Below are 55,952 nucleotides of genomic sequence, written 5' to 3'. Positions count from 1 at the left end.
AGTACGCGGCCATGGCCGAGGCCGTCGCCGCCGGTGCGGTGGGGGAGCCCGCCGTTCTGCGCTTCACGCGTACGGGCACCTACCCGGTGTGGTCCCCATGGTTCGCCGATCCGGCGCTCTCCGGCGGCCTGCTCGTGGACCAGATGATCCACGACTTCGACTTCGCCAGGCTGCTGGCCGGTGAAGTGGCCCGCGTGCACGCGCACGTACGAGGCCGTCAGGAGGCGCCCGCCCCCGCGGGATGCGTGGCCGCGGCCACGGCCGTGCTCACCCACGCCTCCGGCGCCGTGAGCCATGTGCACGGCGTGTGGGGCCTGCCGGACTCGCAGTTCCGCACGACCTTCCGCATCGCCGGACGGGACGGTGTGCTGCACCACGACTCCGCGCAGACCAAGGCGTTCCGCGTGATCTCGCAGGGCGCGGCAGCGGAGGGCGAGGGCATTCCGGCCGTGAACCTGACGGAGAGCCCGTTCCTGACGGAGCTGCGCGAGTTCGCGGAGGCGGTGCGCGGCGGGCCGGAGCCGCGGGTGACGGCGCAGGACGGGCTGGCGGCGGTGCGTATCGCGGTCGCCGCCGCCGAATCGGCGCGTACGGGACGTGCGGTGGAGACCGGTGCGGTCAAGGACGAGGTCCGTGAGACCGAGACCCAGGAGGTGGCCCGGTGAAGGTCGGAGTGCTCTCTTTCGCCCACGTGCACGCGGCGGGTTACGCGGCACTGCTCCGCGACATGGACGGCGTCGAGGTCGTCACCAGCGATCCGGAGGCCGGCTCGGCGCCTCCCGGAGAGGTGCGGGGCGAGGCGCTGGCCCGGCAGCTCGGCGTCGAACACGTCGCCACCTACCAGGAGTTGTTCGACCAGGGTCCGGACGCGGTGATCGTCGCCGCCGAGAACGCGCGCCACCGTCCCCTCGTCGAACTCGCCGCGAAGCACGGCGTGGACGTGCTGTGCGAGAAGCCGCTCGCCACCACCGAGGAGGACGGCGAGGCGATGGTCGCGGCCTGCCGCGACGCGGGCGTACGGCTGGGTGTCGCATATCCCGTGCGCTTCAGCCCGGCCTACGCCGCGCTGCGCGAAGCGGTACGCGGCGGCGGCACGGGCCGGGTGCTGACCGTCGCCGGAGCGAACAACGGCAGGCTGCCGGCGGACTCCCGTGCCTGGTTCACCGATCCCCGGCTCGCCGGCGGCGGAGCCCTGATGGACCACACGGTGCACATCGCGGACCTGCTCGACGAACTGTTCGGCGACGCACGCGCCGAGGAGGTGTACGCGCAGACCAACAACCTCATGTACGGCGCCGACGGTGTGGCGGTGGAGACCGCCGGACTGGTGACCGTCCGCTACACCAACGGCGCCGTCGCCACCATCGACTGCAGCTGGAGCCACCCCGACCACCACCCCACCTGGGGCGGCCTGGAACTCCAACTCGTGGGCGAGCGCGCCACGGTGGAAATGGACGCCTTCGGCCAGGTCGTCTCCGGCTTCGACGAGCGGCAGCGCACAGGCGTGCTGCTGCCGTGGGGGAGCGACCTGGACGGCGCGATGGTACGGGCGTTCCTGTACGGCACGGCGGACAAGGACGGGGACGAGGACGGGGACGGGGACGGGGATCGGGGCGCGAACCCGGATCAGGGCGCGGACGCGGTCCAGGTCGCCGACGGCGAGGCGGGCCTGCGCTCCCTGCGCATCGCCCTGGCGGGCTACGCCTCGGCGCGCTCGGGCCAGCCGGTGCGGCTCGAGGGCTGAAGGGCTGGGGACTCACGAGGGCGGGCAGCCTGTCGCGGCGCCGAGAGACTTCTCCAAGCTCTGCCTGGTTGCGGTTCGGCTGCCGGGGCGGTGCCGGGATAAGGCTTTGCGGGGGCTTCTCACCTCTGCCAGGGTCCCCCGGTGACTTCTTCCCGATGTGATCTGCTGCGCTGGCAGTTCGACCTGACCTGGTCGTTGTTCGAGTATCACCTGGAGCGTCTGCAGCCCGGAGACTTTCTGTGGGAGCCGGCCGCCGAGTGCTGGACTGTCCGCCAGGACGTCGCAGGTGGCTGGGTCCCGGACTGGGCGGAGACGGAGCCGGATCCCGTGCCGGTTCCCACGATCGCATGGGTGAGCTGGCACCTGGGATGGTGGCTGAGCGTGGCCACAGATGACTTGTGCGGCCGGACACCTCGCGAGCGGGAGGACATCGTGTGGCCGGGAGAGGGAGAAGCAGCGGTCACTTGGCTGCGCGGTCTTCGTGACGCGTGGCTGAGCGGGGTGGCTCAGCTCACTGACACTGATCTGGACCGGCCCGCGGGGTTCCCGTGGCAGGGCGATCCCGAGCGGACCGTCGCCGATACGGCAGCCTGGGTGAACGCTGAACTCATGAAGAACGTCGCAGAGATCGGTCAGCTGCGGCTGCTGCGTGCCGCGTCCCCGCTTCCTCCCGGGGGATGACAGGCGGCTGCCCTGCCGTCCGCCCTGCCGTCCGCACCGCCTCAGGCGGGCCTCGACCGCACCGCCGCCGATCGCCGGCGCAGCCGGCGCCGCACCAGCCACTGCCGGGACTGGCATCTCCTGAGCGGAACACCGGGTGCGGCGGTCCGGGGCGTCCTGTGAAGCCCCGTCCTGCTCAGGACAGTTCAAGGCCGGCCGCTAGGGCTGATCCGGCTGCTCTGGCCCGTGCGAAGGCGCATCCGGCAGTGCCCCCGCGTCGGCAGCGATGGCCTTCGCGATCTCCTTCGGCTCACGCCGCGTGGTGTCCACGATCTGTGCGGCGTCGCCCAGCCAGGACGACAGGGCCTCGTCGAAGTCGGCGAGATGCCCCAGACGCCAACCGTGGTTCGCCGGGTCGTCGTTCAGGATCCTCTGGGTGAGCGTGTCGCGGTCGGTGTGGAGTACGCAGTGGTGCACTTCCACGCCGGCCGCGGCGAGCCCGGAACTTATCTCGTCCCAGTACTGCTTCACCAGCACGCTCTGCGTGACGACCAGCACCCCGCCGACGTAGCCGAGGAGCTGGGCGGCGGTCTGGACGACCAGATGGCGCCACGGCGGCCAGTGCTGGAAGTCCCCGAGCTCGGGCAGGCCCCGCACGTGCGCCAGCATGTATCCGACCTGCTCGGCGTCGAACAGGCGCGCCTGCGGGACGAGTTGGACGAGCTCGCCCGCGGTCGTGGTCTTCCCCGCCCCGAACGTCCCGTTCAGCCAGATGATCATGGGCGTGTACGGGCCCGGCCCCCGCGACGTCACCGGGCGCCCGGCCGCGGCCCCGCGGCGCCTGCCGGCCACCCGTCGCGGAAGTTCCTGACCAGCCACACTCCGGTCATCAGCCCCACGGCCATGGCTGTCCACTGGAAGAACCCCGGGTCGTCCCAGTCCGAGTCGACGAGATAGATCACGCACAGGACGAAGAACCCCGCGTTGCTGCGCCACTTGAGCGCCGCGCGCGTGGGGCGCAGCGCGCGGCCCTCTTCGACGAGGCTCAACGCGTACTCGTCGGCGTCCCCGAACTCCTCCGTCGGCAAGGCCCCCGTCGCGTCGAGGTGCTCCTTCGTCTCCGCCACGACGCGTCGCGCATCACGGCGTGCGACGCGGTGCCGCCCCCGCAACACCCCTTCCAGGCGTCGGAGCCAGGCACCGGTCTCCCGCTCGGCTACGTTCGCTCCTCGCGACGCGCTGGCGCGGTCGACAGCGACCAGGCGGAGATACGCCCTGGTCAGGGGGCCTGGCTCGACGGGGCGTTCCATGCGCCAGCCCAGCCAGAGGACCAGGAGCCCGCACAGGACGACCCCCGCCGACGGCATGCGCAGGAGTTCCGTACGGGGCAGGTTGTGCGTAGCGAGGTACACGGGTGCGCCCATGGCGGCCGCGCCGGCCAGCGTCGCCCACGCGGCGCGCGGATGCCCTGCGGTACGGAGCATGTGCCCGACGCCGGCTATCGAGAAGGCCACGCCCAGGAGGACGGTGCCCGCCAGCGCCGCGGTGTCCACGTCCACCCACATGCCGTTCCTGATCCACACCAGGATGCCGCCGAGCGCCAGGTAGTAGCCCGGCATGATCAGCGGAGCTCCCCAGTACTCGTCCACGGAAAGCTCGTGGGGGTGGTCCTTCCGGGCACGCCGCGCGTCGGGTATGTAAGCGGCGGCGTACTGATTCGCGTACTGCCTCGCGTCACCGAACGCCTCCTCGGGGCTCTCTCCCGACTCGGAGCAGTGGTCCAGAGCCTCCCGTGCACACTTCTCGGCGGTCTCCAGATCGAGCCCTCGGTGGACCAGGGCCCAGACGACCCGAGTTCCCCAATCGCTGTCCAGGGGGTCCGCTGCTTCGCTCATCGGGCGCTGCCTTCCTCGACGGTGGTGCTCAGCAAGTGGTCCATTCGTGCGGCGAACTGGCCCCAGCGAGCGCCCTGCGACGTCAGCCAGTCCTGGCCGCCCGGGGTGAGCGAGTAGACCTTGCGGCCGGGGCCGCCCTCTCCCGCCGCCCACGTCGAGCTGAGGATGCCTTCGGACTCCAGCCGGGCCAGGACGGGGTAGAGCACTCCGCCCTTCAGGCGTCCGAAGCCCGCCTCGGAGAGGCGCTGGGCCACGGCGTAACCGTGGTTGTCGCCCTCGGCGAGCACGGCCGCGGCGGCCAGTTCGATGACTCCGCGCAGCCAGGCGGCGGGTTCCTCGTGAGTCGCTCCGGTGGTCACGAGTCGAGAGTAGATGAAATCCAGCACTAGTCAATATTCCGACTAGTACGGCGCGCGCACGGAGGAGGCGCCGGGCGCGCCCGGCGCCGAGTACCGGGCACGAGAAACGGCACGGCGGGCACCCGGTCGTCCGGGCGAAGTGGTCCGCCGTGCCGTTCCGTTCGGCCGTCAGGTATCAGATGTCAGCTGACAGAATCCGTAATCTGTCAGCCGTCAGCCGTCAGCCGTCAGCCGTCAGCCGTCAGCTGAGAACCGTCAACTGACCGCGCCTCCCCCCGCAGTCAGCCCTCTCCCGCTCCGTCCCGCAGCCAGACCGTCGTCTCCCCGGGCAGTCCGTCCCCGGCCAACGGGCTGCTGCTCAGCAGCACTTCACCCGCAGGCAGCGGCTTGGTCTCCGTGCTGAAGTTGGTCAGGCAGTGCCATCCCTCGGGACGTACGAAGTGCAGCAAGCCTTCCCGCTCCGACTCCTCGTCGCTGCACCACGCCAGTGACTCGTCGCTGCCGACGAGCTTGTGCCGCAGCCGCAACGCCTCCTTGTAGAGCTCCAGCGTCGAGTCGTCCCGGCCCTCCTGCGCCTCGGCCGACAACTCACCGAAGTCAGCGGGCTGCGGCAGCCACGGGGCCTCGCCGTCCTCATCGCCGAAGCCGAACGACGGTCCCGTACGCGTCCACGGCAGCGGCACGCGGCAGCCGTCACGCCCCTTGCGGGTGTGCGAGCTGCGCTCCCACACCGGGTCCTGGAGGTCTTCCACCCTGAGCCCCGCCACCTCGGGCAGCCCCAGCTCCTCACCCTGGTACATGTACGCGGACCCCGGCAGCGCCAGCTCCAGCATCGTGGCGGCCCGCGCCCGCCGCAGCCCGCGCTCCGCGTCGGCCTGCGGCTTCGTGCCGCCGCTCAGCAGCCACTCGTCGCTGTCGGCGCCCTCCGGCAGGGCATAGCGCGAAGCGTGCCTGACGACGTCGTGGTTGGACAGCACCCATGTCGCGGACGCCCCCGCCTCCTGGGCCGTACGCAGCGAGACGTCGATGACGGAGCGGAGCTCCTGCGCGTCCCAGCCCGTCTTCAGATACTCGAAGTTGAAGGCCTGGCCCAGCCCTTCGGGCCGTGCGTAGAGCACCAGACGGTGGTTCTTCACCCACGCCTCGGCGACGCCGACGCGCGGCGGGTCGTACTCGTTGAAGACCTCGCGCCACTCCCGGTATATCTCGTGCACCTCGTCGCGGTCCCAGAACGGGTGGCTGCCGTCCTCCATGTCCGCCATCTGCTCGTCGTACGAGATCGGGCCCATGTCCCGCAGCGGGTCGGCGAGGTCCTTCATCAGCGCGTTGGCGACGTCGATGCGGTAGCCGTCCACGCCCCGGTCGGACCAGAAGCGCAGCGTCTTGCGGAAGTCGGCGCGAACTTCGGGGTTGTCCCAGTTGAGGTCGGGCTGCTCGGGCGCGAAGAGGTGCAGATACCACCAGCCGTCGGGCAGACGGCTCCAGGCGGGGCCGCCGAAGGCGGACTCCCAGTCGGCGGGCGGCAGTTCACCGTTCTCGCCCTTGCCCTCGCGGAAGACGTAGCGCGCGCGCTCGGGCGATCCGGGCGCGGCGCGGAGCGCCTGCTGGAACCACTCGTGGTCCTCGGAGGTGTGGTTGGGGACGATGTCGATGATGACCTTGATGCCGAACCGGTGAGCCTCGGCGACCATCGCGTCGAAGTCGTCGAGCGTGCCCAGACGCGGGTCGACGTTGCGGTAGTCGGCGACGTCGTAGCCGCCGTCCGCCAGCGCCGACGGGTAGAAGGGGCTCAGCCAGACGGCGTCGACGCCCAGTCCGGCGAGGTAGGGCACCCGGGAGGTGATGCCCGGGATGTCGCCGAGGCCGTCGCCGTCGGAGTCGGCGAAGCTGCGCGGGTAGATCTGGTAAACGGCGGCCTGGCGCCACCAGTCGGGGCCGTCCTGACGGTGCGGGGTGGTTGCGCTGCGGTCGGTCACGTCATTCCTCGTTCGTACGGTCCGTGCGGATCAACGGTCTGGTGTCGATGGGGCGCGGGTCCCGGTGGCTCAGCGACTCGCGCGGAGTCGTCGAAGTAGAGCCGCCGATGACATGGTTGCCGTTCCCGCACTCGGGCGCCCGACCCGAATGCCGTGCGGAACGGGTGCTTACAGTGCGAGCCACACCGCGGCGTCCGGAGCCAGGTGGCCGTCGTCGAGCTCTTGGCTCGCGAGCAGCACCTTGTGCCGCGGCGGCAGTCGGTACGGCTCAGCCGAGAGGTTGACGACGCACGCGAAGCCGGGATCACGGTTGAAGGCGAGCACTCCCTCGGGGGCGTCCCGCCAGCTCAGGTCGCCCTCCCCGAGGGCAGGGTGGGTGCGGCGCAGGCGTAGGGCGCTGCGGTAGAGCTCCAGCATGGATGCGTCGTCACCGGTCTGGATCTCGACGCCGTGCTCTTTCCAGTACGCGGGCTGGGGCAGCCAGGGCTCGCCGGTGGCGCCTTCCGGGCTGAAGCCGAACGGCGCCGTCTCCCCGGACCACGGGATGGGCACGCGGCAGCCGTCACGTCCGCGGTCGGTGTGCCCGGACCGCTCCCAGGTCGGGTCCTGCAGGACGTCTTCGGGCAAGTCCTCGACCTCCGGAAGGCCCAGCTCCTCACCCTGGTAGATGTAGGCGCCGCCGGGGAGGGAGAGCATCAGCAAGGCGGCGGCGCGTGCGCGCCGCGTTCCGAGTCCGAGGTCCAGGGAGCCTTCGGGCCGGTAGCGCTCGTTGGCCACCCACTTCTTCACCGGCTCGCGGCCGAAGCGGCTGGGAGGGCGCGTGACGTCGTGGTTGGAGAGCACCCAGGTTGCCGGTGCGCCGACCGAGCCAAGCGTGGTGAGCGACTCGTCGATGACCCCCCGCAGCTTCTTGGCGTTCCAACTGGCCATCAGAAAGTCGAAGTTGAACGTCGTGTGCAGACCGTCCGGCCGTACGTAGTCGGCGAGCCGGTCGGGGGTCTCCGCCCAGGCTTCGGCGACGAACGACCGGTCGCCGGGGAACTCGTCGGCCACCCGGCGCCACGTGCGGTAGATGTCGTGTACCTCGTCGCGGTCCCAGTGCGGGTGAGCCACCCGCTCCTTGGGCTCCGGGCCGTCCGGGTCGACGGGGGGTGGGAGATCGGGCAGTTCGGGGTGCTTGATCAGGCCGTGCGCCACGTCGATGCGGAATCCGTCCACGCCGCGGCTGAACCAGAACCGCAGGATGTCCTCGAACTCCGGCCCGACCTCAGGGTGTTCCCAGTTGAGATCCGGCTGCTCGGGGGCGAACAGATGCAGATACCACTGCCCGTCGGGTACCCGGGTCCAGGCCGGACCGCCGAAGCACGACCTCCAGTCATTGGGCGGCTCGGCGCCCTCGGGTCCGCGGCCGGCCCGGAATATGTAGCGTTCCCGCTCGGGGCCGCCCGGCCGCCCGTACAGCGCGGCCCGGAACCACTCGTGCTGGTCGGAGGTGTGGTTCGGCACGATGTCGGGGATGACGCGGAGGCCGTACCGGTGCGCCTCCTCGATGAGTTCCTCGGCCTCGGCCACGGTGCCGAACTTCGGGTCGATCTCACGGAAGTCCGCCACGTCGTAACCGTGGTCGGCCATCGGCGACTTGTACCAAGGGTTGATCCAAATGGCGTCGACGCCCAGCCACTTGAGATACGGCAAGCGGGAGCGAATGCCGGCGATGTCACCGACGCCGTCGCCGTTCCCGTCGGCGAAGCTGCGGATATAGACCTGGTAAATGACGGCACTGCGCCACCAGGGTGCGGTGCTTGACATGCTGCTGCATGCTCCTTCGATCGAGTAGGTGATTCGCCGAGAAGGCCGGGCTATTTCGCCGAACCGGAGGTGAGGCCGGAAACGATCCGACGCTGGAAGACGATCACCATGGCTACGAGCGGGAGAGTGACGAGAACGCCCGCCGCCATCTGGCTGCCGAACGGGATCTCGAAGTCAGAGGCGCCGGAGAACTTGGAAACGGCGACGGGTGCGGTCTGCATGTCCTCCTTGTTCGTCATCGTCAGGGCGATGAGGAACTCGTTCCACGCGATGATGAAGACGATGATCGCGGTGGTGAACAGGCCGGGCGCGGCAAGCGGAATGATGATCTTGCGGAACGCCTGGCCCCGCGTGCAGCCGTCGACCATGGCTGAGTGCTCGAGTTCCTCCGGCATCTGCCGGAAGAAGGTGGTGAGGTTCCATACCGCGAGCGGCAGCGCGAAGGACATGCTGGGCATGATCAACGCCTGGTAGGTGTTGATCCAGCCGATGTCAGTGAACAGCTTCAGCAGCGGGACCACGATCGACACCACGGGAAACATCGACGTAGCGATGATCACCGTGAGCACCAGACGCTTGAAGCGGAACCGGAGCCGTGCCATGGCGTAGGCGGTGAAGGTGGCCAGCACCAGAGCCAGGGCCGTGGTGACTCCGGCCACGACGACGCTGTTGAGCATCGCCCTGGTGAACGACTGGGAGGGCTCGAAGACAGCGAGGTAGTTCTCAACGGACGGGTGGCTGGGGAGCGCCGAGATCTCGAAGATGTCCGAGGTGCGCCGCAGGCTGGACACCACCATCCAGTAGAACGGGGCCAGGCAGTAGACGAGGACGACGGCGACACCCACGTACGGAAGCCACTTCCGGATCTTTGCCGAGATGGTCATGCCGTCACCTCCTTGCGACGTCGCGTCAGCCGCCGGTGGCGGCGATTGGGAGTTCCGTCGTCGTCGCGGACGAGATCGGTGCCCAGCAACCGGACGAAGGCGAGCGCGATCAGGAAGACATAGATGAAGAGGAGCACCGCGTATGCCGCAGCCGGGCCGAACCGTACGTTCGACGCCTCGTCCTGGGCCAGCATGGACAACGTCTCCACCGACGCCTTCTTCGCGCCGATGAGGACGTAGGGAAGGTCGAACATCCGCAGCGCGTCCAGCGTCCGGAACAGCACGGCAACCAGCAGCGCGGGCTTCACCAGGGGCAGGGTGATGTTCCAGAACTGACGCAGCGCGGTGGCCCCGTCGATCCGGGCGGCTTCGTAGACCTCCTTGGGGATCACCTGGAGGCCTGCCAGCACGAGCAGACCGATGAACGGCGCGGTCTTCCACACCTCGGCGATGATGACCGCGACCTGGGCGTGGAATCCCTCCGTGGTCCACAGGACCTGCGTGCCGATGAGCGAGTTGGCCACGCCGTTGCTGTCGAATATCCAGCGCCACAGGACTGCGGAGATGGCGGTGGGGATCGCCCACGGGATCAGGATGCTGGCACGGATCAGTGACCGGCCCTTGAAGGCCTTGTGCATGATCAGCGCCATGCCCACACCGATCACCGTTTCCAGCGTGACCGTGGTGACGGTGAAGAACGAGGTGTTCCAGAAGGCGTTCCAGAACCGGCCGCCCGCCTCCCCGAAGATGTCGGCGTAGTTGGACCAGCCCACGAAGGGTTCCGTCTTGCTGATGAAGCCCGTCTTCGGGTCCAGACCCGCCTTGCCGTAGAGCGAATCCTTGAACGCCACGATCGTGGGGTAGAGCACGACGATCGTCAGCACGAGCAGCGTGGGGGAGACCAGCAGCGCGGCCATCCGCCCTGATCCCGACGTCGCCCCACGCCGCCGGCGCTGCGCCGGCGCCGGCGGCCCGACGCGCGAACTGCCGCCGGAGCGGCCGTGCGACGACTGATCCACAGTGCTTGTCGCACGGCCGTCGGGGTTATGCGTTTCCACCATGAGCGGGGCGCTCCTTACTGCTGCGCTGTGGGCTTCTGAAGGGCCTTCTGGAGGGCCTTCAGGGCCTCCGCACTGCTCTTGGTGCCCGTCATGGCGGCGTAGGCCTCCTTTTGCATCGCAGCGCTCGCGTCGCCGTAGTTGACGACACGGGGACGCGGCTCGGCGGACAGAATCGACTTCTTGAGCGTGGGCAGGTACGGGAACTTCTTCACCAGCGCCTTTTCGGTGTAGAGGCTCTCGTAAGGCGGCGCGAGAGATGCCTTCTCCAGCGCGGTTCGGGCCTTCTGCTCACTGGTGAAGTACTTCATGAAGTCGATCGCCGTGGCCTTGTTCTTCGCCGAGGACGACAGGGCGACGTTGTGGCCGCCCAGACTGGAGGTGCCGGGCTCCTTCAGGCCGGGCAGCGGGGCCACGTCGAACTTGCCCGCGACCTTGCTGGAACCGTCCTTCTTCGATGCGAGCGAGTGGATGTACGGCCAATTCCGATGGAAGATCAACTTCCCGTCCTGGAAGGCCTGCCGGCCTTGTTCCTCCTGGTAGGTGGTGGCTTCCTTGGGGATCGTCTTGTCCTTGACGGACTTGGCGAGGAAGTCCATGCCCTTCTTCGCCTCCGGGGTGTCGAGGTTCGGCTTGCCCTTCGCGTCGAGCACCTCACCACCCGCGGAATTCACGGCCTCGGAGAAGTTGACCGTCAGACCCTCGTACTTCTGGTGCTGCCCCGCGTAGCAGGACATCCCCTTGCCCTCGGACACCTTCTTGACCTTGTCGCAGGCGTCCTGCATCTCCGCCCAGGTGGCCGGGGCCTTGTCGACGCCGGCCTTCTCCAACAGGTCCTTGCGGTAGTAGAGCAGGCCGCCGTCCGAGGCGTGCGGGATCGAGTACTGCCCGCCCCGGTACTTCCCCGTCTCCACGACGGGCTTCATCATCTTGTCCAGCGGGAACTTGTCCGCGGGCAGCCGGTCGATCCACTGATGGGCCGCGAACTCCGAGGTCCACACGACGTCGAGGGACAGCACCGAATACTCGTCGGACTTCGTCTGCGCGTTCTGGATCATCTGCTGACGCTGTGCGTCGGCGTCCGTGGGCAGCTCGACGAAGGTCACCTTCTCCTTCGGGTGGTCCTTGTTCCACTTGTCGATTATCGGCTGGACGGACCCTCCGGCGTCCTTGCCGGCCACGTACGTGATGGGACCGCGTCCCTTGAACGAAGGATTCTTCTGCTGCGCGGATCCACCGCCACCGGACGAGCTGCAGGCGGTGGCGACGAGCCCGGCAAGAACGACGGCCGAGCACTGAACCGCCCTGTTGGCACTGGTCTTCACTTTGTCTCTCCTAACGGTGTGGAACCGGATCGGCCGGATCGCTCCGGCGCGCAGCCGCTGACGGGTCCCGGCGAGCGAGGGGGTGGTCCCGCCGGGACGGAAGCGCACAGTTGTCCGCCGCCCGTTGGCGAGGCGAACTCTGCGGATGGACGCGGGCGATGACGGCGAGCTCCGTTCCGGTGTCGCCGTTGCACTGGTGGGTTACATGGGCGTGAGGGTGGGCCTCGGCGAGGAGACCTCCGTCGGCGACGTCCGGATACACGCCGACGACAGCCGGGCGTTCACTCCTTGGGCAGCACCGTGTGACCTTCGCGGGAGTCGCTGCAGCCATGCGATCGCATCCCTTCACCGGCCGCACTTCCAGACGGCATGGATGGACGCTGGATGGACGCCCAACCAGCCTGATAGAGGCGCTGTCATAGACGGGTTGAACGACCGATCTGCAGGTCAAAGCCATGAAGATGCACGCCATTTGTGCTTGGTGTTGACTACTTCAAGACAGCGCGTTCAACGTAGGGATGCCTATGCGGGAAGTCAATGGGTGTCACGCAGGGATTTCGCAGCTTTTTGATGAACTATGTCCGCTTTGATGCGAGAAACGGGAAGCATTCAAAGGTTGAACCGTCGCGAGACTCCGTGACAGCGCTGTCACGAGCTGCGGCTGAAAGGGGCATTCCGTGCTAGCCTCCCGGTCATGCCACCAGCGCAACGGCACCCCACGATGGTCCACGTCGCCGAACGGGCCGGGGTCTCCCCTTCCACCGTCTCCCGCACGCTGCGCGGGCTCTCGACCGTCTCGCCCGAAGTCCGCGTCCGGGTCGAACGGGCGGCCCGCGAGCTGAACTTCGCGGTCTCCCGGCAGGCCGCCAGCCTGGCCACCGGCAAGACGGGGGTGGTGGCCGTGCTGACGCCCGTTCTCAATTCGTGGTTCATGGGCTCGGCGCTGGACAGCCTGGCGCCGATACTGCGCGCGGCCGGCATGGATCTGCTCATCTACGTCACGCCGGACATGACCGAACGCGCCGATTTCTTCGAACGTCTCCCGGCCCGGCGGAACGCCGACGCCCTGCTGGTGTTCTCCTTCGACCTCACCGAAGAGGAGGGTGCGCGTCTGGACGACCTGCAGATTCCGGTGATCTACGTGAGCCAGCACGCCCAGGGGCGGGCGAGCGTGTACGTCGACGATGTGGCCGGGGCGCGGCGCGGCACCCGGTATCTGCTCAATCTCGGACACCGCCGTATCGCCTTCGTGAAGACGACCGGTCCCAGTGGGTTCAGCTTCAGCTCCAACGAGCGGCTGACCGGCTACCGGCAGGCGCTCACCGAAGCGGGCGTCCCCCTGGACGACGACCTTGTGGTCACCACCTCAAGTTCCGGCGACGAGCGAAGAGTCGTCGAGGCGGTCGGGCAGCTGCTCAGCGGGCGGCAGCCACCCACCGCGATCTTCGCCGAGCAGGACCAAGCTGCTGTCTCGGTCCTCTGGACGCTGCGCAAGAGCGGCATCGACGTGCCCGAGCGGATCTCCGTACTCGGCTTCGACGACCACGAGGTCGCCCGGTGGTCGGACCTGTCCACGATCGCCCAGTCGCCCTCGGACATCGGACGTGTCGCCGGCCAACTGGCTCGTTCGCTCGTCAATGACCCCGATGCCGACCCGGGCCAGCACATCGTCCTGCCCACGCGTCTGATCCTGCGGGCCAGTACGGCGCCATTGCTGCGCGAGGAGAGGCTGTCCCTCAACGGCGCGGACCCGATGGACGCTGAGTCGCCCTGTCCCGCCGGCGACGGCTCCTGACGGTTGGTCGGCGGGCGGGGCCGGTGTGTCAACGGGCGCGGCCGTCCCACCTGTTCGAGCAACGCGCCCGCAGCGCGCGGCAGCTACGGGAGGCGCGGCCCCAGACGGGCGAAACCGCTGTCGAAGCGGCGAGCCTGAGCGGTGCCGCCGACGAGGGCCCCTTCACTCGGCCTCATGCGGCACAGAAACCACCTCATCCGAAAAGCTGTCGTCTCCTTCGTCTCGCTCACGGCGCTCGCCACCCTCACCGGTGCCGGCGCGGTCCCCGCACTCGCCGCGAGTCTCTCCGGCCGCTCCGACCCGGAACTGATGCGGGGCGACCCCCGGCGGGCCGGCGCCGAGGTCTTCCGGGGCCAGGCCTTCGACACCTGCCACACCCCGTCGTCCTCCGTCATGCGCGCCTGGGACGGCAGGTCCCCGTTCGGCGCCGTCGGTGTCTACATCGGCGGCCGTGCCCGCGCCTGCCCGAACCAGCCGAATCTGACCAGCTCCTGGGTGCGGGCGGTCGACCGGATGGGCTGGAAGCTGCTGCCGGTGTACGTCGGCTCGCAGTCGCCCTGCGTCGAGTCGCAGAGCAAGCGCAGGTTCGCCATGAACCACACCGCGCCCACGCAGCGCGGCCAGCGCGAGGGGCGCGACGCCGTGGCGGCGGCGAAGAAGCTGGGGATGGCGAAGCACAGCGCGGTGTATCTCGACATGGAGCACTACGACAACTCCTCCACCCGCTGCGCCGCCACCACCCTCCGCTTCATCCAGGGCTGGAACCGCGCCGTCTCCGCCGCGGACTACTACCCCGGCTTCTACAGCAACTCCAACTCCGGCATCGAACACATGGAGGGCGCGCGCAAGGCGGGCAGCAAGAACCTCCCGGAGGCGCTGTGGTTCGCGCGATGGAGGACGGCGGCGTCGCTGAACAACGACAAGTACATCGAGAGGAGGGCGTGGCAGCCGCACCGCCGCATCCACCAGTACGACGGCGACGTGACGCGGACGTACGGCGGTCACCGCCTGGACATCGACCGCAACCTGATGGACGCCCCGGTCGCCGTCGTCCCCTGACGCCCGGTCCCGGCTCCGTCCTGATTTCCCGTCACGGCTCAGGGGCGCGGGACCCGGACGCGCGCCCCTGAGGGGGTGTCTGACAAATCCCGTCTGCCCCGCGGCGGCTGGCACGCACGCTCGCGTCGTTGTCGGTCGTCGGCGCAGCCCGCTGCGCTCTCCTCCCTCCGCCTTGCGATCGCACGCACCAACCACCGCGGACCCCGCCCTGCTGGGGGTACCTCCCGGGCCGAAGGCCCAGGGGGAGGACGACGCTATTTGCCAGACACCCCCTACGCACCCTGATCCCCGGAACGAGCGGGCTCCACCCTACGGAGGTGGGGACCGCACCACCTCTCCCCCCAGAGGGGGAGACGCCTTCGGGACCTCTGGGCGATCCGCCGACGGACGCCCGCTCCTAGCGTTGAGCCATGACCACGCCTGGGACAGCCGGGAGCGCCCGGACCGCAGCTCCGGCCGTGACTCCGCTGACGTTCACGTCGTACGTGCGGGCTCGCGGCCCGGTGCTGCTGCGCACCGCGCGCTCTCTCACTGCCAACCCCTGCGACGCCGAGGACCTGCTCCAGACGGCGCTCACCAAGACGTATCTGGCCTGGGAGCGCATCGAGGACCACCGTGCGCTCGACGGCTACGTACGCAAAGCGCTGATGAACACGCGCACCTCGCAGTGGCGCAAGCGCCGCGTCGACGAGTTCGCATGCGACGAGCTGCCCGAGCCTGAGCCGCAGCAGGGGCCCGATCCCGCGGAGGCGCAGGCCGTCCGTGACGCGCTGTGGCACGCGATACTCAAACTGCCCGCCCGGCAGCGGGCGATGGTCGTGCTCCGGTTCTACGAGGACCTGAGCGAGGCCCAGACCGCCGCGGTTCTGGGAGTCTCCGTCGGCACCGTCAAGAGCGCCGTCTCACGGGCGCTGTCGAAGCTCCGCGAGGACCCGCAGCTCGCGACGGACGTGCTGGGCGGGGAGCCCTCGAAGACCGGGGAACCCCCGGCACGCGCGCAGCTCGCGGAAGAGGCCGCAGCGGCGACGGCCGAGCCGGCGCGGGCCGCGGCGGCCTGAGGCACCGCGCTCCGGCCTGTCCCGGCCTGTACCTGTCCCGGCCTGTACCGCGGCCGGTCCCGTCCCGTTCCGTCCTGAAGATCTCACCTCGGACTAGTGACGTACCGCGCGGTATGCGTCCAGAATCGCAGCACCAGTACCCGTCCGTAACTCGGGGAGGCACCCGGTGCTCAGCACAATGCAGGACGTACCTCTGCTCGTCTCGCGCATCCTGCGTCATGGCTCGACCGTTCATGCCGCATCACAGATCACGACCTGGACGGGGGAAGGGGAGCCGAGGAGGCAGAGCTTCGGCGAGACGGGGGAGCGGGCGGCCCGGTTCGCCCACGCGCTCCGGGACGAGCTCGGCGTCGTGCGCGACGACCGCATAGGCACCCTTATGTGGAACAACGCGGAGCACGTCGAGGCCTACTTCGCCGTCCCCTCCATGGGGGCGGTCCTGCACACCCTCAACCTCCGGCTCCCCACCGACCAGCTCGTGTGGATCATCAACCACGCCGCGGACCGCGTCATCGTAGTCAACGGCTCGCTGCTGCCGCTGCTGGCGCCGCTGCTGCCTTCGCTCGACTCGGTCGACCACGTCGTCGTCTCCGGCCCCGGCGACACGTCGGTGCTGGAGGGCTGCCGCCAGTCCGTACACGACTACGAGCAGCTCCTGGCGGGCCGCCCCACCACCTACGAGTGGCCCGAGCTGGACGAACGCGACGCCGCAGCCATGTGCTACACCTCCGGCACCACCGGCGACCCGAAGGGCGTCGCCTTCTCGCACCGCTCCATGTACCTGCACAGCCTGCAGGTCAACATGACCGAGTCGATGGGCCTCACGGACGCCGACACCGCGCTGCCGGTCGTGCCGATGTTCCACGTCAACGCCTGGGGGCTGCCGCACGCGACCTTCATGACCGGCGTGAACATGCTGATGCCCGACCGGTTCCTGCAGCCCGGACCGCTCGCCGAGATGATCGAGGCCGAGCGCCCCACGTACGCCGCCGCCGTCCCGACCATCTGGCAGGGCCTGCTGACCGAACTCGCCGAGAAGCCGCGCGACATATCGAGCCTGGGCACTGTCACCATCGGCGGCTCCGCCTGCCCGCCCGCGATGATGCGGTCCTTCGAGGAGGACCACGGCGTACGCGTCGTCCACGCCTGGGGGATGACCGAGACCTCACCGCTGGGCAGCTTCGGCCATCCGCCCGCCGGACTCAGCGCCGAGGAGGAGTGGCCGTACCGCATCAGCCAGGGGCGCTTCCCCGCCTCCGTCGAGGCCAGGCTCGCCGCGCCGGACGGTACCTTCGCCCCGTGGGACGGGGAGTCGCCCGGCGAGCTGGAGGTGCGCGGCCCGTGGATCGCCAAGGCCTACTACGGCGGGGCGGACGGCGAACCCCTGCGCCCCGAGGACAAGTTCAGCCCCGACGGCTGGCTGCGTACGGGCGACGTCGGCGTGATCACCCCGAACGGCTATCTGACGCTCACCGACCGAGCCAAGGACGTCATCAAGTCCGGCGGCGAATGGATCTCCTCCGTCGAGCTGGAGAACGCGCTCATGGCGCACGAGGCCGTCGCCGAGGCGGCGGTCGTGGCGGTGCCGGACGAGAAGTGGGGTGAGCGCCCGCTGGCCACCGTCGTCCTCAAGGAGGGCGCCGACCCCGTGGGTTACGAGGAGCTGCGTGCCTTCCTCGGCGAGCGCATCGCGCGCTGGCAGCTTCCGGAGCGGTGGGCGATCGTACCCGCGGTGCCGAAGACGAGCGTGGGGAAGTTCGACAAGAAGGTGCTGCGCGGCCAGTACGCGGCGGGCGAGCTGGACGTCACGCGGCTGTGAGACGGCGTGGGGCGGGCCCGTGGCGACGGGGGCCCGCCCGACGCGAGGGGTGCCTCCCGGCGGGTGTGGAGTGCGGCCCGACTCTGCGTGGGCAGGCGGGCGCCGTTGCGGCCCCTTGTCCGCCGCGACGGTGCGCGACTACGACGGCGAGGGTCCGGCGGTGTGAAGACCGGCGGGGAGCTGGACGTTACGCGGCTGTGAGACGGCGTCGGGCGGGCCCGCGGCGACGCCGGGCCCGCCCGACGCGAGGGGTGCCTCCCGGCGGGTGTGGAGTGCGGCCCGACTCTGCGTGGGCAGGCGGGCGCCGTTGCGGCTCCTTGTCCGCCGCGACGGTGGGCGACTACGGCGGCGAGGGTCCGGCGGTGTGAAGACCGGCGGGCGGCGCGTCCGTTGAACAGCGGCCACGGCGCCGGCGCCGACCCGCCCGGACCGTGAGCTCAACGCGCTCGCGCGTTCAACGCGCTCAACGCGCGGAGATCATGCGCAAGCGGACGGATCAGTTGGTCCCGATCTTTGCCAGCAGGTCGACGATGCGCTGCTGCACCTCGTCCGCCGTCGAACGCTCCGCGAGGAAGAGCACCGTCTCGCCCGTCGCCAGCCGCGGCAGGTCCGCCGGGTTCATGTCCGCCGAGGTGTAGATGACGAACGGGGTGCGGCTCAGCAGCCCGTTCACGCGCAGCCAGTCGATGATTCCGGCGCGCTGCGTGCGTACCTGCATCACGTCCATCACGACGAGGTTGGGCCGCATCTGCGCCGCCACGTTCACCGCGGCCTCGTCCGTCGGCGCATGCGCGACCTGGATGCCGCGCCGCTCGAGCCCTGCCGCGAGCGCACCCGCGATCGGCGGCCGCTCCTCGACGAGCAGCACACGCGGCGGGTGCTGCTCACTGTCGCGCGGCGCGAGCGCCTTGAGGAGGACGGCGGGGTCGGCGCCGTACGCCGCCTCACGGGTCGCCTGCCCGAGCCCCGAGGTGACCATCACGGGTACCTCGGCGGCGACCGCCGCCGTACGCAGCGACTGCAGCGCGGTGCGGGTGATCGGCCCGGTGAGCGGGTCCACGAAGAGGGCGGCGGGATACGCCGCGATCTGCGCGTCGACCTCCTCGCGCGAGTGCACGATGACGGGGCGGTAGCCGTGCTCGGACAGCGCCTGCTGCGTTGCGGCGTCCGGTTCGGGCCACACCAGCAGCCGGCGCGGGTTGTCCAGCGGCTCCGGCGGCAGCTCGTCGTCGACGGCCTGCGGCGGCACGGGCACGCCGCGCCCGTCGCTCATCTCGACCGGGCTGTTCGGGCCGTCCAGCGGCTCCGGGCCTTCGGCCGTGCCCGCCGCGGGTGCCCCGATCGTGAACTCCCGGGCCGGGGGCGGATTCGGGGGACCGGCTTGCCCCGGCGCGTGCGCGGTGCGGCCCTGCGCCTGCTGCCCGGCGGCCTGCCTGCCGTGCGGCTGCCCGTCCCCTCGGCCCTCCGGGCCCGGGGAGGCCCCTTGCTGCGCCGGCGCCGCCAGCTTGCGGCGACGGCCGGAGCCGGGCGGCGTCGACGGGGTGGACGGTATGGCCGTCGCCGGCGCGGGGGCGTGCGCCTGACGCGGCGAGGGCGTCGGGGCGTGGGTGACCTGGTGGCCGTACGACTGCGGCCCGCCTGCCCGCTCCGTCATCCCGGGCGTGACCGGGACGCCCTGGCCGAGGGTCTGCACGCGGTGCTGCCCGGTCTCGTACGAGGCCTGCTCCTCGGCGCTCGGAGCGCCGGGCATCGGCAGACCCCGAGGCTGCGAAACGTTCTGCGGCAGCGGGCCGCCGCCCAGAATGGGGCTGGCCGCGACCACCGAGTGCTCCACCGGCTGCGGTTCGGCCTCCTGCTCCGGCTCGGCGTCCTGCGCGGACGCGGGCTGCGGCTCGGCACCCTGGGCATGCTCCGGGCTCTGGCCCGGCTGGGCAGGCAGCTGTGGGGCGGGGCCCTGCTGCGCCGGCAGCTGCTGCTGCGGCAAACCGTTCTGCTGCCCGCCAGGCAGCGCCGCCTGGGCCTCGGCGTTCGCGTTGCTCGCGCCGTTCTGGCCGGACTGCGGGGCGTTTCCCGACTGCGGGGCGTTCCCGGGCTGCGGCTGACCGGGCGGTGCCGCGAACTGCACGCCCCGGTCAGCCGCAGCCCCCTGCGGGCTCGCCTCGCCCTCGTTCTGCGCCTGCGCCAGCCTGCGCGCCCTGCGGCCGCCGGGCTGCGCGGCGCCCGCACCCTCGTCGCCCTGGGCGGGCTGTGCCTGCTGCGGCTGCTGTGCCTGAGCGGGCTGTGCCTGCTGTGCCTGGCCCGGCTGTCCCTGTACGGGCCGGCGCCCCCGCCGTCCGGTGCCGGCCTGGGCCTGCTGCTGTGCGGGCAACTGCTGCGCGGGCAACTGCTGTGCGGCCGCGGCCTCTTCGGCATCGGCGCCCTGCCCCTGACCTGGCCCCTGTCCCGGCGTACCGTCCGCACCCGCCTGCGCCGGCGATGCGAGCGCACGCCTCGACCGGCGCCCCGCGCCCGCCTGCTGCGGCACCGTCGCCCCGGCCGCTTCGCCGGCGTCCGCGCCGCCCGGAGGAAGCTCCGTCACGGCCCCGCCCTGCGCCGCGGCGACCTGTTGACCCTGCTGTGCCTGCTGACTCTGCTGATCCTGCTGCTGAGCCTCGGCCGGACTGGGACGGCCACGGCGGCGGCCCGTGGGCGCCGCCTGTCCCTGCTGCGCCGCGGCGGGCTCCTGCCCCTGTGTGTGCCGGGCCTGGAACTGATCGGGGATGCCCGCGGCCGGAGCCGCCCCCGACACGTCACCCGTACCGGTCCACGCCCCGGCAGCCGAAGCCTGCGCACCCGCGGGCGCCTCCGTGCCGCGCACGGGCTGCGCCGGTACGGGCATCACCGTCGTCTCGTTCTCGCGCCCTTCGCGCCCCGGCTGAACGGCCCCGGTCCCGGCGCCCGTCTCGTCCCCGGCGCCCTGGCCCTGGCCCTCACCCTGGCCGGACGTCCGGTCGTCGCCCGAGGCACCTGCTGCACCTGCGTCGGCGCCGCTTCCGGCGCTGTCCGCCTTCAGCGGGACTTCGAGCACGTACGCGCTGCCGCCCGCACCCGGCACCTCGTGCGTCTGCAGCACACCGCCGTGCCGCTCCACGGTGCCGCGGACGATCGGCAGATGCACCGGGTCGCCGCCGCCGTACGGGCCTCGCACCTCGATCCGTACGACGTCACCGCGCTGTGCCGCGGCGACCACGATCGTCGTGTCGAGACCCGGCGTCGCCACGGGGGCGTTGCCCGTCGCGTCCACACCGGCCACGTCCGCGATCAGGTGCGCCAGCGCCGTCGTCAGCCGCTCGCCGTCGACCTCCGCCTCGATCGGCGGCGCGTGCACCGCGAACTGCGCACGCCCGGGCCCGATCAGCTCCACCGCGCCCTCGACGCCGTTCGCCACCACCGAGTCCAGCGAGGTCATCTCGCGCCGCAGCTTCTCGCGTCCCGCGTCGAGGCGCTGGTATCCGAGCACGTTGTCCACGAGCGTCGTCATGCGCGCGTAGCCGGCCGCCAGGTGGTGCAGGATCTGGTTGGCCTCGGGCCACAGCTGTCCCGCCGGGTCGGCGGCCAGCCCGGAAAGCTCGTCCCGCAACTGGTCCAGCGGTCCGCGCAGCGAGTCCTGCAGCACGGCCAGCAGCTGTTCGTGCCGCCCTGCCAGCGCTTCGTGGGCACGGCGGTCGCTGAAGGTCACCACGGCGCCGACGAGCTGCTCGCCGTCGCGCACCGGGGCGGTCGTGATGTCGACGGGCACCGCCTGCCCGTCCTTCGCCCACAGCACATGCCCGGCGCGCACCCGGTGCTTTCGGCCGGACTTGAGGGTGTCGCTGAGGGTGGTCTCCTCGTACGGGAGGGGATTGCCGTCCGGGCGCGAGTGCAGCAGCAGCGAGTGCAGCTCCTGGCCGCCCAGATCGCCGGCGCGGTAGCCGAGGATCTGCGCCGCCGCCGGGTTGACGAGGACGATCAGCCCTTCGGTGTCCACACCGATGACGCCCTCCGAAGCGGCGCGCAGGATCATCTCGGTCTGGCGCTGCTGCCGGGCCAGTTCGGCCTCGGTGTCGAGAGTGCCCGTGAGATCCCGGACGACGAGCATCAGCAACTCGTCGCCCGTGTAGGAGTTGCCGCTGCCGGGGCCGTGGTCCGCGAAGGCGGCCTCGAAGGCGGAGGCGTACGGCGTACGCCCGTCCTCCAGATTGGCGCTCGTGACCTCGACGTAGAACTCGCTGCCGTCGGTGCGCCTCGCGACCATGCGGGTCGGCCGCTGGCGCTCCTCGAGCTCCGCGGCAGCCTCGTCCGGCCTGCGCATCGAACCCGGGATCCGCTTCGAATCGAACTCGGGCAGCAGATCGAGCAGCCCTCGTCCCACCAGTGCGGTGCCGGGGGCCTCGAAGGCTTCCAGCGCGATGGTGTTGGCGTTCACCACCGTGCCGTTGCAGTTGACCAGCAGCAACGCATCAGGCAACGCGTCGAGTATGGCGGCGAGACGAGCAGCGCCTCGGGATGGCCGGCTGCTCACGACGGATTTTCCTCCCTGCTAACCACGGTGCCGGTGACCGGTCGCCCGGTCCTCTGCGTCCGGTCACGGCTGCCAGTGTGCCGCCGACCCCGGGCGTGTCACCAGAGGGGAGTCTACGGGCAGGGGTCATGTACGCGGCCAGTGCTGTGCGGAGCGCACAAGAGAGGGGCAGGGCGCCGCCGGCCCGGCCTCCCGGGCCCGCACCGCTGCGCGACCCCTACCTGGGCAGGCGCCTGGGGCACGCGCGGCGGAGCCGTACCGCGGCCGTGCCGCGAGCCGTGGCGTGGACCTGCCCGGAGTCCGCGGGGCCCTATACCACGTACCGGTCCGGACGCCGTACGTCGGCCCTTCCGGTCAACGCGCGGATCATTCCCGGTCATCGGCGGTCGGGCCGTGAATCGCTTTGCCCGTCGACGCCGGAACCGAGTACGGTAGGGGCCGATTGGAGACAGCCCGTGAGGCTGTGCCATCATCAGCACGCACCCGCCCGTGAGGGCGCGGATCGTGCATGGAGGCTTCGCCTAGTCTGGTCTATGGCGCCGCACTGCTAATGCGGTTTGGGGATAACCCCCCATCGAGGGTTCAAATCCCTCAGCCTCCGCTTCTGGTCTCCAAGAGATCGCAGCTGGTCTCCAGAGATCGCAGACGATCTCCAAGATCGCAGAAACCCCGGCTCCGGCGGCCGGGGTTTCGTCGTCCGTACGGGCTGCCGACGCCGGTGACCGGCAACGGCCCCACGGAGGGCTTTTCGCAGCTCAGAGCAGGTGTGGGTAACGGATTTCGCCTCCGGGCGCCGTTCATGTAATGTTGTTCCCGCAACATCGCAGGGTTGATCAACAGCCCGCAAATCAAGCGCTCGTAGCTTAACGGATAGAGCATCTGACTACGGATCAGAAGGTTGCAGGTTCGAATCCTGCCGAGCGCGCAGCAGGCCAAAGGCCCCTTGGAATCGTCCAAGGGGCCTTTGCTTGTGCCGTTGACGGCAGTAGTCGCTCGCAGCCACGCATGCCGTGACTGCCGTCAAAGCCAGTCGCGGCGCTTGAAGATGACGTACAGCCAGGCGCATACGACAGCCATCAACGCGAGGGCGAACGGGTAGCCGCCGGTCCATTCGAGCTCGGGCATGTGATCGAAGTTCATGCCGTAGATCGTGCCGACCAGGGTCGGGGCGAAGAGGATCGCCGCCCACGAGGAGATCTTCTTGATCTCCTCGTTCTGGGCGAAGCTGGCTTCGGTCAGTGCCTTCATCTCGGCGTTCTGCTGCTGATTCACCAATGTGGCGTTCACGGCGAGAATGTCTTGAAGTGCCTGGCGAAAGCCGTCGACGCGCTCGGTGACGTGGGTGACGTGGTCGGCCACGTCCCGGAGGTACCGGCGCAGCTCCTCGTCGATGCCGTACTTTTCGAAGCCGGCGGTCAGGCCGTCCAGCATCTTCATCAACGGCCGGGTGGCGCGCTGGAACTCCACGACTTCGCGTGAGAGTTCGTAGGTGCGCCGCGAGACCGCCGGATCGCCGGTGAAGACCTCGGTCTCGATCTCGTCGATGTCGTTCTCGACGCCTCCGACGACGGGTACGTAGCCGTCGACGACCGTGTCGAGGATCGCGTACAGCACGGCTTCGGGGCCGCGCTTCAGCAGGTCGGGGCTGTCCTCCATGCGGCGGCGGACCGTGGCGAGGTTCGGGGCGGCACCGTGGCGGACGGTGATGACGAAGTCGGGCCCGACGAACACGTGGAGCTCGGCGAAGTCGACCTCTTCGCTCTCGTCCAGGTACCGGGCAGCACGCAGCACCACGAACAGGGTGTCGCCGTAGCGCTCCAGCTTGGGGCGCTGGTGCCCCTTGAGGGCGTCCTCGACCGCGAGCTGATGCAGGTCGAACTCCTCTGCGAGGGAGTGCAGTTGTGCTTCGCTGGGACGGTACAGGCCGATCCAGGCCATGCCGTCCGGTGTCCGGTGCAGCTCGCGGTAAGTGTCCGCGAGTGAGTCGTGGGTGCTGGTGCGCCGGCCGTCGTGGTAGATGGCCGCCGCCATCATGCTGCTTTCGGCGGTGTACGGCTGTTCCCCGGACGACACCGATGCCTCCGTCGGCGGTTCGCCAGGGGCGGGGTGCCTGGGGCGCTTGCCGGACTTCTTGAGGGCACGCAGGGGATGCAGGCGGCGATCGGACATGATGGAACCTTCCGTGGTCAGGAAGTGAGAGACGAGGGGCCTGGGGACACCGCCGCCGCAGACGCCGCCCTCGATCCCGTCAGGTTCCGATCATGGCAGCGTCGCGCGGCACGCAACTAGGAGGCTCACCACACACTGTGGTCGTCACCTGCCTTTCTGTACGCGCGGGACAAGGCCACAGACACACGTTATCCCGGCCGAATGAAGGCCACGGCGATCCCTACGCCGCCTTGGCGCGCTCGCCGATGGAGTCGGACGGCCCGGCGGCCGGCATGTGATCAGTAGATGAAACGGTGCAGTGGCGAGGACTCCGTCAGCAATATGGTCACGCGGTGAGCAAGCCGCTGCCATGCGTCTTCCTCCGCATACGTGAGCCTCACGTCCTCGCCGTCGGCGGTTGCCAGCGCTGTGGACAAGGTCTCCGTGTCGGCGTCCGGAGTCAGGTCCATCATCGACATCACGCGCGCGAACGCGCCCACCAGACCGACTGCGGTGTTCTCGGTAGGGGAGGGGAGGCCCCGGAGCGCAGCGGCAAGGCCTTCGGGGAGGTTCGATGTTGCTACGAGGGCTCGGGACAGCTCACGCAACACCGCATAGAGCAGGTCGATTCGTGCGGTCGGCAAGCTGACGATCCTCAGGCCCTCGTGCTCGAAACGACCGTTCGGGGTCCACACCCTGGGTCCTCGCGCCACCGCCTCGGCCAGTGAGTCCCGGTTGCGCCGGAAGGCCGCCAACCCGTCCACCAGCAGCTCGTGTTCACGCATCCCCCGGGTGGATTCGGCCAGGGGCATCAGCAGGAGCTTCTCTGCCCGGTCGCACTGAGCATCGAAGTCTCTGTCCACAACACAGAGACGAGCGGGCATGAGCTGCTTCTGCTGTTCCATGCCAATCACTCTGCCAGTTGGCTCGGACAGGCGTATCCGCCGCTCGTTAAAGACAGCGGCGGCGGCACAGCGAAGCTTGCGTCTCAGAACGTGACATGACGCTGCCAGTGCTCGAACAAGGCGGCGTCGCCGAGCACTTCGATCCGCTCGTCGGCCTGCGGGAGCCGCCCCAGCAGTGCGAGCAGCAGATCGCCGGCCAGGCGACCATCGCATGGGTCTGATCCACCAGTGCGTCGGCGAGACGATCCGTACTCAGCACGGGCCCGACGGTGCCGTACGGATGCGGGGACATCGAGGGCTGCCTGCCCTGCTGCTGATCGCGGGCGGTGTGGGTGTGTCGACCGGGTTGGTGGCGCTTGCCGTACCCGCGGCGGCCTTGGCCCGCGGGAACGCGGCCGACAGCGGCCTGCTGATCGCCATGACTTCCGCAGGGGAGATCGTCGGAGGGCTGATCTTCGGCGCCCGCAACTGGCGGTGGTCCTACGCCCGTCTGCTGCTCACTGCGCTCACCGGCTCGGTCGTGGCCGCCGGCGGTGCCGCCGCGGTGGCGGGGGACCCGGTGCTGCTGTATCCGGCGCTGTTTCTGACCGGGGTGCCGGGTGGGCCCTTCGCCATCGCATGCTCTGCGATCTTGGACGAGCTCGCGCCGCGAGCCGCGCTGACCTCGGCCTACTCCCTGATGGTCAGCGTCGGTTTGCTGGGCACTTCGCTGGGCAGCGGCGCCGGCGGGACGCTCGTGGACTCCGCCGGACACCGGCAGCTGTTCGCGCTCAACGCCTGCTGGCTGCTTGTCCTGCTGGCCGCCGGGTTCCTGCTGCGCCGGGTGCTCGCCGGGCAGCCCGCGGCCAACGCAGCACCGTCGCCGCCGAGTTCGAGCCCGGCGATGCGTTCGAGCCGGGCCGGATGACTCGCCGGCCGCGGCCTGGAACCGGGGCACCTCGCCCGTACGAGAACCCGTACGAGAACCCGTACGAGAACCCGTACGAGAAGCGGCGGAGGCCGGCCCGCTGCCCCGCGTCCAACCCTCGGCGTTGCGGGTCAGAGGCTTATGGCGAACATCCATGCCCCGAGGAGCACCCCGAGGCCGCAGAGGATCACGCCGATCACGGCCAGCGGCTTGCCGCGGCGGTGTCCGGTGCAGCCGGCGATCGCGAGGACGAGTCCGCCCGCCGCGGGCGGGAATCCGACGTACCTCCGCTCGCTGAGCACGTCCATCGGGAGCAGCGGCACGACGCACGCGAGAAGACCGAGGACGACCGCGGCCATCGCCAGCCCGAACCCCCGGGGAGGGCCCAACGGAGGCCGGCCGCCGGGCAGTCCGGGACCGGCCCAGGGCTGTTGCGGTCGAGGGTGTTGCGGCGACGGGCCATTGGTCACGAGGGCTCCTCACTAGGCTTCGATCGGCGCGGGCCCTAGCCCGGCGAGGTGATCGGAGCGTACGAAGCGCAGTGCGTCTCGGCAATACGGGGCCGGCAGGGTCAGTGCTGCTTCCGTGCCCCGTCCACCGGCAGGCATCCACCGTCAAGCCACTGGGAACCACGGCCCCGTCCTGCTGCGCGCACGCCGGCTTCAAAGCGCCCCGCACAGTTGCTCGTTCGGTGGCGAGGCGCAGGGAAGATGCCCCTGGCCGCGTACGGCGTGCCGTCCGCTGCCTGTGACGAGGTAGTCGAGGAAGCCGGCGGCGATCGATCCTGCGGGGGGCTGCCCGTAGGTGTATGCGTATTCGATCTCGCGGTACGGGTACGCGCCCGTCAGCAGGTCCTCGGCCACCTGACCGTCCGTGGTGGCCTCGGCGGAGGACGTGCGGCCGTTGAGCTTCAGCGTGTGCAGGCCGCGGTGCCCGGAGGCCGCGCGCAGTTCGGAGTAGCCGACGGCGCCCGGTGTCTTCTCGACGGTCTTCAAGACCTCCTCCGTGCTGTCCAGTTCGCAGCGGACGACGGGAGCGCGTGGATCGTCCCGAGTCACGCAGTCGCGTGAGGAATACGCCTGTTCGCCGCCGCTCAGGACCCGGCGCTGGAAGACCTCACGGGTCCCCGAGTCCGCGCCGCGGCTCACCAGCCGGACGGGGAGGTCCCGCCCGCCGACGTCCTTCCAGTTGCGGATCGTGCCGCGGTAGATGTCCCGTACCTCGCGGAGCGACAGGTCGCGCACCCGTGCATCGTCGTTCACCACCAGCGTGAAGACGGACACGGCGACCTGGGCTCCCCTCAGCTGCTTGTAGTTGGCGGGCTTCGGGCCGTCCGACAGGGTCAGATGCGCGGGGGTGCCGTGCCCGGCAGCGCTGCCGGCCACCTCCAGTGCTCTGATGCCGGCCATGCTGCCCGTCGCCTGGACGGTGATCTTCGCGCCGGGGCATTCCTTCTCGTACGCACGGGCGGCGTCCCGGAGCGCCGGCGCGAACGCCGTGGAGCCTGTGACGGTCAGTTCGCCGCGTGCGCAGCCCAGGGGGGCGGGCGAGGGCTTGCCCAGCGTGAATACGAGCGGTTCGAAGAGGAGAAGCGCGGCGAGAAAGGTGACGAGCCCCAACACCCGGTTGCTGGGCCGGGGTTGCTTGCGGTTGCGTTTGACGGCCCCGTCCTTGAGGCCGCCGCTCACGGTCACCTCACCGCCGACTCCGGAACCGGTCAGCAGCACCAGCAGCTTGAAGTGTTCGCCCTTGTTCAGCGGAACCTTGGGCACGGAGATCGCGTTGCCGTCGTGACGCAGGCCCAGGTAGCGGGTGAAGTGCTGCATCAGGTGGCTGTGGCTGGGTTCTGTGACTGCGACTCCGGTGACCGTCCGCTCGGTGAACGTGACGGTGAGGCCGGTGAGTTCGCGCGAGGTGTAGTCGTCCGAGGCGATGCCGCGCAGCCCGTCGTTCTCGATGCGCAGCAGCACCAGCGACGCGTCGGACATCTCCGGTGCCTCTCCGAACAGCCCCAGCCGCACGTCCGGTTGGCCGTTGTGCGCGTCACCGCCTATCGGGGTGTCCATCTGGACGCGGTAGCCGATGCGTTTGAGCCCCGGTATCAGCCGCTCGTATGCCAGAACGCCTACCGTCGCGAGGACGCCGAGCACCGCCAGCAGGCTCTCCGGGCTCAACCACTCCATGGGTGCCTCGCACGCTCGATTCGCTTGTGTGTGCTCAACGTACGAGGACGGAACGGGCACGACGCGGGCTTGACCCGGCCCGTCGGCCGAAGTTCACCGCCCGTTAGCGACCGGGACCGTGACCGGTACCGGGCCCGTGACCGGTACCGGGTCCGTGACCGGTACCGGGTCCGTGAACGTGGACATCGCATGTTCGGCTGCTGCCGGGACGCGGGCGTGCATAGGCTCCGTCCACATGGGCGTGGCCTTCAACTACAACGATCACTACCACCCGCTGCTGCTGAAACAGGTTCCTGAGGGAGCGCGGACGGCGCTGGACGTCGGCTGCGGGACGGGGCGGTTCGCGCGGCTGCTCGCGGAGCGGGGGCTCGACGCCGAGGGTGTGGACGCCCATGAGGGGGTCGTCGCGCAGGCGCGGGCGGCCGGGGGCGGCCCCCGCTACCGCCGTGCCGATGTGCGCGAGTGGCAACTGGCCGACTCCCACTACGACTTCATCTCGTGCATCGCCAGCCTCCACCACATGCCGTTCGAGACCGTGCTGACGTTGCGGAAGGCTCTCGCCCCGGGCGGTGTCCTGGCGGTGCTGGGGCTCTACGCCGTCAGGTCGGCGGCCGACGCGGTGTGGGCCCTCCCGGCGTTGTCCCTGCTCAAGGCGGACAAGGTGCTCAGCAGACGCCGCCCCGACCGGTCCGAACCGCCCGTGCGGGTCCCACTGGTCTGGCCGCCCCCGATGTCGTACGCCGCGACCCGCACCGAAGCGGCACGGCTCCTGCCGGGGTCGACGCTGCGGCGTCTGGTGTTCTGGCGGTATCTGCTGGTGTACCGGGCCGGACGGGACGTCGACGGCGTCGCCTGAGGGCCGCCCCGCAGACGAACTCCAGCTTTGTGATCGTTTCCCCTTCAGCCCGGGCCGCCGCCGAGGCTGATCTCATTGCCGTCCGCGTCCCGGTAGATCACCTTGGTCACGCCGCCTTCGTACGTTTCACGCTCCGCGGGCTCGATGCCCTGGCGAGCGACCTGGGCGACCCGTTCGTCGAGATCGTCGACGAACGTCAGCACCAGGGCGTTTCCCGCCCGGTCCGGGTCCTCCACGATGTAGACGTAGCGATGCTCGGCCACCTCCCACACCGCCTCGATGTCGTTCGGCAGAAACGACGGCTTTCCGCCGAAGAACCGCTCGTACCACGGCAGGGCCGCGGCGTAGTCGGTGACGGGGATGCCGGCGAAGAGTTCCCGAGCCATGCCGTCCTCCATGTCCAGTGGATGTGGCGTCCGTATCGACTTCGGCAGCGCCGAAAACTCATCGCCGTCCCGGTTGGCTCGCGATGGCCGGCCACGCAGTGGCCCGGGCCGGGCCGGTCCACGGCTGTGCTGAGGCGGCTCGTGGGGGCCAGGGGGCCAGGGGCGGCAGCAGCCGGGCGAGGCAGGTCAGCTCCGTACGGCGACGGTGATGATCTCCGGGCTGCCGTCCGCCAAGGGCCTGCCGTCCCAGTCGCCGAACTGCTCCGCGACCTTCAGCCCGGCCTCCGCCAGGAACGACGACAGCTCCCGCGCACCGAGGAATCGCAGCGTGCTGCGGGAGGTCTGCGGGACGGCCCAGCGGGGGCCTGTGAGGGTGTGACGGAAGGTGACGGTGTCTCCCACGGGCGGTTCCGCCTCGTGCCGGGAGCGCAGTACGCCGCCCCGCGGATCGGCCAGCTCCACCTCGTTCTCCGGGACCCAGTGCTCCCACGCCCGGGCGGCGGGATTGCGCGTCTCGAAGGCGAAGCGTCCGCCCGTCGTGAGCGCGGCGCGGATCGCGGTCAGCGAAGAGCGCAGCTGCTCGTCCTCGACGAACACCTGAAAGGCGTGCCCGGTCATCACCACGAGCTCGAACTCGCCCTGCCAGGCGACGGTTCCGGGCTCGCCGGGCACCCACTCGACGTCCGGGCGCCGCCGGCGTCCCTGGTCGAGCATCGCCTCCGCCGGGTCCAGCCCGCACAGGCGGCCGGTGTGGCCCGCCTTTCGCGCCATGTGCAGGAGCTCGCCCGTACCGCAGCCGATGTCGAGGACGGTGGGCGCGGACATCACGTACGGGAGATAGAAGCCGAAGTCGTCCCGCCCGGCGCAGAGGGTGTCGTACAGCTCGGCGAGCCCGGGGTCGGAGAACAAGCGGTCCACCATCGGGCCTGTCTAACGGGCGGGTGGCTGAGGCCGCCACTGGATTTCCGGTCCGTCCTCCGCCGTGCCGTGCAGGGCCGGCGCTCGGACCGTACGGCTGCCGCGGCCAGCCCGCCCCTCGCGGCCTGCGTCACCCATCTGGCCCACCAGGTTCCCCGGCCCCCCGGACACGGCGGTTAGCTTCGACGAGGGGAGGCTCATCCAGCGCGCGGAGCCGCCGCAGGTGTCGGCCGGCCTCGCTCGCCAGCAGGTAAGGAGACACTCCATGGCTCGTGGCATGTCCATCCACATCGGGCTCAACAAGGTGGATCCCAAGAAGTACGGCGGCTGGGACGGCAAGCTCGTCGCCTGCGAGAATGACGCCCGGGACATGGACCGGCTCGCCAAGGAAGCCGGCTTCCGTGACCGTACGACCCTTCTCACGAAGGACGCGACGGTCGCCAACCTGAACACCGAACTCCGCAAGGCCGCACGGACGTTGGACGCCGGCGACATCCTGCTCTTCACGTACTCGGGCCACGGCGGCCAGGTGCCGGACATCAACGGTCCGGAGGACGAACCCGACCGCCTCGACGAGACCATGGTCATGCACGACAGGGAGTACATCGACGACGAACTCTTCAAGGAGTTCGAAGAGTTCGCCGAAGGCGTCCGCATCCTCGCCTTCCTCGACAGCTGCCACAGCGGCAGCGGCATCAAGGTCCGGGAGATCCTCACCCCGGAGGCCATGAAGGAGCAGTTCCAGACGACCGAACCCGCCGCCGTCGAGCAGACCTCCCGGCTGATGCCGCTTGAGCGGCAGGCCGAGGCCTACGAGCGTGACAAGGACTTCTTCGACACCATCCAGCGCGAACTCAACGCCAAGGACAACCGCGAACTCGGCGCGAGCGCGCTGCTCATCTCGGCCTGCCAGGACAACCAGCTCGCTGCCGACGGCCTGCGCAACGGCCGTTTCACCGGGACGCTCCTGCAGGTGTGGAACGAGGGCAAGTTCGGGGGCGGATACCGCGCGTTCCACCGCGAGATCCTCAAGGCGATGCCCGCGGTCCAGAGCCCCAACTTCTTCACGACGGGCCGGAGCAACAAGAGGTTCCTGCGGCAGCGGCCCTTCACGATCTGAGCGCGGTCCGCGGCGCGGCCGGAAATGCGGCCGGACGCCGGTCCGGACGCCGGTCCGGCCGCTGCTCCCGTCCGCGCCGGCGGCCGCCGTCCCGCAGTCCCGTCGTCACGCCGGCGGCCGTTCCGTCGCCGCGCGCCATCCCGGGCCCCGCCTGGCGCCACACCTGGCGCCCCACACCGGGCGTCCGCATCAGCGCAAACGAGAGGCTCTAATCCTTCTCAGAGCGTCAGATGCACAGCACATTTCGCCTCGCCTCTTGCAAATGCAAGTGCGGCTTGGTTGCCTTGCAGGCATGCAGAGCTACACGATCGGCCAGGCAGCGCGTCTGCTGGGCGTCAGCCCCGACACGGCGCGGCGCTGGGCGGACGGGGGCAAGGTCGCCACGCATCGGGACGAGGCGGGCCGGCGTCTGATCAAGGGGCGGGATCTGGCCGCGTTCTCAGTCGAGTTGGGGCAGGGCGGCCATGCGGACGAGGAGATCTCGTACACCTCGGCGCGCAACGCATTTCCCGGCATCGTCACCGCGGTGAAGACCGGTGACGTCGCGGCACAGGTCGAGATCCAGGCCGGTCCGCACCGGCTCGTGTCCCTGCTGACCCGCGAGGCCGTGGAGGAACTGGGGCTCGAGGTCGGGATGCAGGCGACCGCCCGCGTGAAATCCACCAACGTGCACATCGACCGGCACTGAACTCCGGCCCATGCCCCCTGCCACCTCCCCCTGCCTCCCGTGCCCCCGCGATCCGAGGAGTTCCGCGATCATGACCGCCGCCCGCGCCAGGTTCTGTACCGCATCAGCGGCAGTGGCCGCAGCTCTCGTCCTGCCGCTCGCCGCCTGCGGGAGCGGCGCGAGCGGCGGAGGCGAGCAGGACTCCGGGAACGGACGGAAGACGGAGCTGACGGTCCTCGCCGCCTCCTCGCTCACGGACGTCTTCAAGGAGGCGGGTGCCGAGTACGAGAAGGAACACCCGGGCATCAAGGTGAAGTTCTCCTTCGCCGGTTCCCAGGAGCTGGCCGCCCAGGTCGAACAGGGCGCACCCGCCGACGCGGTGGCGACCGCGGACACCCGGACGATGGACGGGATCAAGGCGGACACCGGGACGCCCACGGTCTTCGCGAAGAACCGGCTCGTGATCGTCACCAAGAAGGGGAACCCCGAGAAGACCGGGAGCCTGAAGGATCTCTCCGACCCGAAGCTGAAGGTGGTCCTCGCCGCTCCCGAGGTGCCGGTGGGCCGCTACGGCAAGCAGGTCCTCGACAAGCAGAAGGCCGAGGTCGAGCCGGTCTCGGAGGAGGCCAACGTACGTGCCGTTCTGAGCAAGGTCGGACTGGGCGAGGCCGACGCCGGCATCGTCTACAGGACCGATGCCGCCGCCGTGCCCGGCAAGGTCGACGCCGTCCGGATCCCGGACGGGCAGAACGCCGTCGCCTCCTACCCGGCCGCCGCCCTCAAGTCCTCCGAGAACCCGGAGGCGGCCGGGGAGTTCGTGAAGTGGCTGAGTTCACCCGCGCCGCAGAAGATCCTCCGGGACGCCGGCTTCCAGAAGCCGTAGCAGGTACGTATCCGAGGCCTTGAGGCATCCCCGATGAGAAGCCACCGTCTGCGGGCTCCGCTGGCCCTCGCCGTGCCCGGAGTGCTGGCGATCGCGTTCCTGCTGATCCCCCTCGCCGGCATCCTGGTCCGTACGGAATGGCACCGGCTCGGCGCCCACTTGACGAGCCCCGGCGTCACCGAGGCGCTCTCGCTCTCGTTCGTCGTCTCGTTCTGGGCTCTCGGCCTGTCGCTCGTACTGGGTGTGCCGCTCGCCTGGCTGCTGGCCCGCGCCGACTTCCCGGGCAAGGCGCTGGTCCGTTCCCTCGTACTGCTTCCCATGGTGCTGCCGCCCACCGTCGCCGGTGTGGCACTGCTGCTCGGACTGGGGCGGCGGGGCCTGGTCGGGCCGTGGCTGGAGAGCGCGTTCGGGATCACGCTGCCCTTCCACACCTCGGGCGCCGTGCTGGCCGCGACGTTCGTCGCCATGCCGTTCCTCGTCATCAGCCTGGAGGGGGCGCTGGCCGGGCTCCGGCCGGGCTACGAGGAGACGGCGGCGTCGCTGGGGGCCTCGCCGATACGGGTGTTCTTCACGGTCACCCTGCCCATGGTCGGTCCCGGGCTGACGGCCGGCGCGGCCCTCACCTGGGCGCGTGCGCTCGGGGAGTTCGGCGCCACGATCACTTTCGCGGGGAACCTCGCGGGCGTCACGCAGACCCTTCCGCTCCAGGTCTATCTCCTGCTGCAGAACTCCCCGGAGGCAGCGACGTCCGTGTCCCTGCTGTTGCTGGCCATCGCGATGGCGGTACTCGTCGCACTGCGTGGGCGCTGGACGGGCGGCGGCCACGACAGCCGTACGGGCCGGAAGTCGAGCGCCCGGCGGGCGCCCGACACCGACGGCCACACCGACACCGACGGCGATACCAACCGCGACCCCGACCCCCACTCCGCCCCCCACCCCGACCCCGACCCCGGTGACCCCGGCCTCGAAGCGGCCACTCACGCGGCCACTTCCCCCGACCCGTTGCCGGCCCCTTCGTCCCCGGGCGACGCCAACCTCCCGCTCCCGGGCACGAGTTGCTCCCTGCACGCCGACGTCACCGGTTTCGACCGGCTGACCCTCGACGCGCCACCCGGCACCACCATCGCCGTCGTCGGCCCCAACGGAGCGGGCAAGACCACCCTCCTGCGCGCCCTGCTCGGCCTCACCGACCGTGCCCACGCCCGCCTGAGCCTCGGCGGTACGGACGCCACGGCCACGCCCCCGCACCGCCGCGGCGTCGCATGGGTGCCCCAGGACGGCGCGCTCTTCCCGCACTTGAGCGCCCTCGCCAACACGGCGTACGGACTGCGCGCGCAGGGGGTTCCGCGGCGCGAGGCGCGAAGCACGGCGCAGGACTGGCTGGACCGCCTCGGCGTGGGCCGGCTGGCGCATCGCAGGCCCGCGCAGCTCTCCGGAGGACAGGCCCAACGGGTCGCGCTGGCACGGGCGTTGGCAGCACGCCCCCGGCTGCTGCTGCTGGACGAGCCGCTCGCCGCGCTCGACCGTACGACCCGGGCCCGCGTGCGCCGGACCCTGCGCACGCACCTGGCGGGATTCCGCGGCGTCTGCCTGGTCGTGACGCACGATCCCGTGGAGGCCGTCTCACTCGCCGACCGCATCCTCGTGCTCGACGACGGCCGGGTGCTCCAGGAGGCGGCGCCCGCGGAAGTGACGCGGCGTCCGCGTTCGCCGTGGGTAGCCCGCATGCTCGGGCACAACGCCTGGCCCGGCAGCTTCACTTCGGACGGGAGGCTGGCGCTGCGCGGCGGCGGCTCGCTCGTCGTCGCGGAGCCGCTGGGCGAGGGCAAGCCGGCGCTTGCGGTGGTCGCCCCCGAGGCCGTCTCCGTGCACCGGCGCCGGCCCGACGGCAGCCCGCGCAACGTATGGTCCGGCACCGTCCGCGAGATCGCCGCCGCGGGCGGCCGTATGCGCGTCGTGGTCGCACTGGACGGCGCGCCCGAACTGGTCGCCGAGATCACCCCGCAGGCCGCGAGCGAACTGGCCCTGGCGGACGGCGTGTCCGTCTGGACGAGCGTCAAGGCCACCGAGATCACCCTCGTCGGACTCTGACCCGCCCGGCCCCGCGCGAAGGCCCCCGCGGAGGACCCGGTGAAGGGCCCGGTGGAGAGTCCCGCCAAGGTCCCGCCAAAGGCCCCGCGCTTCCCGCGAGTTGCTTCGGCGCGGCTTCTTCACCCCTTCTCCACCGCCGGTTTGAGGCGGAATTGAGGGTCTTCTTGAGGCCGACTTGAGAGTCACGTAGACGCGCTACGGATTTCGTACTCCAAGTGCCCCGACGCCGCCCCTCAGTTCGTCCACAACGTGAGACGGCACCGCTCTTCAGTGGTCCAACCAGGGAAGAACGAGCCCGAATTGGTGTGGCTGCGGGTGATTCATGCCACCGGAATCCTTCACGTGACACAGAAAGTGTCACTTGTTGCTGGAACAGGGTTGTCGCGTACATGGCCCGTTGCTTCTACTGGCGGTCGCACGGAATCCGTCTTCATCCGTGGAAGGAACCCCCCATGAACCGTCCCCCAAGCAGACGTGCCAAGCGCGTCCTGCTCGCTCTCGCCGCCGCCGGCGGCGGCGTGATCGCGACCGCTGTGGCCGTCCCGGCCGCGAGCGCCGGCACCGCCGACGGTGCGAAGGCCGCCTACCAGGCGTCCTGCCCCGTGGGAGCCGAGATCAGCCAAGGTCACCACGAAGGCCACGACGGAGTGGACCTCGCCGCCCCGATCGGTACGCCGATCTTCGCGGCCGGCCCGGGAGAAGTCACCGAGTCCGGCCCTGCCTCCGGTTACGGCCAGTGGGTGCGCATCAAGCACCCGGACGGCTCCGTCACCGAGTACGGGCACATGAACGAGCGGTTCGTCCAGGTCGGCGACACCGTCGAGGGCGGAGCGCGGATCGCCTCCGTCGGCAACGAGGGCCAGTCGACCGGTCCGCACCTGCACTTCGAGGTCCACATCGACGGCGGTACGGGCGTCGGCGACGACCCGCTGGCCTACATGTCGGAGCGCGGCGTCTCCCTGCCATGCCAGCCCTGACCGGTTGATCCGCCGGATCGCCGGCACCTGACCGGATCCGGGACGGGCCCGGGACGCCCCAATCCCCCCGCGGGCGGCGGCACTTCGGGCGCCGCGCGCCCGGGCGGACCGGCCGGACCGGGGCCCGGGCCCACCACAACGCAACGCAACGAACCGCCCCGTAACGAATCGCACAACCACCCCCCAGGCACCCGAGGAACGGCGCCGAAGCCCCGGCACACCCCACGTGCCGTGAACGGCGTAAGGGCGTACCACGCCAACCCCCCTGGCACCGGCCTTGACCCGGCGCGCCGGCCGGCGCCAGGAGTTCGATCCCCCCACCACGTGCCGGAGCCGGATCCAGAGAGGCAAACAGAGCCGATGAACACACGAAAGAGAGTCCTGGCGGCGACGCTCGGAGGCGCGCTCGTCGCGGGCCTGGCCGTGGCCGGTCATCAGGCGACGGCTGCCACGCCGGAGGCCGAGCCGACGATGAACGAGGCCTTCACCAAGGCCGCTTCGGAGTTCGACGTGCCGCGCGACCTGCTCGTCGCCGTGGGTTACGCCGAGACGCACCTGGACGGTCACAAGGGCGAGCCCAGCCAGGACAACGGCTTCGGCGTCATGCACCTGGTCAGCAACCCCGAGCGCAAGACCCTGGAGCAGGCCGCCGAGATCACCGGCGAGTCCGAGGCCGACCTGAAGAAGAAGGACGCCGCCAACATCCGCGGCGGCGCCGCCGTGCTCCGCGCGAAGGCCGACAAGGCCGGCCTGAAGGCCTCCGACCGCGAGCGCGTCGAGGCCTGGTACCCGGCCGTCGCCGCATACGGCGGTGCCGACAGCGCCTCGCTCAAGCGCCTCTACGCGGACGCCGCCTACGACTTCGTCAGCAAGGGCATCCCGGCCAAGGGCACCAAGGTCCGCATGTCCCCGGAGAAGGTCACGCCCGAGCGCGGCAAGCTCGCGAAGGCGGCGGCCCCCGGCACCGGCACGAAGAGCGAGGACTACCCGCCGGCCATCTGGAACCCGGCCGACCCGGCGAACTTCAGCGCCGGCCGTGAGGCGGCCATCTCCCAGGTCGTCGTCCACGTGACCCAGGGCGAGTACGCCGGGACGATCAACTGGTTCAAGAACCCCGAGGCCGAGGTCAGCGCGCACTATGTGGTGCGCTCCTCCGACGGCGAGATCACCCAGATGGTGCGCGACGGCGACACCGCCTGGCACGCCAGGGGCGGCAACGCCTCCGGCCTCGGCATCGAGCACGAGGGCTTCGTCGACGACCCGTCCTGGTTCACCGACGCCATGTACCGCGCCTCCGGTGCCCTGACCAAGCACCTGTGCGACAAGCACGGCATCCCGAAGGACCGTGCGCACATCGTCGGCCACAACGAGGTCCCCGGGAACGACCACACGGACCCGGGCCCCAACTGGAACTGGGACACGTACATGGGCTACGTGAACGGCTGAGCGAACAGCCGGCCGACATACGTGGGAAGCGCTTCGGCGCGGACAAGTAAGTGATTCGGCGGCCCGGCGAACGGCCGGGCCACCGGGTCGTTCATACGAGGGCCCCCGGGCTCCGGGAGCCGGGCCCGGAGCCCGGGGGCCCTCAGCTGTTCTTCTCGTCGCGGTCCCGTCGCCGCGGCCGTCATTCGAGGGGCGGCACTTCCTCACCCTGAACCGCCTGCACGTCCAGCTCGATCCGCAGCGTCGTGCCGATCGCCGCGATCCCGGCCGCCAGGATCTGGTTGTAGTTCATCGCGAACTCCTCGCGCTTCAGCTCCGCCGTCGCACGGAAGGCCGCCCTGGTGCCGCCCCACGGGTCGGGCCCGTACCCCAGGTAGGTCAGGCTCAGCGAGACGTCCCGTACGACCCCGTGCATCGCCAGCCAGCCGTGCACCGTCCAGCGGTCGGTGCCCGCGGGCTCCACGGCATGGCTGCGGTAGGTGAGCTGCGGATGCCGCTCGGCGTTGAGGAAGTCCTCCGAACGCAGGTGCGCATCGCGTATCCGGTTGCCCGTCTCGATGCTCGCGGCCTGGATCACGGCCTCCACCGACGACTTGTGCGGCTCCTCGTCGATCTCGATACGGGCCTCGAAGTCGGTGAAGCGGCCGTGCACGCTGGAGATCCCCAGGTGCTGGGCCGTGGCTCCCACCGTGGAGTGGACGGGGTCGACGGTCCACGGCCCGGGCGGCGGCAGTTCGTTGCCTCCTTCCCGTACGAGCACGAGCGTCCCGAGATCGGCCCGTCCCGAGGCGGTCACGAGAGCGGTGGCGGCGGCGGGCGCATAGCCCAGGGCGGTGGCGATCACCGTGTACGGCCCCGCGGGCAGTGCCTCCTCGCTCTGCGTGACGCCTTCGTCGTCGGCCTCCACGCGGAGCACCTGAACGCCCGTCATGTCGGTCACGGTCAGCACGGCGTGCTGTACCGGCCACCCCTCGTGGGTGTGTATCTGCGCCCGTACGCCTGCGCCTGCCATCTTCCGATTCGCTCCTTCTCGTTCGGGCCCGGTCTGTACGGCCCGCCCCGTGACGGGTCCGGCAACCGGTGCCGGGGCCGTCCCGCCCGACGCCCCCGGCCCAGTCTTCCTTCCGCATCCGGCGGGCGGGAAGTGCGCTGCGGGATCTTCCGGTTCCGGTCTGCGCACCTCGTCGTCCGGGTCGCCCGGCAGCCGCACGGGGTGGTCCGGCGTCCGTCCGTCGTCCGCTTGGCCTCGGCCGCGGGCGCCGGCGTGCCCTACTTGCACGCGCCGCCCGTCCGCCCCTCCGCCCCTCCGTCCACCCGTCCGGTCCCGGCCGGCACGGCACCGCTGCCGCACGTGGCGGGACGGACGGAAGGAAGGACAGGTCGGGAGTCCTACTCGTCCGGGTGGTGCAACTCGATGTCGTGGGCATCCGGACCTGCGCCCTCGACATTGAGCGCGGTCGCCACCGGCGGATAGCCGCTGGCGATGATCGAGTAATCGCCGGCGTCGAGGTCGGTGAAGCCGTACGCGCCGTCCTCACCGGTCGTCGCCGTGGCGACCACGTTCCCCGCGGCGTCGACGAGCGTCACACGGGCGTCCGGCAGCGGACTCGCGTCGACGCCGGCGCGGATCACGCCCTGCACGCGCGCACCTGCCGCCAGATCCAGGTCGATACGGGTGATGCCCTGCCCCTCGATCTCCACCGGCCGCGCCATGGGCCGGTAGCCGGGAGCGTTGACCGCGAGCGTGAAGGTGCCGGTGACGAGCTCGTCGAAGGCGAACTCGCCCCGCTCACCCGTCCGTCCGGTGGCCAGCACCTCGCCCCGCTCGTCGGTGACCACGACCATCGCGGCACGCACGGGCTGCCCGTCGCCGGAGCTGCGCACACGGCCGGCCAGCCCGCTGGTCGCCGACAGCCGGACGTCGTGGCTCAGCGGCTCGTCCCCGACGGTGATCGTCGTCGCCTGCGGCTGGTGTCCGTCGGCGGCGGCGATCAGCACGTAACTCCCGGGCCCGGGGGTGTCCATGCCGTAGCGGCCGTCCGTACGCGCCACGGAGCGGCCGAGCTGACGTCCGCTCAGCGAGATGAGCGTGACGGCCGCGCGGGGCACGCCCCGGCCCTCCACGTTGCGGACCGTGCCGAGCACCGAGTGCCGGGAGGCGGCCAGCGGTTCGTTCGGGTCGGGCTCGCCCCCGGGCGGTGCCGCGTGCTGCCCCGGGTGGCCGCCGTCGCCCGCACCGGTGTAGCCGGGCGGGTAGGCGGTGGGACCGCCGAACCCGGCGTGACCGGCGTGACCGGCGTGACCTGCGGTGCCCTCCGTCGCGTACGCACCGTCCTGCCGGAGGAACTGCGCCGCGGCGGCGTCCCCGGTCTCGGCGGACTGGTCGATCCCTGAAGACGTCTTGAGCGGCACCTCCTTGACGAACAGCACCAGCAGCAGGCCGAGCAGCGCGACGGGCGCCGCGTAGAGGTAGATGTCGCCGATGCCGTGTCCGTACGCGGATTCGATGACATCCCGTATCGGCGCGGGCAGCTTGGCCAGGTCCGGGATGTCGCTGCCGGCACCGCCCGTCGGCCCGCCGTGCTCGACGCCGAGCTTGTCCAGACCGTCGTCGACGTAGTCGGAGATGCGGTGCGCGAGGACCGCGCCCAGTACGGAGACACCGACGGCGCCACCGAGCGAGCGGAAGAAGTTCACCGCCGAGCTGGCCGCGCCGAGGTCCGTCGACTCCACCTGGTTCTGCGTGGCCAGCACCAGGTTCTGCATCATCATGCCGACGCCCACACCGACGCCGGCCATGAAGAGCGCCAAGTGCCAGTACTCGGTGTCGTGCCGCATCGTGCCCAGCAGGCCGAGCCCCGCGGTGAGCAGAACGCCCCCGGAGCAGAGCCAGATCTTCCACTTGCCCGTACGGCTGATGATCAGCCCGGAGAGCGTCGTGGAGAGGAACATCCCGACGATCATCGGGATCGTCATCACACCGGCCATCGTCGGCGACTCGCCGCGCGCCAGCTGGAAGTACTGGCTGAGGTAGACCGTCGCGCCGAACATCGCGATGCCGACGAACATGGAGGCCATCGACGTCAGCGTGATGGTGCGGTTGCGGAAGAGCCGCAGCGGAATGATCGGCTCGCTCGCCTTGGCCTCGACGAGGATGAAGAGCAGCGTCAGCAGCAGCGAGCCGCCGACCATCGCATAGCTCTCCCACGACAGCCAGGCGTACTTGTCACCGGCGAACGTCACCCAGATCAGCAGGAGCGAGGCCGCCGAAGCGACGAGGAAGGCACCCGCCCAGTCGATCTTCACCCGGCGCTTGACCAGCGGAAGGTGCAGCGTCTGCTGGAGCAGCAGCAGCGCGATGACGGCGAAGGGAATGCCGACGTAGAAGCACCAGCGCCAGCCGAGCCAGCTGGTGTCGGTGATGACGCCGCCCAGCAGCGGCCCGCTCACCATCGCGACGGCGAAGGAAGCGCCGATGTAGCCGGTGTAACGGCCGCGCTCGCGCGGGGAGATCATCGCCGCGATCACAGTCTGGGTCAGGGCGGAGATGCCGCCCATGCCTATGCCCTGCACGGCGCGCGACGCGATCAGCATGCCGGTGTTCTGCGCGAGACCGGCGCTGGCGGAGGCCAGCACGAAGACGACGATGGCCGTCTGTATCAGCACCTTCTTGCTGAACAGGTCGGCCAGCTTGCCCCACAGGGGGGTCGACGCCGTCATCGTCAGCAGCGAGGCCGCCACCACCCAAGTGTACGAACTCTGCCCTCCGCCGAGTTCCGAGACGATCTGGGGCAGGGCGTTGGCGACGATCGTGGAGGACAGGATGGCGACGAACATGCCGAGCAGCAGCCCGGACAGTGCCTCCATGATCTGCCGGTGCGTCATGGGTGCGGCGCCGCCCGGCCCGTTGGTCGCGGGCATGTGATTCTGCGACGCGTCGCCCGCCCCGCCGCCGGAGCCGGTGCCCTGCACACCGGATGGTGTGGTCGTGGCCATTCTTTCCCTAACTCTTCTTCAGTGCCGTGCAGTGTTCCTGCTGTGGTCCGTGGTCGTGATGGTCCGTGCCCGTGGTGCGTGTGGTGCGTGTGGTGCCCGTGTTGCCCGCGTTTCCGGGCCTGCTGGTCGTACTGCTCATCGGTCTTCCGTCGCCCCCGGCGTACGGCCCGGCGCGGGCGTCCGCGCGGGAACCGTGGCGCGGCAGTCGCCGAAGCCCTCCCGCAGGCGCTCCAGCATCCCGTTCAACCGTGCGATGTCCTCCTCGGTCCAGTCGTGAAGAATGCCCTCCAAGGTCCTGGTCGTGGCCTTGGAGAGCGTGTCCAGTTGTCGGCCTCCCTGCTCGGTGAGGCGCAGCAGCCGGGAGCGTCCGTCCTCCGGATCGGGCTCGCGCTCGACCCATCCACGCTCCACGGTGTGGGTGACGTGGCGACTGGTGACAGACATGTCTACCGCCATCAGCTCCGCGAGACGACCCATACGCATCTCGCCGTACTTGTGAAGGAGCGTCAGGACGCCGGCGGAAGCGGGTGGACAGTCCGCCGGCAGTCCCCGCATCAGCTCTCGCCGGACGGCGCCGAGCCCGCTGAGGTGCCGGGCCAGTTCCTCATATCCGCTGCGTGCGGCTCGCGCGGGCATCCTCGCTCCTGATTATCGTTGCCTCAGGCAACAATAAGTTCGGTTAGTTGCGTTACGCAAATGATCCGGATGCAAGCGGAGGCAAAGAATCAGCAAAGCGGAGCTCTCTATGAGGCCCGGACCCCCGTCCTGGTCGCCGGGACAGGGCTGTCCGCCGCCCCGGGGCGTTCGCTATCGTCCTGCCCCATGGCTCACAACCCGCATGCTCCGCAAGGCCCCGACCCGTCCCAGGACCCGGCCGGCAGCACTCAGATGTTCCGCGCCTTCGTCGACGAGGAGAGCGCCGGCGCCGGCGCGCAGCGCCCCGCCGCGGCACAGGCGCCTTCTTCCGGCCCACGGGTCGGCCTGATCGTCGGAGTCGTCGCCGTCATCGCCGTTGTGGCGGCCGCCGTCTGGCTCGCGGTGGGCTGACGGGCGCCGTCCGTACCGCCTTCCCGTACCGCGCACGAAGCGGACCGCCTGCCGAGCGGACGACCGGATACGCACCGACCCTTTCGGTGCGCCCGGCCCCGGCGTTCACCCGGGTCCTCGGTCCCCGGTGACGGGGCGCCCCGGGTTGACGGGGCGTCTGCCCGTACGCCATGGACGCGCACGGGCCCGAGCGCACACGCCGGCGCTCACTCCTCCGCGGTCAGCCCTTCACGCAGCTGCGCCAGCGTGCGCGTCAGCAGTCGGGAGACGTGCATCTGCGAGATGCCGACCTCTTCGCCGATCTGCGACTGCGTCATGTTGGCGAAGAAGCGCAGCATGATGATCTGCCGCTCGCGCGAAGGCAGTTTGGCCAGCAGAGGCTTCAGCGACTCGCGGTACTCCACGCCTTCCAGCGCGCTGTCCTCGTAGCCGAGCCGGTCCGCGAGCGAGCCCTCGCCGCCGTCCTCCTCCAGGGCGGGGGAGTCGAGCGAGGAGGCGGTGTAGGCGTTGCCGACGGCGAGCCCGTCGACCACGTCCTCTTCCGACACCCCGAGGGCGTGGGCGAGTTCGGGGACGGTCGGGGAGCGGTCCAGCGTCTGCGACAGTTCGTCGCTCGCCTTCGTGAGCGCCAGACGCAGCTCCTGCAGGCGCCTCGGCACCCGCACCGACCATGAGGTGTCACGGAAGAAGCGCTTGATCTCCCCGACCACCGTTGGCATCGCGAACGTCGGGAACTCCACGCCGCGCTCGGCGTCGAAGCGGTCGATCGCCTTGATCAGGCCGATCGTGCCGACCTGGACGATGTCCTCCATGGGCTCGTTGCGGCTGCGGAAGCGCGCCGCCGCATACCGCACGAGGGGGAGGTTGAGCTCGATGAGGGTGTCCCGCACGTACGTACGTTCCACGCTGGGGGCGTCTCCCCGGCCGTCGGGACCAGGGGAAGTCTTGTCGAGCGCGGCGAGCCGCAGGAAGAGGGAGCGCGAGAGGGTGCGCGTGTCGATGGCATCGTGATCTGCGGGGGCTTCGGGGGCTCCCATGGCGTCGACGTCGTCGGTCGTGTTCTCAGTGAGCACCTTCGAGCTGCCCAGTTCTACGGACATGCCACCCCCTTGAGGTCGCGGACGGATCGCAGCGGCGCCCTCGGCTGAAGGGAGCACCTCCCCCTGCATACCGGAAGCACCGTCGCGGCAAACGCAGCTCTTGCAGAATGTCACAAGTAGGCAACGCGACGTAGCCCCATGTCGATAAAACTGCACAGCTGAGGAAGTTGAGCCGTCGGCATGGCTGACTCTGTCCGGTTATGCCTCGATTCGATTTGCGGCACGCAGGCGGGCGAAGCTCCGCGAGAGCAGCCGGGACACGTGCATTTGGGACACGCCCAGCTCGGCACTGATCTGTGACTGCGTCAGGTTCCGGTAGTAGCGCAGCAGCAGGATGCGCTGTTCGCGCTCCGGAAGCTGGACGAGCAGGTGCCTTACGAGATCGCGGTGTTCGACCCCGTCCAGCTCAGGGTCCTCGTAGCCGAGACGGTCGAGCAGACCCGGCAGGCCGTCCTCGCGTTCCTGCGCCGCCTCCAACGACGTTGCGCGGTACGAGCGTCCGGCCTCGATGCACGCGAGCACCTCCTCCTCGGTGAGCTTGAGGCGCTCCGCGATCTCGGCGGTGGTGGGTGAGCGTCCGAAGGCCGTCGTCAGATCCTCCGTCGCGCTGCTGACCTGCACCCACATCTCGTGCAGTCGTCTCGGTACGTGCACAGTGCGGACGTTGTCGCGGAAGTAGCGGCGGATCTCACCGATGATCGTCGGCATCGCGAAGGTGGGGAACTGCACGCCGCGCTCGGCGTCGAAGCGGTCGATGGCGTTGATGAGTCCGATGGTGCCGACCTGTACGACGTCCTCCATCGGCTCGTTGCGGCTGCGGAAGCGCGCCGCGACATAGCGCACCAGGGGAAGGTTGGCCTCGATGAGTGCGGTGCGCACCCGTTCGTGTCCGGCGGTGCCGGGTTCCTGCTCGGCCAGCTGCTCGAAGAGCTCCTGGGTCAGCGCCCGGGCCTCCGCGCTGCGGCTCTCGCGGGTCTGGGTCGCCGCCACTCAGCCACCACCTCTTCGGGTCCGGGTCGGTCTCGCTCCACGCATCGGCCAAAAGCGGTCATAGCATCACAAGACATGTGCAACGTGCGCAAGCACCGTAAATTGCCGTGTTGGTGAGGAGTTGAGAAGTTTCGCGGTGTCCGTACGGACCGTCGAGACGAACGCGGGTACCGCCCGTGGGGCCGGATGACTCAATGCCGGGTGAACGCGCGGCCCTCGCACCGGTGAAGGGCGAGGGCCGAATGCCGGGAGGCGGCGGGATGTGCCGAGAGGGGTCCGGCGTGCGTGGTCGGATGCCCGGTGGCGCCGGGGAATGAGCTGCGGCTGCGTGCAGGGCACGGGTGTGCAGGGGGAGAGCGCCAGGCGAATGCTCGCGGGGTCTGCGGAGTGTGCGGGGTCTGCGTGGTGCGGGGGCGGCCGAGCCGACGGGCGGGCTGCCGGGCTACCTCACCACCTCGGTCATGAAGTGCCCCACTCCCTGCGCCGCGCTCGATATGCCCTCGAAGCCGATCTGTACGAGGTCGGCTGCCCTGGCGGGGGAGGTGATGACCGTATACAGGGCGAAGACGGTGAGTACGTAGATCATGATCTTCTTCGCCTGCACCATCTTGCTCCTCCCGCAGCTTCTTGGGCTCCCCCTCTTCGCAGTCGGGTGAGTCTAACCACCGGTGCGGGCGGCTTGATCCATACGTACGGCGGCAAATTGGCTGTAATCAGGGCTCTTTGACCGGTACCTCACTCGTCGTTCTCTGATCGTTGCATCTGCTTCACAACGAGCGGGGACCGGCGGGACCGGTCGGACCGGAACGCGCGACGTCGGCCGGCGTGCGTGGCCTGGTGGCCGCCCCGGTCGGTCGTGCGCCGCAGGCGGCCGTCCGCCTGCCGTCCGCCGGTCGTCCTCAGCTCATCCGCGGGACCCGCGGTCCCCACCCATGGCGTCCCTGGCCCGGTCCACGAGGGAGGCGAAGGGGCCGACCGTCCACTGGGCCGCCGGTGAGCCCGCCGCAGCCGGATGCGGACGGGTGGGGGCGGTCCTCTCCGCCTTCAGCAGCCGCCTGCCCATCTTCTGCCGCTGTTCCTGCGAGCAGCCGGCGCGTACGGCGGGGAACTCCTCCTGCTCCTCATGGTCGGCATGATCACCGACGGCCTTCTCGAACTCCGTCAGTTTCGCCTCGAATTGGGAACCGGAGAGGTCCATCCGCTCCAGCTCGGCGAGGATCCGTCCAGCCTCCGCCTCTTCCTCGTTACGGGTCACGGCTTCGCTCTCGCCGGCCTGCTTCTTGGCGACCGGGCGCAGGATCATCTCCTCGGCCGCCTCGTGTACGGCCAACTGGGCCCTCAACTCGTGGAACTTCGCCCTCTTCTCGTCGCCCAGCGACATGTGGACCTCGGCGAACAGCTCCCGGATGCGGGCGTGTTGGGTCAGCAGGATGCCGATGATGTCGTCCTGCGGGAGCTTCGCCGCCTCGGCGCGTTCCAGTGCTGCGTTGCTCACGGAGCTCACTCCTCGCTAAGCCGGCGCCGTCACACCGCCCGGCCCCGCCGGCGAACGGACCGGGCGGGCAACGTCAGTCGCTTTCCGGGTGACCGGCCGCAGCCGGGGCAAAACACCGCACGTCAGGCCCGGGCGCTGGGGAGGTCGGGCGTGCGGGAATCAGCAGACGGGCGAGCTCAGTTCGCCGCGGCGCGGCACCGGCGCAGGACCCGCGCGGCCCCTGCGCGAGCCGGTCGAGGTCCTCGCTGTCCTGGAGCTGCCGCTCGTTCCACCACACGGCAGCCCGCCCCGCCCACGGGCGGCAGATGTCCGTGCTGCTGGCAGCTGCAAGCCGTACAGGTGCCATTCGTCGTCGGCACAGGCGCCTCAGCGCGTCCTCCCGTGGGCGATTCAAGAACATGAATCGTCAACACTTCGGCTTCTTCAGTTTCAGCTGTCAGGGACCGGTCGTGCGGGCTCGCTCCGCACGACGTGCGACGGGTGCGCAGAGGGTTCACCATGGAATTGCGTACTGAGACGGCTGATCAGGGGGGCTGATCAGCCGTGCGGCCGCTTTTCGCGGCCGCATCGCGGGGGCGGTCACGATCGTCTCGGGCGCCATTCCAAGGAATCCTGCTCGTCAAGGAGGATCACCATGACCTCGCTGCGACTGGCTACTTTCAACGTCGAAAACCTCTTTGCGCGCTGGCGGTTCAGGGACAACGTCGACCCGGCGGATGCCAGCTCGCGAGGCTGGATCGTCGATGAGACCCGGTTCGACGAGCTGGGAATGGATGAGAAGGCGATCACGGGTGCGGCCTTGCGGGAGATCCAGGCGGACGTGCTTTGCCTCCAGGAGGTGGAGAACGTCGACACCCTCAAGCATTTCCGTGCGCAAGCCCTCGGCGGGCGCTCCCAGTACCCGTACGTCGCCGGTGTGGACGGCAACGATCCGCGGTTGATCGATGTAGCCGTGCTGTCCAAGCTGCCGATTACCCGAATACGTTCACATCAGCACCTGATGGATTCTGCGAGCCCGACGGCGTCGCTGTTCTCCCGCGACTGCCTCGAAGTCGACATCGAGGTGGAAGTCAGCGAGACCAAGAAGACGACGGTGACTCTCTTCGTCAACCACTTCAAGTCCATGATCGGGGGGCGCACGCAGACCCGGGGGAAGCGGGAGCGGCAGACGAAGAAGGTGATGGACATAGTCTCCGAACGCTTCGGGCACGAGGCTCCCGGTGACCATCCGTTCGTGATCCTGGGCGACCTGAACGACTACATGGAGCCGAACGGCAACGGAAGCTCCGGCATCGATCGGCTGGTCGCCTGGGACCAGGTGGAGAACGTCGTGGCCCGGCTGTCCGAGGACGAGCAGTGGACGCACTACTGGGCCGGCGGAGACGAATACCGGCAACTGGACTATCTCCTGCCGTCCAAGTCGCTCGCCCAAGCCGCACCGGCATCAGATGTGGTGCCTGAGATCTTTCGCAAGGGGACGGCGCTGCGAGCCGTTCGGTACAAGGGCCCTCGGTTCCCGGGCATCGGGAAGGACAAGCCCAAGGCATCCGACCATTGTCCCGTCATATTCGAGATCAACGTCAGCTAGGGTGCGGAGCCACCTCAGCGGGCAGTCTCGCCACGTACGGCGTGACATCGTGGTGCCATGACCATCGAAGTTCGCCCGGCTTCGGTCTTCGAGGACGTCCGCACCCTGATCGGTCCGAAGTCACCAGGGTCCAACGTCTGCTGGTGCCTGAGCTACCGGATTCCGTCCAAGCTCAACAACGAGCTTCGCGGCCCGGCCCGCGGCGAGTACGTCGCCGGGCTGTGCCGTACCGATCCCCCTCCGGGGGTGCTCGCCTACGACGGCGAGGAGCCGGTCGGCTGGGCCGCGGTGGCACCGCGCTCGGACACGTCCTTCGCGCGTAACCGGAAGATCCCGCACGTCGACGACCTGCCGGTCTGGTCGTTGTGGTGCATCCGCGTACGCCCCGGTCACCGGAAGAGGGGGACCTCGCACGCCCTCATCGCTGGCAGCGTCGAGTTCGCCCGTACCAACGGCGCACCGGCCATCGAGGCGTACCCCCTCGACAACGGTGACGCCAAGGTCGACCTGACGATGGCGTACGCCGGGCTCCGGAAGAACTTCGAACGCGCGGGGTTCGCATACGCCGCCGACACCACCTCGGTGCTGGCCGGCCATCCACGGGTTCTGATGCGGCTCGACCTGCGCGTCCGGACCGCGCCGCCGCCGGGGCGAACACCGCACGTCCGGCCGCTGCCGCCGTCGCCGGACAACCATGGAACGAACGGACTTTCAGGAGCGGAAGGAACGTCCCTCGATCAGGGAAACGGCGACTCCGCCTGATCATCGTGGCAGGGGGCGTGCGCAGGCGCTTGAAGGGGTCACTCGAACCACTGAAATGGCGCTCATACAAACGACTCCACTCTTCCGGAGGCTGATACCCCGGGCCTGCTCTTGTTTTGCTTTTCGCGATCCGGGACCCTCTCTAACGAGGCGGCGAAGCCGTCTGCTTCATGTATCAGGGCCGCCGGCACCCTGATGTCTTGGCGGCGACGTACCTCGCCATGCAGCTGAACTCCTGCGGCAGCCAAGCCCGTTGGCCTGGCATTCTCCGTTGCCGCGCTCCACCGCTTACGAGCGCCGGAAGCCACGGAATCCGATCCACGCCTGCTTGATCGCGGGCGGGCACGGTTCTGCGCGGTGCCACGGGCCGATCCCCGTCTCGACCTGGGCGTCCGCGCCGCCGAGCAGGCGCAGACTCGCGACGGTGGCGGACCGAATCGGCCGTTTCATCGTTCGTCGGGCGGGCCGGCCGACTGGTCAGCGGTAGAGGTGCGCTCCGGGAAGGGCGTCGGGGTTCCGGCGTACCTCCACCGGGTTCGTCTCGGGCAGGAACCAGGCGCTGGCGAAGGTGATGAGGCCCATGAGCGCGATGTAGGCCGCGACCAGGGTGGTCGTCCCCGTCTCCGCGATCACGGCGGTCATCAGCATCGGTGTGCCGCCGCTGACGACGATGGCCGAGAGCTGGTAGGCGAGAGAGGCGCCGGAGTATCGGACGTTCGGCGCGAAGAGCTCACCGAGGAAAGCGGCCGCCGGGCCGTAGGTCAGTCCCTGGAAGAGGAATCCGACGGCGACCGCGACGAAGACCAACGGTGCCGACCGCGTCCCCACCAGGGCGAAGTAGGGGAAGGCCCAGGCCGCTACCCCGAGTCCACCGACGAGGATCAAGATCCGTCGCCCGAACTTGTCCGACAGGTGTCCGGCGTAGGGAAGGACCACCGTCATCAGCCCTGAGCTCAGCAGGGTGACCGTGAGCAGCGAGTTCCGCTCCATGTGGAGTGTGGTCGTGCCGTAGCTCAGCAGGCCGGTGATGCTGACGTAGAAGAGGCTGTTCGTGGCGGACAGCGTGCCGCAACCGAGGAGGATGCGGCGCCAGTTCCGGCGTACGGCCTCGTTCAGGGGCGCCCGCACCACAGTCGCCTGCTGATTCCGGGCCGCCTCGTCCTGCAGTTTCCGGAAGTCCGGGGTGTCCTCGACTTTCGTCTGAATGTACAGAACCACGGGGAACATCACTGCGCTGAGCAGGAAGGGGATGCGCCAGCCCCAGCTCAGGAAGGCATCGCTCGGCACGATGGTGCTGGCCGCGATGAGGACCAGGTTTGCCAGGATGACCGCGACCGGCACGCTCGTCTGGCCGAAAGTGCCTGCGAACCCGCGACGTTTGGGAGCGGCCGACTCCGTGAGGAGGAGCGCGATTCCGCCCCACTGGCCTCCCGCCGCGATCCCCTGGAGGAAACGCAGTGCCACCAGCAGGGTCGGAGCGAGTATGCCGACCGTTGCGGCGCTCGGCAGGCAGCCGATGAGGAACGTCGCTGCCGTCATCCCGACGAGGCAGACCACGACCGTGGGTTTGCGGCCGTACTTGTCTCCGAAGTGCCCCGCGAGAAGCCCGCCGAGGGGCCGGGCCACGAAGCCGGCCCAGAACGTGCTGAAGGACAGCAACGTGCCCATGAGGGGGGACGAGTTGGGAAAGAAGACGTGCGGGAAGGCGAGCGCCGCCGCCATGCCGTACAGGAAGAAGTCGTACCACTCGATCGAGCTGCCGATCAGCCCGGCCGCGAGCAGCTTCCGGGACGAGCGACGCCCGGCCGTCGGGGCGGGAGCGGAGCCGCTGCCGCGGAGGGGCGCCTTTGCGGATGAAGTCATGCCGTATCCCTAGGAGTTGGGAAGAAGATGATGGGCGGACGTCGGCCCACTGGCCGTCTCCAGGTATCAGCGGCCGCTATCGGGGTCGGGGGGGATCGCCCGGGCCCACCTCCGGCACCGGTGACGATCGGGGGTCTTGCCGCGGGGAACGGCTCCACCTGGCACGCCTCTCCCTCGAACGTCCTCACTGCCCGTGTGACAGGCGACTGCGACGCGCAACACGACCGTGCGGTGTGGGGTGAGACTAGAGCCGCGCAAGGGCTCCATCAGATGGAAAGCAGATACACTCCTGGCGACCCCAAGGTGGATGGATACTCCACCCCGGTCCTCCGTGGGGGTATCGATGGCACGCATGGAATCCGACATGCACGGCGCCACGGACAGCGGTGAGCTGGCCTCCTACCGGCTGCGGCGCGAGCGCGAGCTCAGCAGCCTGTACGCGACGGCCCGGTCGCTGGCCGCGCTCGGCGAGGTCGATGAGGTCCTCCCGTCGATCGTCAGGCACGCCCATGAGTTGATCGGCAGCGACTTCGCCTACTTGTCGCTCCTGGACGCGGAGGGGAACCTCACCCTCAGAGCGTCGGCAGGCACCATCTCGCCGGGCTTCTCATCGGCGCGCATGCCTCGGGGGGCCGGTTTGGGCGGGCGTGTGATCGAGTCCAAAGCCCCCTTCTGGGTGAGCAATTACCGCGAGGCCAGTGACCTCAGACACAACCCGACCTTCGACCTGCTCGTGGCCGGCGAAGGGCTCATGGCACTGCTCGGCGTACCGCTCTTGGTGGGGGAGCGTGCGGTCGGGGCCCTCTTCGCTGCCGACCGCACCGAACGGCCCTTCGAGAAGGACGAGGTGGCCCTCTTCAGCGCCTTCGCCGACCACGCCGCGATCGCCCTCAACAACGCGCGGCTCTACGAGGAGAGCCGTATCTCGGTGCAGCGGCTTCAGGAGGCGAAACGCACGATCGAAGGCCAGGTCACAACGATGGAGCGGGCGGCGGCTGTTCACGAGGCGCTTACTCACGTGGTGCTGACCGGTGGCGGCCCCGGTGACCTCGCGCAGGTGCTGGTCGAGCACCTGCAGGGCATGGTGACCGTCCTGGACCGGGACGACAAGATCGTCGCAAGCCGCTCCTCCGGAGGAGGCGCTGCGGACACCGGCCGGGAACCGGATCGGGAGCTGCTCGAGGCGGCGCGAAGGACCGGGCGGTGCGCCACGGCGGAGGGGGACGACGGGGCTGTCCGCAGCGTGGCAGTCATCCAGGCCGGCGGTAGCCACCTCGGTTCACTTTCCCTGACGCGCGATGCTGCTCCAGAGCCACCGGACATCCGCATGCTTGAGCGCTCGGCCCAGATCATGGGCCTGTTGATCCTCATGCGTGATGCTCGCGTCGAAGCGGAGGAGCGAGTCCGTGGCGAACTGCTCATGGAACTGCTGTCACGGCCGCCACTCCACCCCGCTCAGCGCGACAGGGCAATCGCCCGCGGGGTCGAAGTCGATCACCTCGACGTTCTCGTCGTGGCCGACTGCCCCGGGAAGTCCACTAGCGACGTCGTGCGTCAGCTGAATGCCGTCTCGCGCGAGTGGTCCGGACTGGCGGGCGAGTATCTCGGCCGGGCCACGATGCTGTTGCGCGCCGACGACTTGGACGATGTGGCGAGCACGATTCACCACCGACTGCGCCACAACCTCGGCGCGCCGATCCTCGTGGTCGCCGATCGCATCCTGGGGGAGGACCGGTCTCGCTCGTTCACGCTGACACAGCGCTGCCTTGAGGTGATGCGCTCGCTCGGCGAGACGGACCGTGGCTCGACCACACAGCGGTACGCGGTGTACGCACTCGTCTTCGACCCCGAACGCGCCCACGACCTCGACCGGTTCCTCATCGACTCCCTCGGCCCGCTCATGGAATACGACCGGCGCCGCTCGACCGACCTGGTCACCACGACGGCCGCCTACTTCGCCAACTCCGGGAATCTGAGCCGGACCGCTCGCTCCCTGCACGTGCACATGAACACCTTGCTCAAGCGCTTGGACCGGATCGGGACCCTGCTCGGCGACGACTGGCGCACCCCCGACTCTGCCCTGCGTCTCCACCTGGCGGTTCGTCTCCATGAATTGCGGGGGGCGTTCGAAGGGAGTAACTCCGCGCTGAGTTGAGCCGGTTGAGCTGTCGACAAGCACCCGTACGTCGACGCCGCGCAGGCCTGCACATGACCTTTGCCCAGCTCGCTCGACTCACCGGCACCGAGGAGACCAAGTGACTGCCGACGGCAACGCCGACCGCCGAGAGCGGTATGCGATGGCGCTGTACGCGACGCTCGGGTTCAGCGCCGAGCGTCACCCCTGGGCGACCCTGGTCCCGGCTCGGCGGGAGGTCTGGTACCGGCGGGCCGACGCTGCCATGGCCCTCGCCGACGAGGAGATCGCGGAAGCCCTGCGCGCTTCGGGGTGAACCTCTGTCGCGTCCCGGGTGTGCCGACTGCCGGGCCGGCTACGGCACTGGCCACCACGCGGCGGGCAGCCGTGGGTGAAGCGCGCAGCGGACGGGAGTGTCCGGACGTCGCCGCTGACGGTCCGGACTTCCACTGGGACGGACACGACGAAGGGCCGGACCCCCGCGGGGATCCGGCCCTTCTGACCTGCGGTAGCGGTGGGATTTGAACCCACGGAGGGTTGCCCCTCACTCGCTTTCGAGGCGAGCTCCTTCGGCCGCTCGGACACGCTACCGAGAGGAACTCTAGCCCAACGGGTGCCGTGTGCCGAAATCCGTTCCAGGGGGTGCAGCGGGAGGTCCGCGAAGGACCGCCTGCCGCACGGGCCGTCGCTCAACGGGCGTCCGGGGAGCCCCGGAAGAAGTCCGTGAGCAGTGCACCGCACTCGTCGGCCAGTACGCCGTGGATCACCTCGGGCCGGTGGTTGAGGCGGCGGTCCCGTACGACGTCCCACAGCGAGCCGGCAGCTCCGGCCTTGGGGTCCACGGCGCCGTAGACGAGGCGTTCCAGGCGGGAGAGCACGATCGCGCCCGCGCACATCGTGCACGGTTCCAGCGTGACCAGCAGGGTGCAGCCCTCCAGCCGCCACTCGCCGTGCAGGGCGGCGGCCGCGGCGCGGATCGCGATGATCTCGGCGTGTGCTGTGGGATCCCCCCACGCCTCACGTGCGTTGTGCCCGCTCCCGATCACCTCGCCGCCGGGCCCGAGTACGAGCGCCCCCACCGGTACGTCGCCGCTCTCCCGTGCTCGTACGGCCTCGTCGAGCGCGCGGCGCATCGGGGCCCGCCAGCGGTCGCGGACGGGATCCGGCACGGGAGAGGCGGCGCCGGAATCGGAGTGGGGATCGGAGCCGGAATCAGCATCGGAAGCGGCGTCGGTCATGCAGCCAGTCTCCTGCCGACCCGGCGCAGCGCGGCTACCGCACGGCCTCCAGTACGTCCGTGCAGCCCAGCGCGTCCGCGATCTCGCTCAATGCGTCCTCGGGAGCGAGGGAGAGCAGCACCTTGTCCTCCATTCCGAGGTCGGCGAGGACGTTCGCGTCGCCGAGCGGACCGATGGGGGCGCTCTCGGACGCCGCCGCCCCGCCCTCGTCGGCGTCGCCCTGGTCCTTCGACTCCGGCTCGCCGTCCTCGGTGCCGTCCAGGTCCACGAGCTGGTCCAGCGCGTCGGGGTTCTCCGGCTCGCGGCCGAGCAGCTCGTCGGAGAGCAGGATCTCGCCGTACGAGCTGCGCATGGCAGCGGCGGCGTCCGAGACGAAGACGCGCGGGTCGTCCTCGCCCTCGACTCTCACGACCCCGAACCACTCGCCCTCCTGCTCGATGCAGGCCAGCACAGGTTCGTCGTCGGTCGCGGTCTCCCTGGCCAGGTCGGCCAGATCGGCCAGGGTCTCCACATCGTCGAGCTCCGTGTCGCTCGCTTCCCACCCGTCTTCGGTGCGCGCGAGCAGTGCGGCGAAATACACCGTGACTCTCCCACTGGTTTCTGAGGTGCCCGATGGCTGCTGACGAGGACTTCGCCCCGCCCCAATCGGAATCGTGGCAGAAACCGCGGCCGGGCGAAGGGTCTTCGACAGTGCGTCGTGCGGGTGTTTGCGCAGATCTCTTGTGCGGACCCTGTGATGAGAACACAGGGTGACCGTTTCTTGACCAGGTGTTGTGATTTGACGGCGTCTGTCCCGTGGAGACTTCACCGCGAGCACATCATCGCCTCACCAACGGAACGTACGCATCCGCATTGCCTGGCGCATCCGCGCGGTGCGGGTACGGCGCGGCTGTACGCGGTCGCGCAGCTCCCTGGCCTCGTTCCGCTCGCGCAGGAAGCGGGCCCGGCGGCGCAGCCGCTCCGCGTCCCCCTTCGGCTCCCCGGCGGCGGAGGCACCGCGCGCGGCGGCGCCGCTGCCACGGGACTTGGCCGAGTTGCGGGACGAGCTCACCTTCCGGGCGCGGACGTGGCCGGGATCTCCGGCCGGGCGGGCGTTTCCGGTGTTCCCCGGGTTCTGCGAGTCGGACATCTGTACACCTCCGGCATACTTGACCACTTTCCCCTCTCGCCGAGGGGTACGCCAGTACGAGCCGTACTCATGCCTCCGCTAGTGTCGGGCGCATGCGCATCCACGCAGTCGACCACCCGCTGGTGGCGCACAAGCTGTCCATGCTCCGCGACGAGAGCACCGACTCCCCCACTTTCCGGCGCCTCGCCGACGAGTTGGTGACGCTGCTCGCGTACGAGGCGACGAGGGATGTGCGTACCGAGACGGTCGAGATCAGCACTCCCGTCACCGCGACCACCGGTGTGCGTCTGTCGCACCCGCGCCCCCTCGTGGTGCCGATCCTCCGGGCCGGACTGGGCATGCTCGACGGCATGGTGCGGCTGCTGCCCACGGCCGAGGTCGGCTTCCTCGGCATGATCCGCGACGAGGAGACCCTCCAGGCGTCCACCTACGCCAACCGGATGCCGGACGATCTCTCCGGACGCCAGGTGTACGTGCTGGACCCGATGCTGGCCACCGGCGGGACGCTCGTCGCCGCGATCAACGAACTGATCCGGCGCGGCGCCGACGACGTGACCGCGATCTGTCTGCTGGCGGCTCCCGAGGGCGTACGTCTGATGGAGCGCGAGCTGTCGGGGACTCCCGTGACCGTCGTGACGGCTTCGATCGACGAGCGCCTCAACGACAGCGGCTACATCGTTCCCGGTCTCGGCGACGCGGGTGACCGGATGTACGGGACGGCCGGCTGATCCGCCGGCCGGACGTCGATCAGGCCGTCGATCTGGCCGGCGATTCGGCCGGCGATTCGGCCGATGAGTCGGGCGGGGCTTCGGCCTGGGGCGTCAGTCCTTGCAACGGCTGCGCGAAGGTGACGGCTCGGGGTCGGACAGCGCCGTCAGCGCGGCGTCTGCTTCCTTCTCCTTGGCTAGCTTGTCGTACGCCTTGCCGATGATGAAGTCCACGTCGTCGCCCTTGCGGTCGTCGAACCGGGCGTCGGCGCCCTTGAACTGAGTGCCCAGCACCTTGAGACGGGCGTCGCCCTCCTCGCCGGGAGCGCCCAGCAGCAAGCCGGTGTTCTCGACCTTCTTGTCGAACTCGGCAGGCGCGTTGGCCACCTTGCCGATCTTGAATCCCCGCTTCTTCAGTTCGTCGGCGGTGGACTG

General features: G+C 69.9%; 49 protein-coding genes, 3 tRNA genes and 1 pseudogene (2 of these 53 only partly in view). 24 read left to right on the top strand and 29 right to left on the bottom strand.

The features are described from left to right. The 3 genes from ACSMXX_RS14525 to ACSMXX_RS14515 all read left to right on the top strand — a co-directional run. Positions 1–665: the 3' portion of a Gfo/Idh/MocA family protein gene (locus tag ACSMXX_RS14525; RefSeq protein ID WP_473184443.1), read on the top strand. Its footprint begins 379 nt before the window's first position; 665 of the gene's 1,044 nt are visible here — the last part of the coding sequence; the start codon falls outside the window, past its left edge; the stop codon is at positions 663–665. Beyond that, positions 662–1,744 (top strand): Gfo/Idh/MocA family protein, encoded by a 1,083-nt coding sequence (locus ACSMXX_RS14520; RefSeq protein WP_473184442.1) that lies wholly within the window; start codon positions 662–664, stop codon positions 1,742–1,744. Before ACSMXX_RS14525 ends, ACSMXX_RS14520 begins: the two co-directional genes overlap by 4 nt. Before the next feature lie 141 nt (positions 1,745–1,885). Continuing rightward, positions 1,886–2,425 carry a DinB family protein gene (locus tag ACSMXX_RS14515; RefSeq protein ID WP_473184441.1) on the top strand — a complete coding sequence of 180 codons (540 nt, stop codon included), beginning with the start codon at positions 1,886–1,888 and terminating at the stop codon, positions 2,423–2,425. 198 nt (positions 2,426–2,623) lie between these two features. On the opposite strand, the gene ACSMXX_RS14510 is transcribed toward ACSMXX_RS14515, so the two are convergent. From ACSMXX_RS14510 to ACSMXX_RS14475, 8 genes are all read right to left on the bottom strand, one after another. Continuing rightward, entirely contained in the window at positions 2,624–3,184 is a 561-nt protein-coding gene (locus tag ACSMXX_RS14510) for a nucleoside/nucleotide kinase family protein (RefSeq protein ID WP_473184440.1), read from the bottom strand. Between the two features lie 29 nt (positions 3,185–3,213). Further along, positions 3,214–4,299: a hypothetical protein gene (locus ACSMXX_RS14505; protein ID WP_473184439.1), complete on the bottom strand. Its 1,086-nt coding sequence runs from the start codon at positions 4,297–4,299 to the stop codon at positions 3,214–3,216. Beyond that, positions 4,296–4,658 carry a PadR family transcriptional regulator gene (locus ACSMXX_RS14500; protein ID WP_473184438.1) on the bottom strand — a complete coding sequence of 121 codons (363 nt, stop codon included), beginning with the start codon at positions 4,656–4,658 and terminating at the stop codon, positions 4,296–4,298. Before ACSMXX_RS14500 ends, ACSMXX_RS14505 begins: the two co-directional genes overlap by 4 nt. Positions 4,659–4,939: 281 nt before the next feature. Beyond that, entirely contained in the window at positions 4,940–6,634 is a 1,695-nt protein-coding gene (locus ACSMXX_RS14495; protein WP_473184437.1) for a glycoside hydrolase family 13 protein, read from the bottom strand. A gap of 168 nt (positions 6,635–6,802) precedes the next feature. Beyond that, positions 6,803–8,443 (bottom strand): glycoside hydrolase family 13 protein, encoded by a 1,641-nt coding sequence (locus tag ACSMXX_RS14490; RefSeq protein ID WP_473184436.1) that lies wholly within the window; start codon positions 8,441–8,443, stop codon positions 6,803–6,805. A 50-nt stretch (positions 8,444–8,493) separates the two neighbouring features. Further along, complete coding sequence (locus tag ACSMXX_RS14485; RefSeq protein ID WP_473184435.1) at positions 8,494–9,327, bottom strand: carbohydrate ABC transporter permease; 834 nt, start codon at positions 9,325–9,327, stop codon at positions 8,494–8,496. Further along, a complete protein-coding gene (locus ACSMXX_RS14480) occupies positions 9,324–10,388 on the bottom strand; it encodes a carbohydrate ABC transporter permease (protein WP_473184434.1) in 1,065 nt (354 codons plus the stop codon). The genes ACSMXX_RS14485 and ACSMXX_RS14480 overlap by 4 nt, the downstream gene beginning before the upstream one ends. A 14-nt stretch (positions 10,389–10,402) precedes the next feature. Beyond that, positions 10,403–11,710 (bottom strand): ABC transporter substrate-binding protein, encoded by a 1,308-nt coding sequence (locus tag ACSMXX_RS14475; RefSeq protein ID WP_473184433.1) that lies wholly within the window; start codon positions 11,708–11,710, stop codon positions 10,403–10,405. 694 nt (positions 11,711–12,404) lie between these two features. Between ACSMXX_RS14475 and ACSMXX_RS14470 the strand changes: the two genes are divergently transcribed. The 4 genes from ACSMXX_RS14470 (at position 12,405) to ACSMXX_RS14455 (ending at position 17,441) form a co-directional block, all read left to right on the top strand. Further along, the gene (locus ACSMXX_RS14470) at positions 12,405–13,505 is read left to right on the top strand and encodes a LacI family DNA-binding transcriptional regulator (RefSeq protein ID WP_473184432.1); all 1,101 of its coding nucleotides are present in this window, start codon (positions 12,405–12,407) and stop codon (positions 13,503–13,505) included. Between the two features lie 174 nt (positions 13,506–13,679). Continuing rightward, positions 13,680–14,564, top strand: a complete 885-nt coding sequence (locus ACSMXX_RS14465; protein ID WP_473184431.1) for a glycoside hydrolase domain-containing protein — start codon at positions 13,680–13,682, stop codon at positions 14,562–14,564. Between the two features lie 410 nt (positions 14,565–14,974). After that, a complete protein-coding gene (locus tag ACSMXX_RS14460) occupies positions 14,975–15,622 on the top strand; it encodes a SigE family RNA polymerase sigma factor (protein ID WP_473184430.1) in 648 nt (215 codons plus the stop codon). Positions 15,623–15,788: 166 nt separating this feature from the next. Then, a complete protein-coding gene (locus ACSMXX_RS14455; RefSeq protein WP_473184429.1) occupies positions 15,789–17,441 on the top strand; it encodes a long-chain fatty acid--CoA ligase in 1,653 nt (550 codons plus the stop codon). A 496-nt stretch (positions 17,442–17,937) separates the two neighbouring features. Here ACSMXX_RS14455 and ACSMXX_RS14450 read toward each other — a convergent pair whose 3' ends face one another. After that, the gene (locus ACSMXX_RS14450) at positions 17,938–21,981 is read right to left on the bottom strand and encodes a PAS domain-containing protein (RefSeq protein ID WP_473184428.1); all 4,044 of its coding nucleotides are present in this window, start codon (positions 21,979–21,981) and stop codon (positions 17,938–17,940) included. Between the two features lie 510 nt (positions 21,982–22,491). Between ACSMXX_RS14450 and ACSMXX_RS14445 the strand changes: the two genes are divergently transcribed. Both ACSMXX_RS14445 and ACSMXX_RS14440 read left to right on the top strand, forming a co-directional pair. Further along, a tRNA-Ser gene (locus ACSMXX_RS14445) sits at positions 22,492–22,582 on the top strand. Positions 22,583–22,833: 251 nt separating this feature from the next. Next, positions 22,834–22,906, top strand: a tRNA-Arg gene (locus ACSMXX_RS14440). Between the two features lie 95 nt (positions 22,907–23,001). On the opposite strand, the gene corA is transcribed toward ACSMXX_RS14440, so the two are convergent. Next, on the bottom strand, positions 23,002–24,150 hold the full coding sequence (corA, locus tag ACSMXX_RS14435; protein ID WP_473184427.1) for a magnesium/cobalt transporter CorA: 1,149 nt from the start codon (positions 24,148–24,150) through the stop codon (positions 23,002–23,004). Positions 24,151–24,428: 278 nt separating this feature from the next. Beyond that, positions 24,429–25,034: a hypothetical protein gene (locus ACSMXX_RS14430; protein WP_473184426.1), complete on the bottom strand. Its 606-nt coding sequence runs from the start codon at positions 25,032–25,034 to the stop codon at positions 24,429–24,431. Between the two features lie 95 nt (positions 25,035–25,129). On the opposite strand from ACSMXX_RS14430, the gene ACSMXX_RS14425 reads away from it, so the two are divergent. Together ACSMXX_RS14425 and ACSMXX_RS14420 are read left to right on the top strand one after the other, a co-directional pair. Then, positions 25,130–25,255 carry a hypothetical protein gene (locus ACSMXX_RS14425; protein ID WP_473184425.1) on the top strand — a complete coding sequence of 42 codons (126 nt, stop codon included), beginning with the start codon at positions 25,130–25,132 and terminating at the stop codon, positions 25,253–25,255. Further along, positions 25,246–25,941, top strand: coding sequence for an MFS transporter (locus ACSMXX_RS14420; RefSeq protein WP_473184424.1), 696 nt, complete (start codon positions 25,246–25,248; stop codon positions 25,939–25,941). The genes ACSMXX_RS14425 and ACSMXX_RS14420 overlap by 10 nt, the downstream gene beginning before the upstream one ends. 131 nt (positions 25,942–26,072) lie before the next feature. On the opposite strand, the gene ACSMXX_RS14415 is transcribed toward ACSMXX_RS14420, so the two are convergent. Together ACSMXX_RS14415 and ACSMXX_RS14410 are read right to left on the bottom strand one after the other, a co-directional pair. After that, positions 26,073–26,411: a hypothetical protein gene (locus ACSMXX_RS14415; RefSeq protein WP_473184423.1), complete on the bottom strand. Its 339-nt coding sequence runs from the start codon at positions 26,409–26,411 to the stop codon at positions 26,073–26,075. 192 nt (positions 26,412–26,603) lie between these two features. Then, on the bottom strand, positions 26,604–28,124 hold the full coding sequence (locus ACSMXX_RS14410; protein ID WP_473184422.1) for a PstS family phosphate ABC transporter substrate-binding protein: 1,521 nt from the start codon (positions 28,122–28,124) through the stop codon (positions 26,604–26,606). A 235-nt stretch (positions 28,125–28,359) separates the two neighbouring features. Between ACSMXX_RS14410 and ACSMXX_RS14405 the strand changes: the two genes are divergently transcribed. Then, the gene (locus ACSMXX_RS14405) at positions 28,360–28,980 is read left to right on the top strand and encodes a class I SAM-dependent methyltransferase (RefSeq protein ID WP_473184421.1); all 621 of its coding nucleotides are present in this window, start codon (positions 28,360–28,362) and stop codon (positions 28,978–28,980) included. Positions 28,981–29,024: 44 nt separating this feature from the next. Here the strand turns inward: ACSMXX_RS14405 and ACSMXX_RS14400 are convergent, their stop codons facing one another. Together ACSMXX_RS14400 and ACSMXX_RS14395 are read right to left on the bottom strand one after the other, a co-directional pair. Beyond that, a complete protein-coding gene (locus ACSMXX_RS14400) occupies positions 29,025–29,366 on the bottom strand; it encodes a VOC family protein (protein WP_473184420.1) in 342 nt (113 codons plus the stop codon). A 186-nt stretch (positions 29,367–29,552) separates the two neighbouring features. Next, positions 29,553–30,287: a class I SAM-dependent methyltransferase gene (locus ACSMXX_RS14395; RefSeq protein ID WP_473184419.1), complete on the bottom strand. Its 735-nt coding sequence runs from the start codon at positions 30,285–30,287 to the stop codon at positions 29,553–29,555. Positions 30,288–30,549: 262 nt separating this feature from the next. On the opposite strand from ACSMXX_RS14395, the gene ACSMXX_RS14390 reads away from it, so the two are divergent. The 6 genes from ACSMXX_RS14390 (at position 30,550) to ACSMXX_RS14365 (ending at position 37,468) form a co-directional block, all read left to right on the top strand. After that, a complete protein-coding gene (locus ACSMXX_RS14390; protein WP_473184418.1) occupies positions 30,550–31,404 on the top strand; it encodes a caspase family protein in 855 nt (284 codons plus the stop codon). A gap of 292 nt (positions 31,405–31,696) precedes the next feature. Then, entirely contained in the window at positions 31,697–32,092 is a 396-nt protein-coding gene (locus tag ACSMXX_RS14385) for a TOBE domain-containing protein (protein WP_473184417.1), read from the top strand. Between the two features lie 70 nt (positions 32,093–32,162). Then, the gene (gene modA / locus ACSMXX_RS14380; RefSeq protein WP_473184416.1) at positions 32,163–32,954 is read left to right on the top strand and encodes a molybdate ABC transporter substrate-binding protein; all 792 of its coding nucleotides are present in this window, start codon (positions 32,163–32,165) and stop codon (positions 32,952–32,954) included. 33 nt (positions 32,955–32,987) lie between these two features. After that, entirely contained in the window at positions 32,988–35,045 is a 2,058-nt protein-coding gene (locus ACSMXX_RS14375) for an ABC transporter permease (protein WP_473184415.1), read from the top strand. A 452-nt stretch (positions 35,046–35,497) separates the two neighbouring features. Beyond that, positions 35,498–36,022, top strand: coding sequence for a M23 family metallopeptidase (locus tag ACSMXX_RS14370; protein WP_473184414.1), 525 nt, complete (start codon positions 35,498–35,500; stop codon positions 36,020–36,022). A 360-nt stretch (positions 36,023–36,382) separates the two neighbouring features. Next, positions 36,383–37,468, top strand: a complete 1,086-nt coding sequence (locus tag ACSMXX_RS14365) for an N-acetylmuramoyl-L-alanine amidase (RefSeq protein WP_473184413.1) — start codon at positions 36,383–36,385, stop codon at positions 37,466–37,468. Positions 37,469–37,649: 181 nt separating this feature from the next. On the opposite strand, the gene ACSMXX_RS14360 is transcribed toward ACSMXX_RS14365, so the two are convergent. The 4 genes from ACSMXX_RS14360 to ACSMXX_RS14345 form a co-directional block, all read right to left on the bottom strand. Further along, a complete protein-coding gene (locus ACSMXX_RS14360) occupies positions 37,650–38,480 on the bottom strand; it encodes a YceI family protein (RefSeq protein ID WP_473184412.1) in 831 nt (276 codons plus the stop codon). 377 nt (positions 38,481–38,857) lie between these two features. Further along, complete coding sequence (locus ACSMXX_RS14355) at positions 38,858–41,353, bottom strand: MFS transporter (RefSeq protein WP_473184779.1); 2,496 nt, start codon at positions 41,351–41,353, stop codon at positions 38,858–38,860. A 118-nt stretch (positions 41,354–41,471) separates the two neighbouring features. Then, positions 41,472–41,603 (bottom strand): hypothetical protein, encoded by a 132-nt coding sequence (locus tag ACSMXX_RS14350; protein WP_473184411.1) that lies wholly within the window; start codon positions 41,601–41,603, stop codon positions 41,472–41,474. Beyond that, positions 41,600–42,100: a MarR family winged helix-turn-helix transcriptional regulator gene (locus tag ACSMXX_RS14345; RefSeq protein ID WP_473184410.1), complete on the bottom strand. Its 501-nt coding sequence runs from the start codon at positions 42,098–42,100 to the stop codon at positions 41,600–41,602. Before ACSMXX_RS14345 ends, ACSMXX_RS14350 begins: the two co-directional genes overlap by 4 nt. Before the next feature lie 186 nt (positions 42,101–42,286). Between ACSMXX_RS14345 and ACSMXX_RS14340 the strand changes: the two genes are divergently transcribed. Beyond that, positions 42,287–42,511 carry a hypothetical protein gene (locus ACSMXX_RS14340; protein WP_473184409.1) on the top strand — a complete coding sequence of 75 codons (225 nt, stop codon included), beginning with the start codon at positions 42,287–42,289 and terminating at the stop codon, positions 42,509–42,511. Between the two features lie 206 nt (positions 42,512–42,717). Here ACSMXX_RS14340 and ACSMXX_RS14335 read toward each other — a convergent pair whose 3' ends face one another. The 4 genes from ACSMXX_RS14335 to ACSMXX_RS14320 all read right to left on the bottom strand — a co-directional run bounded on the left by ACSMXX_RS14335 (position 42,718) and on the right by ACSMXX_RS14320 (position 46,096). After that, positions 42,718–43,611: an RNA polymerase sigma factor SigF gene (locus ACSMXX_RS14335; RefSeq protein ID WP_473184408.1), complete on the bottom strand. Its 894-nt coding sequence runs from the start codon at positions 43,609–43,611 to the stop codon at positions 42,718–42,720. A 198-nt stretch (positions 43,612–43,809) separates the two neighbouring features. After that, positions 43,810–44,601, bottom strand: a complete 792-nt coding sequence (locus ACSMXX_RS14330; RefSeq protein WP_070009288.1) for an RNA polymerase sigma factor SigF — start codon at positions 44,599–44,601, stop codon at positions 43,810–43,812. Between the two features lie 442 nt (positions 44,602–45,043). Further along, a complete protein-coding gene (locus ACSMXX_RS14325; RefSeq protein WP_473184407.1) occupies positions 45,044–45,208 on the bottom strand; it encodes a hypothetical protein in 165 nt (54 codons plus the stop codon). Between the two features lie 297 nt (positions 45,209–45,505). Beyond that, positions 45,506–46,096 (bottom strand): hemerythrin domain-containing protein, encoded by a 591-nt coding sequence (locus ACSMXX_RS14320; protein WP_473184406.1) that lies wholly within the window; start codon positions 46,094–46,096, stop codon positions 45,506–45,508. A gap of 634 nt (positions 46,097–46,730) precedes the next feature. Here ACSMXX_RS14320 and ACSMXX_RS14315 point away from each other — a divergent pair. Both ACSMXX_RS14315 and ACSMXX_RS14310 read left to right on the top strand, forming a co-directional pair. Beyond that, entirely contained in the window at positions 46,731–47,684 is a 954-nt protein-coding gene (locus ACSMXX_RS14315) for an endonuclease/exonuclease/phosphatase family protein (protein ID WP_473184405.1), read from the top strand. Between the two features lie 57 nt (positions 47,685–47,741). Then, positions 47,742–48,311: pseudogene (locus tag ACSMXX_RS14310) on the top strand (GNAT family N-acetyltransferase); the annotation flags it as partial. A gap of 612 nt (positions 48,312–48,923) precedes the next feature. Here the strand turns inward: ACSMXX_RS14310 and ACSMXX_RS14305 are convergent. After that, positions 48,924–50,309, bottom strand: a complete 1,386-nt coding sequence (locus tag ACSMXX_RS14305; RefSeq protein WP_473184404.1) for an MFS transporter — start codon at positions 50,307–50,309, stop codon at positions 48,924–48,926. 343 nt (positions 50,310–50,652) lie between these two features. On the opposite strand from ACSMXX_RS14305, the gene ACSMXX_RS14300 reads away from it, so the two are divergent. Both ACSMXX_RS14300 and ACSMXX_RS14295 read left to right on the top strand, forming a co-directional pair. Continuing rightward, positions 50,653–52,464, top strand: coding sequence for a helix-turn-helix domain-containing protein (locus ACSMXX_RS14300; protein WP_473184403.1), 1,812 nt, complete (start codon positions 50,653–50,655; stop codon positions 52,462–52,464). A gap of 100 nt (positions 52,465–52,564) precedes the next feature. After that, positions 52,565–52,759: a hypothetical protein gene (locus tag ACSMXX_RS14295; protein WP_473184402.1), complete on the top strand. Its 195-nt coding sequence runs from the start codon at positions 52,565–52,567 to the stop codon at positions 52,757–52,759. A gap of 190 nt (positions 52,760–52,949) precedes the next feature. Here ACSMXX_RS14295 and ACSMXX_RS14290 read toward each other — a convergent pair. The 4 genes from ACSMXX_RS14290 to ACSMXX_RS14275 all read right to left on the bottom strand — a co-directional run bounded on the left by ACSMXX_RS14290 (position 52,950) and on the right by ACSMXX_RS14275 (position 54,732). Further along, positions 52,950–53,034, bottom strand: a tRNA-Ser gene (locus ACSMXX_RS14290). A 98-nt stretch (positions 53,035–53,132) separates the two neighbouring features. Beyond that, the gene (gene tadA, locus ACSMXX_RS14285; protein ID WP_473184401.1) at positions 53,133–53,681 is read right to left on the bottom strand and encodes a tRNA adenosine(34) deaminase TadA; all 549 of its coding nucleotides are present in this window, start codon (positions 53,679–53,681) and stop codon (positions 53,133–53,135) included. 34 nt (positions 53,682–53,715) lie between these two features. Further along, positions 53,716–54,261, bottom strand: a complete 546-nt coding sequence (locus ACSMXX_RS14280; RefSeq protein ID WP_473184400.1) for a tRNA adenosine deaminase-associated protein — start codon at positions 54,259–54,261, stop codon at positions 53,716–53,718. A gap of 246 nt (positions 54,262–54,507) precedes the next feature. Further along, positions 54,508–54,732, bottom strand: coding sequence for a hypothetical protein (locus tag ACSMXX_RS14275; RefSeq protein WP_473184778.1), 225 nt, complete (start codon positions 54,730–54,732; stop codon positions 54,508–54,510). Positions 54,733–54,902: 170 nt separating this feature from the next. Between ACSMXX_RS14275 and upp the strand changes: the two genes are divergently transcribed. Next, positions 54,903–55,538, top strand: coding sequence for a uracil phosphoribosyltransferase (gene upp, locus ACSMXX_RS14270; RefSeq protein ID WP_473184399.1), 636 nt, complete (start codon positions 54,903–54,905; stop codon positions 55,536–55,538). Positions 55,539–55,631: 93 nt separating this feature from the next. Here upp and ACSMXX_RS14265 read toward each other — a convergent pair whose 3' ends face one another. Beyond that, a protein-coding gene (locus ACSMXX_RS14265) for a LytR C-terminal domain-containing protein (protein ID WP_473184398.1) crosses the window boundary here: on the bottom strand, positions 55,632–55,952 show its end. Its footprint extends 351 nt past the window's final position; only the last 321 of its 672 coding nucleotides appear in the window; its start codon lies beyond the right edge, outside the window; its stop codon occupies positions 55,632–55,634.

Source organism: Streptomyces sp. DSM 116795 (assembly GCF_055792905.1).
Note: the sequence above shows the minus strand (reverse complement) of the source record. Positions and strands in the feature narration are given on the sequence as shown.

Excerpts from the sequence above, each read along its gene's own strand:
- ACSMXX_RS14345 (WP_473184410.1), bottom strand. The coding sequence starts at position 42,100 with ATGCCCGCGCGAGCCGCACGCAGCGGATATGAGGAACTGGCCCGGCAC.
- ACSMXX_RS14300 (WP_473184403.1), top strand. The coding sequence starts at position 50,653 with ATGGCACGCATGGAATCCGACATGCACGGCGCCACGGACAGCGGTGAG.
- ACSMXX_RS14375 (WP_473184415.1), top strand. The coding sequence starts at position 32,988 with ATGAGAAGCCACCGTCTGCGGGCTCCGCTGGCCCTCGCCGTGCCCGGA.
- ACSMXX_RS14335 (WP_473184408.1), bottom strand. The coding sequence starts at position 43,611 with ATGTCCGTAGAACTGGGCAGCTCGAAGGTGCTCACTGAGAACACGACC.
- ACSMXX_RS14390 (WP_473184418.1), top strand. The coding sequence starts at position 30,550 with ATGGCTCGTGGCATGTCCATCCACATCGGGCTCAACAAGGTGGATCCC.
- upp (WP_473184399.1), top strand. The coding sequence starts at position 54,903 with ATGCGCATCCACGCAGTCGACCACCCGCTGGTGGCGCACAAGCTGTCC.
- ACSMXX_RS14350 (WP_473184411.1), bottom strand. The coding sequence starts at position 41,603 with ATGAGCAGTACGACCAGCAGGCCCGGAAACGCGGGCAACACGGGCACC.
- ACSMXX_RS14325 (WP_473184407.1), bottom strand. The coding sequence starts at position 45,208 with ATGGTGCAGGCGAAGAAGATCATGATCTACGTACTCACCGTCTTCGCC.
- ACSMXX_RS14465 (WP_473184431.1), top strand. The coding sequence starts at position 13,680 with ATGCGGCACAGAAACCACCTCATCCGAAAAGCTGTCGTCTCCTTCGTC.
- ACSMXX_RS14490 (WP_473184436.1), bottom strand. The coding sequence starts at position 8,443 with ATGTCAAGCACCGCACCCTGGTGGCGCAGTGCCGTCATTTACCAGGTC.
- ACSMXX_RS14315 (WP_473184405.1), top strand. The coding sequence starts at position 46,731 with ATGACCTCGCTGCGACTGGCTACTTTCAACGTCGAAAACCTCTTTGCG.
- ACSMXX_RS14425 (WP_473184425.1), top strand. The coding sequence starts at position 25,130 with ATGACGCTGCCAGTGCTCGAACAAGGCGGCGTCGCCGAGCACTTCGAT.
- ACSMXX_RS14430 (WP_473184426.1), bottom strand. The coding sequence starts at position 25,034 with ATGGAACAGCAGAAGCAGCTCATGCCCGCTCGTCTCTGTGTTGTGGAC.
- tadA (WP_473184401.1), bottom strand. The coding sequence starts at position 53,681 with ATGACCGACGCCGCTTCCGATGCTGATTCCGGCTCCGATCCCCACTCC.
- ACSMXX_RS14420 (WP_473184424.1), top strand. The coding sequence starts at position 25,246 with ATGGGTCTGATCCACCAGTGCGTCGGCGAGACGATCCGTACTCAGCAC.
- modA (WP_473184416.1), top strand. The coding sequence starts at position 32,163 with ATGACCGCCGCCCGCGCCAGGTTCTGTACCGCATCAGCGGCAGTGGCC.
- ACSMXX_RS14470 (WP_473184432.1), top strand. The coding sequence starts at position 12,405 with ATGCCACCAGCGCAACGGCACCCCACGATGGTCCACGTCGCCGAACGG.
- ACSMXX_RS14480 (WP_473184434.1), bottom strand. The coding sequence starts at position 10,388 with ATGGTGGAAACGCATAACCCCGACGGCCGTGCGACAAGCACTGTGGAT.
- ACSMXX_RS14365 (WP_473184413.1), top strand. The coding sequence starts at position 36,383 with ATGAACACACGAAAGAGAGTCCTGGCGGCGACGCTCGGAGGCGCGCTC.
- ACSMXX_RS14340 (WP_473184409.1), top strand. The coding sequence starts at position 42,287 with ATGGCTCACAACCCGCATGCTCCGCAAGGCCCCGACCCGTCCCAGGAC.
- ACSMXX_RS14405 (WP_473184421.1), top strand. The coding sequence starts at position 28,360 with ATGGGCGTGGCCTTCAACTACAACGATCACTACCACCCGCTGCTGCTG.
- ACSMXX_RS14460 (WP_473184430.1), top strand. The coding sequence starts at position 14,975 with ATGACCACGCCTGGGACAGCCGGGAGCGCCCGGACCGCAGCTCCGGCC.
- ACSMXX_RS14360 (WP_473184412.1), bottom strand. The coding sequence starts at position 38,480 with ATGGCAGGCGCAGGCGTACGGGCGCAGATACACACCCACGAGGGGTGG.
- ACSMXX_RS14510 (WP_473184440.1), bottom strand. The coding sequence starts at position 3,184 with ATGATCATCTGGCTGAACGGGACGTTCGGGGCGGGGAAGACCACGACC.
- ACSMXX_RS14400 (WP_473184420.1), bottom strand. The coding sequence starts at position 29,366 with ATGGCTCGGGAACTCTTCGCCGGCATCCCCGTCACCGACTACGCCGCG.
- ACSMXX_RS14355 (WP_473184779.1), bottom strand. The coding sequence starts at position 41,353 with ATGACGCACCGGCAGATCATGGAGGCACTGTCCGGGCTGCTGCTCGGC.
- ACSMXX_RS14370 (WP_473184414.1), top strand. The coding sequence starts at position 35,498 with ATGAACCGTCCCCCAAGCAGACGTGCCAAGCGCGTCCTGCTCGCTCTC.
- ACSMXX_RS14505 (WP_473184439.1), bottom strand. The coding sequence starts at position 4,299 with ATGAGCGAAGCAGCGGACCCCCTGGACAGCGATTGGGGAACTCGGGTC.
- ACSMXX_RS14485 (WP_473184435.1), bottom strand. The coding sequence starts at position 9,327 with ATGACCATCTCGGCAAAGATCCGGAAGTGGCTTCCGTACGTGGGTGTC.
- ACSMXX_RS14385 (WP_473184417.1), top strand. The coding sequence starts at position 31,697 with ATGCAGAGCTACACGATCGGCCAGGCAGCGCGTCTGCTGGGCGTCAGC.
- ACSMXX_RS14395 (WP_473184419.1), bottom strand. The coding sequence starts at position 30,287 with ATGGTGGACCGCTTGTTCTCCGACCCCGGGCTCGCCGAGCTGTACGAC.
- ACSMXX_RS14410 (WP_473184422.1), bottom strand. The coding sequence starts at position 28,124 with ATGGAGTGGTTGAGCCCGGAGAGCCTGCTGGCGGTGCTCGGCGTCCTC.
- ACSMXX_RS14305 (WP_473184404.1), bottom strand. The coding sequence starts at position 50,309 with ATGACTTCATCCGCAAAGGCGCCCCTCCGCGGCAGCGGCTCCGCTCCC.
- corA (WP_473184427.1), bottom strand. The coding sequence starts at position 24,150 with ATGTCCGATCGCCGCCTGCATCCCCTGCGTGCCCTCAAGAAGTCCGGC.